44 protein-coding genes (2 of these 44 cut by a window edge) are annotated in these 57671 nt (G+C 71.5%); 17 read left to right on the top strand and 27 right to left on the bottom strand.

What is annotated here, in order from left to right:
• Together ACG83_RS28105 and ACG83_RS28100 are read right to left on the bottom strand one after the other, a co-directional pair.
• Positions 1-2367 carry the 5' portion of a WD40 repeat domain-containing serine/threonine protein kinase gene (locus ACG83_RS28105; protein ID WP_369812926.1) on the bottom strand. The gene continues 138 nt to the left of window position 1, outside the view, so 2367 of the gene's 2505 nt are visible here — the first part of the coding sequence; it begins with the start codon at positions 2365-2367; its stop codon lies beyond the left edge, outside the window.
• A 2-nt stretch (positions 2368-2369) separates the two neighbouring features.
• Positions 2370-2789, bottom strand: a complete 420-nt coding sequence (locus tag ACG83_RS28100; protein ID WP_235498237.1) for a hypothetical protein — start codon at positions 2787-2789, stop codon at positions 2370-2372.
• A 46-nt stretch (positions 2790-2835) separates the two neighbouring features.
• Here ACG83_RS28100 and ACG83_RS28095 point away from each other — a divergent pair, with 46 nt between their 5' ends.
• The 3 genes from ACG83_RS28095 to ACG83_RS28085 all read left to right on the top strand — a co-directional run bounded on the left by ACG83_RS28095 (position 2836) and on the right by ACG83_RS28085 (position 5277).
• Positions 2836-3477 carry a hypothetical protein gene (locus ACG83_RS28095; RefSeq protein ID WP_054569271.1) on the top strand — a complete coding sequence of 214 codons (642 nt, stop codon included), beginning with the start codon at positions 2836-2838 and terminating at the stop codon, positions 3475-3477.
• Between the two features lie 105 nt (positions 3478-3582).
• Positions 3583-4131, top strand: coding sequence for a hypothetical protein (locus ACG83_RS28090; RefSeq protein WP_152991534.1), 549 nt, complete (start codon positions 3583-3585; stop codon positions 4129-4131).
• Between the two features lie 408 nt (positions 4132-4539).
• Positions 4540-5277, top strand: a complete 738-nt coding sequence (locus ACG83_RS28085; protein WP_235498236.1) for a hypothetical protein — start codon at positions 4540-4542, stop codon at positions 5275-5277.
• Between the two features lie 42 nt (positions 5278-5319).
• On the opposite strand, the gene ACG83_RS28080 is transcribed toward ACG83_RS28085, so the two are convergent.
• Positions 5320-6132 carry a mycofactocin-coupled SDR family oxidoreductase gene (locus ACG83_RS28080; protein WP_054569268.1) on the bottom strand — a complete coding sequence of 271 codons (813 nt, stop codon included), beginning with the start codon at positions 6130-6132 and terminating at the stop codon, positions 5320-5322.
• A gap of 244 nt (positions 6133-6376) precedes the next feature.
• On the bottom strand, positions 6377-7825 hold the full coding sequence (locus ACG83_RS28075) for an alkaline phosphatase PhoX (RefSeq protein WP_054569267.1): 1449 nt from the start codon (positions 7823-7825) through the stop codon (positions 6377-6379).
• Between the two features lie 566 nt (positions 7826-8391).
• Between ACG83_RS28075 and ACG83_RS28070 the strand changes: the two genes are divergently transcribed.
• From ACG83_RS28070 to ACG83_RS28055, 4 genes are all read left to right on the top strand, one after another.
• Positions 8392-8946 carry a Uma2 family endonuclease gene (locus tag ACG83_RS28070; RefSeq protein ID WP_054569266.1) on the top strand — a complete coding sequence of 185 codons (555 nt, stop codon included), beginning with the start codon at positions 8392-8394 and terminating at the stop codon, positions 8944-8946.
• 496 nt (positions 8947-9442) lie between these two features.
• On the top strand, positions 9443-10750 hold the full coding sequence (locus tag ACG83_RS28065; protein WP_369812925.1) for a cytochrome P450: 1308 nt from the start codon (positions 9443-9445) through the stop codon (positions 10748-10750).
• A 211-nt stretch (positions 10751-10961) separates the two neighbouring features.
• Complete coding sequence (locus ACG83_RS28060) at positions 10962-11735, top strand: hypothetical protein (protein WP_235498235.1); 774 nt, start codon at positions 10962-10964, stop codon at positions 11733-11735.
• Positions 11736-11937: 202 nt separating this feature from the next.
• Positions 11938-12321, top strand: coding sequence for a hypothetical protein (locus ACG83_RS28055; RefSeq protein WP_054569264.1), 384 nt, complete (start codon positions 11938-11940; stop codon positions 12319-12321).
• Positions 12322-12377: 56 nt separating this feature from the next.
• Here ACG83_RS28055 and ACG83_RS28050 read toward each other — a convergent pair whose 3' ends face one another.
• Together ACG83_RS28050 and ACG83_RS28045 are read right to left on the bottom strand one after the other, a co-directional pair.
• Positions 12378-13673, bottom strand: a complete 1296-nt coding sequence (locus ACG83_RS28050; RefSeq protein WP_054569263.1) for an RNA polymerase sigma factor — start codon at positions 13671-13673, stop codon at positions 12378-12380.
• Between the two features lie 27 nt (positions 13674-13700).
• Entirely contained in the window at positions 13701-14120 is a 420-nt protein-coding gene (locus ACG83_RS28045; protein ID WP_054569262.1) for a YciI family protein, read from the bottom strand.
• Between the two features lie 474 nt (positions 14121-14594).
• Here ACG83_RS28045 and ACG83_RS28040 point away from each other — a divergent pair, with 474 nt between their 5' ends.
• Together ACG83_RS28040 and ACG83_RS28035 are read left to right on the top strand one after the other, a co-directional pair.
• A complete protein-coding gene (locus ACG83_RS28040) occupies positions 14595-15659 on the top strand; it encodes a hypothetical protein (RefSeq protein ID WP_054569261.1) in 1065 nt (354 codons plus the stop codon).
• 14 nt (positions 15660-15673) lie between these two features.
• Entirely contained in the window at positions 15674-16432 is a 759-nt protein-coding gene (locus ACG83_RS28035) for an effector-associated domain EAD1-containing protein (RefSeq protein ID WP_054569260.1), read from the top strand.
• Positions 16433-16700: 268 nt separating this feature from the next.
• Here ACG83_RS28035 and ACG83_RS28030 read toward each other — a convergent pair whose 3' ends face one another.
• Positions 16701-17036 (bottom strand): DUF6458 family protein, encoded by a 336-nt coding sequence (locus tag ACG83_RS28030; protein ID WP_054569259.1) that lies wholly within the window; start codon positions 17034-17036, stop codon positions 16701-16703.
• 429 nt (positions 17037-17465) lie between these two features.
• On the opposite strand from ACG83_RS28030, the gene ACG83_RS28025 reads away from it, so the two are divergent.
• The 3 genes from ACG83_RS28025 (at position 17466) to ACG83_RS28015 (ending at position 21312) form a co-directional block, all read left to right on the top strand.
• On the top strand, positions 17466-18248 hold the full coding sequence (locus ACG83_RS28025; RefSeq protein ID WP_255354782.1) for a response regulator transcription factor: 783 nt from the start codon (positions 17466-17468) through the stop codon (positions 18246-18248).
• On the top strand, positions 18245-19687 hold the full coding sequence (locus ACG83_RS28020; protein ID WP_054569258.1) for a cell wall metabolism sensor histidine kinase WalK: 1443 nt from the start codon (positions 18245-18247) through the stop codon (positions 19685-19687). Before ACG83_RS28025 ends, ACG83_RS28020 begins: the two co-directional genes overlap by 4 nt.
• A 149-nt stretch (positions 19688-19836) precedes the next feature.
• Positions 19837-21312, top strand: a complete 1476-nt coding sequence (locus ACG83_RS28015) for a cytochrome P450 (protein WP_054569257.1) — start codon at positions 19837-19839, stop codon at positions 21310-21312.
• Positions 21313-21427: 115 nt separating this feature from the next.
• Here ACG83_RS28015 and ACG83_RS28010 read toward each other — a convergent pair whose 3' ends face one another.
• From ACG83_RS28010 to ACG83_RS28000, 3 genes are all read right to left on the bottom strand, one after another.
• The gene (locus tag ACG83_RS28010; protein ID WP_083473682.1) at positions 21428-21940 is read right to left on the bottom strand and encodes a hypothetical protein; all 513 of its coding nucleotides are present in this window, start codon (positions 21938-21940) and stop codon (positions 21428-21430) included.
• Between the two features lie 219 nt (positions 21941-22159).
• A complete protein-coding gene (locus ACG83_RS28005; RefSeq protein WP_235498234.1) occupies positions 22160-23641 on the bottom strand; it encodes an aspartate aminotransferase family protein in 1482 nt (493 codons plus the stop codon).
• An 80-nt stretch (positions 23642-23721) separates the two neighbouring features.
• The gene (locus ACG83_RS28000; protein WP_054569255.1) at positions 23722-25299 is read right to left on the bottom strand and encodes a CoA-acylating methylmalonate-semialdehyde dehydrogenase; all 1578 of its coding nucleotides are present in this window, start codon (positions 25297-25299) and stop codon (positions 23722-23724) included.
• Between the two features lie 201 nt (positions 25300-25500).
• Between ACG83_RS28000 and ACG83_RS27995 the strand changes: the two genes are divergently transcribed.
• The gene (locus ACG83_RS27995; protein WP_161934799.1) at positions 25501-27291 is read left to right on the top strand and encodes a PucR family transcriptional regulator; all 1791 of its coding nucleotides are present in this window, start codon (positions 25501-25503) and stop codon (positions 27289-27291) included.
• 123 nt (positions 27292-27414) lie between these two features.
• Here the strand turns inward: ACG83_RS27995 and ACG83_RS27990 are convergent, their stop codons facing one another.
• Entirely contained in the window at positions 27415-27837 is a 423-nt protein-coding gene (locus ACG83_RS27990; RefSeq protein ID WP_054569254.1) for a molybdopterin-binding protein, read from the bottom strand.
• 365 nt (positions 27838-28202) lie between these two features.
• Here ACG83_RS27990 and ACG83_RS27985 point away from each other — a divergent pair, with 365 nt between their 5' ends.
• Positions 28203-29255 (top strand): phospholipase A2, encoded by a 1053-nt coding sequence (locus ACG83_RS27985; RefSeq protein ID WP_054569253.1) that lies wholly within the window; start codon positions 28203-28205, stop codon positions 29253-29255.
• Here ACG83_RS27985 and ACG83_RS27980 read toward each other — a convergent pair.
• From ACG83_RS27980 to ACG83_RS27945, 8 genes are all read right to left on the bottom strand, one after another.
• Positions 29252-29860 carry a TetR/AcrR family transcriptional regulator gene (locus tag ACG83_RS27980; protein WP_054569252.1) on the bottom strand — a complete coding sequence of 203 codons (609 nt, stop codon included), beginning with the start codon at positions 29858-29860 and terminating at the stop codon, positions 29252-29254. The genes ACG83_RS27985 and ACG83_RS27980 overlap by 4 nt on opposite strands.
• Before the next feature lie 22 nt (positions 29861-29882).
• Entirely contained in the window at positions 29883-31652 is a 1770-nt protein-coding gene (locus ACG83_RS27975; protein ID WP_054569251.1) for an ABC transporter ATP-binding protein, read from the bottom strand.
• Entirely contained in the window at positions 31649-32857 is a 1209-nt protein-coding gene (locus ACG83_RS27970) for a glycosyltransferase (protein ID WP_054569250.1), read from the bottom strand. Before ACG83_RS27970 ends, ACG83_RS27975 begins: the two co-directional genes overlap by 4 nt.
• Entirely contained in the window at positions 32854-33666 is an 813-nt protein-coding gene (locus ACG83_RS27965) for an alpha/beta fold hydrolase (protein ID WP_054569249.1), read from the bottom strand. Before ACG83_RS27965 ends, ACG83_RS27970 begins: the two co-directional genes overlap by 4 nt.
• Position 33667: 1 nt before the next feature.
• On the bottom strand, positions 33668-33973 hold the full coding sequence (locus ACG83_RS27960; protein WP_054569248.1) for an acyl carrier protein: 306 nt from the start codon (positions 33971-33973) through the stop codon (positions 33668-33670).
• Entirely contained in the window at positions 33973-38313 is a 4341-nt protein-coding gene (locus tag ACG83_RS27955) for a type I polyketide synthase (RefSeq protein WP_083473622.1), read from the bottom strand. Before ACG83_RS27955 ends, ACG83_RS27960 begins: the two co-directional genes overlap by 1 nt.
• Positions 38314-38316: 3 nt before the next feature.
• On the bottom strand, positions 38317-45444 hold the full coding sequence (locus ACG83_RS27950) for a type I polyketide synthase (protein ID WP_054569246.1): 7128 nt from the start codon (positions 45442-45444) through the stop codon (positions 38317-38319).
• A gap of 147 nt (positions 45445-45591) precedes the next feature.
• Positions 45592-46416: an SDR family oxidoreductase gene (locus ACG83_RS27945; RefSeq protein ID WP_054569245.1), complete on the bottom strand. Its 825-nt coding sequence runs from the start codon at positions 46414-46416 to the stop codon at positions 45592-45594.
• Between the two features lie 868 nt (positions 46417-47284).
• Between ACG83_RS27945 and ACG83_RS27940 the strand changes: the two genes are divergently transcribed.
• Positions 47285-47641 (top strand): hypothetical protein, encoded by a 357-nt coding sequence (locus ACG83_RS27940; protein ID WP_054569244.1) that lies wholly within the window; start codon positions 47285-47287, stop codon positions 47639-47641.
• A gap of 256 nt (positions 47642-47897) precedes the next feature.
• Here the strand turns inward: ACG83_RS27940 and ACG83_RS27935 are convergent, their stop codons facing one another.
• From ACG83_RS27935 to ACG83_RS27925, 3 genes are read right to left on the bottom strand one after another with little or no spacing between them, the layout of a single operon-like run.
• Complete coding sequence (locus ACG83_RS27935; protein WP_054569601.1) at positions 47898-48929, bottom strand: TIGR03842 family LLM class F420-dependent oxidoreductase; 1032 nt, start codon at positions 48927-48929, stop codon at positions 47898-47900.
• Between the two features lie 43 nt (positions 48930-48972).
• A complete protein-coding gene (gene hydA / locus ACG83_RS27930) occupies positions 48973-50421 on the bottom strand; it encodes a dihydropyrimidinase (protein WP_054569243.1) in 1449 nt (482 codons plus the stop codon).
• Positions 50418-51266: a nitrilase-related carbon-nitrogen hydrolase gene (locus tag ACG83_RS27925; protein ID WP_054569242.1), complete on the bottom strand. Its 849-nt coding sequence runs from the start codon at positions 51264-51266 to the stop codon at positions 50418-50420. The genes hydA and ACG83_RS27925 overlap by 4 nt, the downstream gene beginning before the upstream one ends.
• A 78-nt stretch (positions 51267-51344) precedes the next feature.
• On the opposite strand from ACG83_RS27925, the gene ACG83_RS45540 reads away from it, so the two are divergent.
• Entirely contained in the window at positions 51345-51509 is a 165-nt protein-coding gene (locus tag ACG83_RS45540; RefSeq protein ID WP_158230863.1) for a hypothetical protein, read from the top strand.
• 394 nt (positions 51510-51903) lie between these two features.
• Complete coding sequence (locus ACG83_RS27920) at positions 51904-53436, top strand: LCP family protein (protein WP_054569241.1); 1533 nt, start codon at positions 51904-51906, stop codon at positions 53434-53436.
• A gap of 151 nt (positions 53437-53587) precedes the next feature.
• Here the strand turns inward: ACG83_RS27920 and ACG83_RS27915 are convergent, their stop codons facing one another.
• The 5 genes from ACG83_RS27915 to ACG83_RS27895 form a co-directional block, all read right to left on the bottom strand.
• Positions 53588-54649, bottom strand: a complete 1062-nt coding sequence (locus ACG83_RS27915) for a phosphotransferase (RefSeq protein ID WP_054569240.1) — start codon at positions 54647-54649, stop codon at positions 53588-53590.
• A 12-nt stretch (positions 54650-54661) separates the two neighbouring features.
• Positions 54662-55069 carry a hypothetical protein gene (locus tag ACG83_RS27910; protein WP_076833762.1) on the bottom strand — a complete coding sequence of 136 codons (408 nt, stop codon included), beginning with the start codon at positions 55067-55069 and terminating at the stop codon, positions 54662-54664.
• Between the two features lie 89 nt (positions 55070-55158).
• Positions 55159-56616, bottom strand: coding sequence for a class I adenylate-forming enzyme family protein (locus ACG83_RS27905; RefSeq protein ID WP_054569239.1), 1458 nt, complete (start codon positions 56614-56616; stop codon positions 55159-55161).
• Complete coding sequence (locus tag ACG83_RS27900) at positions 56616-57395, bottom strand: ABC transporter ATP-binding protein (RefSeq protein WP_054569238.1); 780 nt, start codon at positions 57393-57395, stop codon at positions 56616-56618. The genes ACG83_RS27905 and ACG83_RS27900 overlap by 1 nt, the downstream gene beginning before the upstream one ends.
• On the bottom strand, positions 57395-57671 hold the end of the coding sequence (locus tag ACG83_RS27895) for a branched-chain amino acid ABC transporter permease/ATP-binding protein (RefSeq protein ID WP_054569237.1). It continues 2576 nt past the right edge of the window; the window shows 277 of its 2853 coding nt (coding positions 2577-2853); its start codon lies beyond the right edge, outside the window — the gene reads right to left on this strand; it ends in the stop codon at positions 57395-57397. Before ACG83_RS27895 ends, ACG83_RS27900 begins: the two co-directional genes overlap by 1 nt.

Here is a 57671-nt window from a genome sequence, read left to right as displayed (position 1 = left end):
CCCGCTGGCCGAGAGCACGGTCCGCCCGTCCGGCGTCAGCACGACCGCGTTCACCGCCTTCGTGTGCCCGCGCAGACCGGTCAGCGGGACGGGCCTGGCCGGCGACGAGACGTCGGTCAGCCGGACGATGTCGTCCTCGCCCGCGGTGGCGAGGATCCCGCCGTCCTGGTCGAAGCCGACGCTGGTCACCCCGCCCAGGCCGCCGGCGGTCGAGCCGAGGTCGACCGCCTCTGCCGAGCGGAGCCCCCACAGCTGCACCGAGCCGTCGATACCGCCGGCGGCGAGTGCCGAACCATCGGGGGAGAAGGCGACAGCCTGCAGCGTCCGCCCGCCACCGCCGCCGCCACTTTCACCGCCGCGCAGTGCGGGTCGCGCCGTGGGGCGCGCGGGATCCGTGGCGTCCCACAGCCGCACGGTGCCGTCGTTGCCGCCGAAGGCAAGCAACCGGCCGCGCGGCGAGAACGCGACCGCTCGGATCCCGGCGGTGGCGCCGTCAGCCGCCCAGGCCCGGGTGGGATTCGACGGATCAGCCACCGTCCACAACGCGATCTGCCCGTCGTCCCCGCCGGAGGCGAGGACCTGGCCATCCGGGGCGAAGGCGATCGAGCGAACCCTGTCCTGGTGGAACCTCATGGTGGCCAGCGCCTTCGGCCGTGCCGGGTTCGCCAGATCCCACAAGCGGACCTGACCGTTACCGACACCGGCCGCGAGCACGCTTCCGTTCGGATGGAACGCGACCGAATACACCCAGTCGCCGACGTTCGTGATGGTGCCGGCATGGGTGAGGCCGGCCGGGTCGGCACCGCCGCCGACAGCCCACAACTCGATCGTCCCGGCCTCCGTCCCGGCCGCTAGCAGTCGGCCGTCCGGGCGCAGCGCGGCGCTCAGCACCCGGCTGCCGAGCGGGACGGCCAGCGGATCGAGATCCGCGGCGAACAGGCCGATCATTGCGGATCGGGTGGCCGGCGAGTCCGGCGACGCCTGGTAGCTCGCCAGCGCGAGTCGGCGGGCAAGCGGGCGGTTCTCGACCTGCAGGCGCAGCGTTCTGGCCGCGACCTGCGCGGGGGTGTCCGCCGGTGGCGACTCGCCGCTCCTGGACAGCGCGACGAGCACAGCCGCGGCGACGACCACGGCGAGGATGGCCGCGAGCGCTCTCGCCCCGCGGGGCCCGATCCCGGCCCGCCCGGCCCGCCCGGTGGGTTTCCCGCCCGGCTTCGGCCGCTCGGACTTCCGCCGCTCCGGCTCTCGCCGCTCGGGGCCGGTGCCCACGGGCGGCGTCGACGGGATGACGGTCGGATGGGTCTCGACGATCTCAGCCACGGCGGGCTCAGCCGCGGCGGGACGAGCGGGGATCGCTGGCTCCGGGTCAGCGGAGTCCGGCGGGACCATCACTGTCGCCGCGGTCGACGTGGACGTGTGGGCCGGCGGGGACAGTGAGTGCGTCACTGCGTCCACGGGGGTCGCCGCCGTGCCGGGCGTCCGCGGGGTGACCGGCTCGATCAGCACCGTCACCTCCGCGAGCGGCGGCCCCACAGGTGGCTCGGACTCGGTGTGGCGCAGGTCGAGCAGGCGGGCGTAGAGCTGCTCGGCGGTGGGCCGCTCCTGCGGATTCTTGCGCATCGCGTCCTCGACGAGCGGGCGCAGGGAATCCTCGAATCCGTCCAGCGCCGGTTCGTCGTTGACCACCCGGCGCAGCAGCGTGGCGGCCGGGCCGGTGCCGAACGGATGATGGCCGGTCGCGGCGTAGACGAGCACCCCGCCCCAGGCGAACACGTCCGCCGCGGGGGTGATCAGGCCGCTGCGGGCCTGTTCGGGTGCCATGAACGCGGGTGTGCCCACCGCCTGGTCCCGGCTGGAGAAGACGGCCGTGTCGAGCGCGCGGGCGATGCCGAAGTCGATGACCTTCGGACCGAGCCTGGACAGCACGATGTTGCCCGGCTTGAGGTCCCGGTGCACGATTCCCGCCCGGTGGATCGCCATCAGCGCGGTGGCCATGCTCGCGGCGAGCAGATGCAGCTCCGAGTGGCTGAGTGGCCCGCGCGCACGTACCGACCCGGCCAGGGTCGGCCCGTCCACGAACTCCGTGACCAGGTACGGGACGTCCCCGGTGACGTCGACGTCCAGAACCGCGGCCGTGCAGAACCGGGCGACCCGCCGGGCACTGTCCGCCTCCTGCTTGAGCCGGTCCCGGAACTCCGGCCGGGAGGCCAGATCGGTGCGGATGAGCTTGACGGCCACCTGGCGGCCGGCGGGGTCCACACCCAGGTGGACGGTGCCCATTCCGCCCGCCCCGAGGCGCCGCACCAACCGGTACCGGCCGACCTCGGCCGGGTCGGCAGGCGGGTCCGGGGAGGCGGATGAGCTCATCGTCATCCGTCGCGGCCGGCCGTGCTCGGGGCGACGGCCGGCAGGCCGGGTATCCGCCAGCGCCGGGGCGCCGCCTGCTGGTGGACAGCCAGGCCTCCGGCCGCGAGGCAGAAAAGCAGCAGCAGGGACGAGACGGAGACGCTGCTGTCGGCCGAGACCAGCATCATGTCGACCCCGGCCTGAAGCCGAACGCCACAGTCGGCGACGACCTGCCGGTGGCCCGGCCGGAAGCTGGCGAAACGCACGACCGTCTCGAAGCGGCCGTCCTGGTCGGCGACGGTGCGCCCGACGAGCTCACCGCCCGCGGTCAGCATCGTCTCACCGCCTGGTGAGCAGCCGGCGCCCTGAGCGTAGAGAGGGTCACCAGCGGACAACACGTAGCGGTCGAAGCGCAGCTCGCCGGGTTCCGGTTCGCGTGCCACCGGCACACCACGCGCCGGCTGCGGAGCGCCCGCCCTCGCGATCGGGGTGCAGACACCCAGCACCCGCACGCTCCCCGCCCGGCAGGCCACCGTCTCGACCGGTTCGGCGCATCTCCCGCCGAGCGGCACGGTGACTCCGCCCGGGCAGAAGGTGCGCCCCGGCGGGCAGTCGGCGGTGCTCGGCGCGGACGAGCCGTCCCAACAGGCGACGGACGTCCGCCTGGTCGCGGCAGGCCTGGGACACTGCTCCCCGACCGCCACGCTGACCGGGCTGTCGGGGCACTGGACACGCTGGACCGGGCAGGTGGCGGACGTCGGTGCCCAGGAACCGTCGGCGCAGCGCACCCACGGCGTGCCGTTCCCGGTACCGCTGCCGTTCCCGGTGCCGGTGCCGCCCGCTGGGCCCGTGCCGCCGCCGGAACCGGAACCGGAACCCGAACTGGGACCGGAACTGGGACCGGGACCGGATCCCGACCCGCTGGTGCCCGTGCTCCCGTCCGTCCCGCTCGTCCCGCTGGTGGCGGTGCCCGTCCCGCCCACACCGCCTCCCGTGCCGGGATCGGGGATGCCGTTCCCCGGCCCGTTGCCCGTGGTGGCGCCGCCGTCCGGCTCGCCGCCGGACGTGCTCCCGGTACCGCGGGTCGGGCTCCCGGCCGGCGGGCAGGACGCCGCGCGCTGCGCACCGTAGCCCCGGCCGGAACCCGGACATGCCGACGAGCGTGTCGGCGCGGGCCGCTGCGTCGGCGTCGGCATCCGTGTCGGCGTGGCCTTGGTCGTTCGTGTCGGTGTGGCCTTGGTCGTCCGTGTTGCGCGCGACGTCGGTGGTGGCGCCTGTGTCGCCCGTGCCGCCGGGGTTGTGGACGTGGCCCGGGTCGTCGTCGCCGGCTTTGTGGACGGTGCCCGGGTCGTTGTCGCGGGCTTCGTCGACGGTGCCCGGGTCGCCGGTCCTGCCGATGTCGCGGGTGCGGCCCGTGTCGACGGCGCGGTCGAGGCGGCCTGCGACCTCCGCGTGGCCGGGGACGTGCGCGTGGCCGGGGACGTGCGTGCGGGTGGAGACGTGTGTGCAGGTGGGGTTGTGCGCGCGGGCGGGGTGGCATCGCCGGACGTGTCGTGGCGAGCCTGCGTGTCCGCGGTGGCAGCGGTCGCCACCGGCGCAGGCGATGGCGGTGGCGGCGACGGCCGTGGGGTGGACGCGGCCACGGGCTCGGGCTCGGCGGTGGTGCCCGAGGACTCGGACCCGGCTGCCGGGCTCTCGGCGGCTGCCGCCACGGCTGTTGCCAGTGAGCCGCCTGCCAGGGCGGTGATCAGCAGCGCCGCGAGCGCGAGCAGCGGAAACCGCTGACGCCGCCGCCGTGCCGCCATACGCGCGACAACGGTCCTTCTCCAGCCCAACATCGGCCTGCCCCCAGATCGCCTGCCTGCCCGTGACGCGCGCCGACGGTGGCGTGGCGCCGGTCACCAACGAAATGCCCGCCATCGGCTTTCTCTGTCACCACCCGAGGGTGGAATTCAACGGTGACCTGCAGTGGAAAGGTGCGACGCTGCCAGCCATTGCACTGCCGGTTCATTGCGCCGCTACCTGCCGGCGTGCCTGCGTACCCTCCGGCCGTCGGCCGGAGCGCGTCAACCTGTTTTCCAGCGTAACATCGGAGTTGGTGACCACCCGGTCCATGGGGGAGATGTGATTTCCGGATCGCGTGAACCGAAAGCAACATCAAAATGGCGTGTGCTGGCATTTGTTGTGGTGTTCGTGACAAGCCTCGGCGTGTTTCCTGCTGCTGCCGCCCGGGCGGGCGGAGACAATACCGCACGGCTGTCCGTCACCATCGATGGTCAGCCCCTCGATGGTGACGTCGTGCTGGACCTGTCGGCCGCCACGCAGCTCGTGGTGGGTGTCGAGAATCTCGGCGGCTCGGCCCTGGAGATCGATTCCGTGCGCCTGCGCGGAGCGGTCCTGGGGCTCACGTTCTTCGACTACGACACACGGGTCCGAACCACCGTGCCCGCCCGCGGCGAGGCCACCTGGACGGTGGACCTCGACCTGCGTGACCTCGCCGGCCGGGCGAGCGGCCTGATGCCGATCCGGGTGGAGATCCGCGACGGCGACCTGGCCGTGGCAGCCGTGCGGGACGGCCGCGCGCGGATCCACGGGTCGCTGTTGTCGACCTACGGCCTGTTCGGCCTGGGCCTGCTGATGCTGGCGGCGCTGCTCGCCGCCGCCGCGGTTCTCTCGCTGGGGCGGAACCCGTTGCCGGCGCCGTCGTCCCGACGCGGCCTGCGTTTCGTTCCCGCTGGCTGCGTCGGTGGGCTGTTCGGTGTCTTCGCGCTGTCGGCGCTGCGCCTGGTGACGCCTTCACCGCCGACCGACTTCGCGATCACCCTCGGCGCAACTCTGATCGTCTTCGGAATCGGCCGGCAGTTGCCCGCGGCCCGACCGCGCCGGGCCGACGAGAAATCGGCGCCGGCAGCGCCGACGGCGTCCTCGTGACCGCACCACCGCGCGCGGCCGTGTTCCGCGGCCGGCATCTCGTCAGCGTTTGTTGACGAATCCGGCGTCCACCGGGAGGGGCACGCCGGTGACATAGCGGGCGTGGTCGGAGGCGAGCCACAGGACGGCCTCGGAGATGTCCGAGCACTCCAGCATCGCCACCGGCAGGGCATGCGGATTCACCATGTTCGGGTCGCTCCGCAGAAACCCGAGCATCATGTCGTTCATCACCATCGGCGTGCCCACACCGCTCGGATGCACGGTGTTGACGCGGATTCGGTGCGGTGCCAGGGCGTTGGCCCAGGTCCGCATCAGGCCCACCAGCCCGTGTTTCGACGCCGTGTAGCCGAGGACCCCCGGCGTGTCGACGGACATCCCGGTGAGGCCGGCCGTCGAGCTGGTGATGACGATGGAACCGCCCGCACCCCGCTCGACCATGGCGGGCGCCGCGGCCCGGACGGTGTTGTAGGTGCCGGTGAGGTTGACGTCCAGCACGTCGCGCCATTCGTTCCCGCTGCCGGCGCCTGCGGCGGAGAACGGAGCGATACCGGCGTTGGCGACCACGATGTCGACCGGCCCCAGCGCCGCCACACCGGCGTCGAGGGCCGCCTGTAAGGCGACCGGATCACGGACGTCGGCCACCGCCGCGTGAATACCGCCGCCGAGGGCCTCGACCTGGCGCACCGTCTCCTTCAGGTCGTCCGGGGTGGCCAGTGGATAGCCGACCGAATCGATATCCGCGCAGATGTCGACGGCAATGATGTCGGCACCTTCCTGGGCGAGCCGCACCGCGTGCGAGCGGCCCTGCCCGCGGGCCGCGCCGGTGATGAAGGCGACCTTGCCGGCAAGAATCATGGGAGCCTCCTGGCCCTGGAACAGGTGACGGCGACGCGTAACGCGTAACGGTCGACGCGCGACTGTCAACGGGTGACGGCAACGTGGAACCAGAGAACGGCGCAACTCGACAGAACGCCGGACCGGGAACTTCGGGTAGCCCGGTCTGACGTCCGGTCAGCGTAGTGCCTTTCACGGTTGTACGTCGCCGCCAGAAGCCGGCGCGGTCGCTGTGTCCAGGGCCAGGAATGGAAGGGCGCGGTGATCAGACCAGGGCGCCCCAGGGGCCGGTGATGACGAGGGTGAGGCCCGGGTACTGGAGGTTGACGAACAGATGGCGGCCGTCGGCGGTGAAACGCGGGCCGGCGAGCTCGCTGGCGCCGATCGCGCCGGGCTCCGGGAAGTCCTCGGCCTCCCAGTAGTGCAGGTCCAGCGGCGCGATCACCTTCGCCAGGTCGACGATCCGTCCGGAGGCGGTGAGCAGCCGCAGGTAGTTGTCGCCGCCGTCCTCATCCTCACCGTCACCGTCCTCGGTCATCAGGACGCCGCCGTGCGGGCCGACGGTGACGCCGTCCGGCTGGTTGAGGACGCCTGCGCTCTTCGACTCGTACAGCAGGGTGAGGACGCCGGTGTCGCGGCCGGTCGGCTGATAGCGCCACACCTGGCCCTGGCCGGCGTCGCCGGACTCCGACGCGACGAAGGTCAGCGCCCCGCGCGCCCATTCGGCGCCTTCGAGGCCGATGAACCGGGCACCGCCGCGGGCCCGGCCCTGGCTGTAGACGGAGCCGGGGAACGACTCCGCATCGGACGGATCCGGATTCGCGATGTCGACCCAGGTCACCGGCAGCTTCTGGCCGACGCGCTGGCCGGTCTCGGTGTCGTACGTCGGCTCGCCGCGTACGGCGAGTATCTGCAGCCGCCCGCCGGCGGCGAGCTTGCCGGGCCGGGCCGGCAGGAAGCGGTAGAGGCCGTCGCCCGGGTCGCCGTTGTCCTCGGTCAGGTAGACGACGCCGGTCGCCGGGTCGACGGGCGCGCACTCGTGCTCGAACCGGCCCATCGCCCGCAGCGGCACCGGGTCGACCGGCCCGCGGGCGTTCGCCGGGACCTCGAAGACGTAGCCGTGCGGCTTCTCGTAGCCGGCGTCGATCCCGTCGACCGTCTCCTCGCAGGACAGCCAGCTTCCCCACGGCGTCGGCGAGCCGTTGCAGTTCACCAGGGTCCCGTTCAGGACCAGGAAGCTCTCACGCAGCCGACCGGCCGCCAGGTCGTAACGTGACGAGGTGACACCGGCAGGCGCCGCCCGGTCGTAGGCCGCCTTCCTGCCGATGCTGCGCTGGGTGATGCCGGGCAGGTCCGTGTCGATCTCGTGGTTGCGCAGCAGCACGACCGTGTCCCGGCCGGCGGCGAAGAGCGCCTGCCCGTCGTGGGCGAGCGGGGTGGCCAGGCCGTCCGACATCCGGCTGCCCGCCGCGCCGAAGGATCGGTAGCTGAAGCCCGGTGGCAGCGCCAGCTCCGGGCCCGCCTTGCGCAGCGCTCCGAACCCGGCCGAACCCGAGCCGGTGCCGCCCGAGGCCGTTCCGCCGCTCGTGCCCGCGCCCGCGCCGGCGCCAGAGGTGCTGCCGGCCCAGGCCGCCTGACCGAGGCCGGGTGCGAGGCCCGCACCGAGCAGGCCGAGACCCGTCGCGGTGATCAGCTGCCTACGTGTCGTGGCCATGGGCCCCCCGTTTTCGTGTTCTCGCAGATGGCGCGTTTGGGACGAACGGATCGTAGTGAGGGACGCAAGGACCCCGGGCGGCGGCTCGATGTCTCGCGGGTAGCTATCCAGCAAACACCCGGCCACTTGCCGGAGGGCGGGACCCTTCGTGCGGCGCCGGCAATTCATCTCAAGAGAGACAAGAGGGGCGCAGGTTCGTTTGGTAGTCGGCAAGAGTTGAGGATTTTGGCTGTCGGAACGACCAAGATCCTCAACTCTTGCTCGGTAGCAGCCAAGGTTCGAAGCTCGGGATTCTGCTACGGGCTCCGGAATCCGGGACGGTCGCGATCCTCAACTCCTGCCTGTCAGCACATCCGGACGGCGAACCTCGTCCCACACTTCCCGCTCGACCGGTGGGGTGTGCCGACCGCACGACCGCACGACCGCACGACCGGACGCACCCGCCTCGATGAGGCCACCGAGGGCACACCGGGGCCGGGACAGGCGAATCCCGGCTTGGTTACGCTGGCCAAGGGGCCCGACCGACTGCAGGACCCGACTGAGGGAGGTCCGCCATCACCGCGGAGATGATCGCCCCGGCCTGGATGCACCAGCAGATCACGGCGGCGCAGTATGGCTCCTGGTCCGAGGAGCAGTGCGCGGGCATCGAGATCGTGGACGGGATGGTCGTCGTGAGTCCCAGTGCCTCCAGACGTCACAACCGGCTGGTCAGGCTCATCACGAACGCGCTGGACACGGCCGGAGGGCCGGGCTGGAAGGCTGACAGCGACTTTGATCTGCGGCTCCAGGACGTGCCGCTGACCAACCGCCGGCCGGATGTCGTTGTGTACCGCGCCGACACCCTCGACATCATGCCGGCCCGCCCCGAGCATGTGCTGCTGGTCGCGGAGGTGGTCTCGCCGGGCTCCGAGTCGACGGACAGATTCGTCAAGGCCGGAGAGTACGCGCGAGCAGACATCACCTACTACTGGCGCATCGAGCAGCCCGCCGGCGGGGTTCCGCTCGTCTACGCACACATCCTTGATCCGGCCGCGGGAACCTACCGGGATGCCGGCGTCTGGGCGGGCGTCGTCGAGGCGGTCGCCCCCTTCCAGGTCACGATCGACCTCACCCGGCTGTAGCACGGTCCCAGCCACCGGAGGTCGGGTCGTCGTTGCCAGGCCCGCGGCGCCTGTGGCGGTGCCGCCGCCCACGCCCGCGGTGCCGCCAGCCCAGGCCGCCTGACCGAGGCCGGGCGCGAGGGGCCACTGCGCCGCACTCGCTGTGCCGGCGGGGACGGGACAACTCGGCGCCTGCTTTGACGCGTTGAAAATCGACGCCCGAATACCGTGCCCGGGAATATCGAATCCCCCGGAGAGGGACGTCTCCGGGGCTGGAGATGGCAGTTACCGCAGCCACTCCGAACCCGCGCCCGGCGACCTGGCCAGCTCCTGGTAGGGGCACAAGGCCATTCCTATCCGGTGATAGCTCCGTTACGCGAGCGTTGACGATCTTTATTTCACCTCATACGGTTGGCGACATAGGTCGTGGGTCGATTCATCGTCTTCTCTCGGCGTTTTCGTGGTCGTCGGAGAGATGCGGGTCGACTCCCTCGAACCAAGAAGGAGGATCGAGCTCGTGACAGCGGAAAATATAGACAGCGGATCGCTGACCAGGGCCGACGCCATCGAAACAGAAATCATGTCGACTGGTTCCGGGAGTGACACGAATCCGGTGCGGCAGGCCGTTGCGCAGCTGGCCGATCCAGAATTCCGCGCGGATCCGTACTCGCGATACCGCGTGCTGCGGGAAGCCGGGCCCTTTCACTCGACCTCATACGGGATGAACCTGGCCACACGGTACGCCGACTGCGCCGCGGTGCTGTCAAGCCCCAACTGGGGTCACGACAACCAGGCGGCCAGACTGCATCCCACGAGGGCCGCAGACGAGTTCCCCGCGGTCTTCCTGTGGATGGAACCCCCCGACCACACCCGGCTTCGTGGTCTGGTCTCCAAGGCCTTCACCCCCCGCCGGGTCGCGGCCCTGCGACCGCGGATCCAGGCCCTGGCAGCCGCGCTGGTGGACGACATGCTCGCGGCCGGTACGTCCGACCTGATCAGCGCGATGGCCTATCCACTGCCGCTCACCATCATCTGCGAGATCCTCGGCGTGCCCGCGGAGGATCATCCGGTGATTCAGCGCTGGTCGCACATGCTCGCCAGGGCCCTGGATCCCGACGCGACACTTCCCGCGGCGGCGCTCGCCGACCGGAACACCGCGATTCCCGAGTTCCTGGGCTACTTCCTGAACCTCGTGCGCCGCGAGCGCCTCGACCCGGGACCGAGCATCCTGGGCGCACTGGTGCAGGTCGAGGAGAAGGGCGAGAAACTCACCGAGAGCGAGTTGCTGGGAACCTGTATCCTGCTCGTCGTCGCTGGCCATGAAACAACCGTGAACCAGATCGGGAATGGGATGCTAGCCCTGTTGCGGCACCCTGACCAGGTCGCCGACCTGCGCATCCGACGGGATCTCATGCCCAGCGCCGTCAACGAGCTTCTCCGCTACGACGCGCCTGTTCAGATGGTCAACAGATTCGCCAAGGAACGGGTAACGGTGGGGGGCCGCGTCTTCGAGGCAGGTGAAGGCGTCACCGTGCTGATCGCCTCCGCGAACCGTGACGGGAGCGCTTTTCCGGAGCCGGACCGGCTGGATCTCACCCGTTACCAGAACACACCCGGAACCGCACCGGCGAACAGGCACCTGTCGTTCAGCCTCGGTCACCACTACTGTCTCGGCACGCCGTTGGCACTCCTGGAGATGGAGGTTCTCCTGGGCGAGGTCCTCGACCGTGTCACGGTCCTGGATCTGTGCACGGATACGCCGTCCTACAAGCCGGACCAGCTCGTCCGCGGGCTGGCGGAGCTGCCGGTCTCCTTCCGCGCCTGATGGCGGAACGCCGACGCCGGCGGGTAGATCGGCGCCGGCACGGGGTGTGCTCAGCCATCCGCCGTGGCGGCGGGACGCTCTCCATGGATCCGACGCGCCGTGAAAGGATCGGATCGTCCCCTGGCGACGTCCGGATGTGCGTCCGGGCAGGCCCGGGTCGGGCCAGGTGAGAAGAACTGCGGATCCACGACCGACAGCCGGGGTGATGTCCATGCGCGCCGCTGACGCCGATCGACTCGCGAGGTTCGTCCTGCTCGCGCAGCCGATGGCCATGGCAGCCGTCCACGTGACCCGGCCCGGTGACGTCGCGGGGACCGACGCGCGACCTCCCGCCGCCGACGAGGGCCGACAGGCGCGCCGGGAGCACGCGGACCGGGTCGTCCGGCACTGGCGCTCGGAGCTCGCGCCGCTGTCGGCGCTGCCCGGTTTCGCCGGGCGGTTCGGTGGGCCGGTGCGTGACGTCCTGTCCGCCACGGTGCAGGGCCTGTTGGTGCTGTCCCTGGCCCGCCTGTGCGACGTGACGGATGTGCACAGCCAGGTGCGGCTGCTCGCGCACACGGTGCTCGACGAGACGCTCCCCGCCGGTTGGGCACCGCCGGTTGCCGTGCCGCCGCAGCCGCCCGCCGGCGAGGTCCCGGCCCCGAGTGCCAGTTCCATCCCAGGCGCCCGCCCCGCCCAGGACGCCGACCCCAGCCTGGACGCCGGCTCCGCCCTGGGTATCGACGGAACCGAGGAGGAGCGGGCGCAGTGGCTGCGGCTGGTGCGTCGGGTGCCGGCCGGAGTCGTCGCGCTGGCCCGCGAGATGTGGGCCGTGCGGCGGCTGATCGACGGGCGTGCGGAGGGCCGGCGGTGGCATCGCGCGGTCGCGAACGTGCCCGCGGTCGGGGTGGTCGGCGCGGCCCTCGGGGAGCGGCACGCCGCCACCGAGATCTCCGCGCGGGTCTATGTCGCACTCGGCCTGGCCGACGAGCTTCCCGGCATCTGAGCTGTCCGACCGCCTGACCGCCTGACCGACCTTCCGCCGACCGGCTCCGGCCGATCCGTCGCGGCCTGGCCTGTTGTGTCCTGATCGGTTCTGACCGCTTCTGACCTGGGTGGATGGCGCCGCGACAACGGAGGCGCGACAGTGCCTCGCCGGACATCCGCGACTCTTGACAGAACGATCTACCGAGGCCAGGATCGAAAGTATGTTCGATCTCCTCGGGGTCCGGCCACGTCCTCGCACCGCTCACGGCGAGCCCGCCGTCCAGGGCGAGCACACGGCGCCGGGTCGTCCGCTGCCGTCACAGCGGAGTGCCCCGTCCGGCCGCTCGTTGCCCGGTCGCCCGGCGACGACGCTACCGCCCAGCGTGGCCCGGGTTGCGGCGCGTACCCGGCTGTCCGCTGAGCTGTTGGCGGCGATTCTGACGGTCGACGGGCGCACCCGCGCCACGCTCGACGACATGGAGCGGGCGGATGCGCTCGCCGATGTTCTTCTCGCCCGGCGCCGTGAGCGGGTGGGTCAGCACCGCCACGAGGCTCCCGTCCGGCCCTCGGGTGAAGGCGGTCCGCCGCTTCGCTGGTCGGCCTGACGCTCAGTATCAGGCCTGCCCCGACGCCGGGCTGCCTGGCCCGGCCCGGCCGGTGCTCAGCCCAGCGCGGCCGCCTTGCGCAGCAGCACCGACCGTTCGCGCAGGTTCTGGCACAGCCGCGCGGCGAGCTCCAGCTCGGCCCGCGCTTCGGCGGCGCGGCCGAGCCGGGCGAGCAGCTCGCCGCGCACGGTCGGCAGCAGGTGGGACTGTGCCAGCCGGCCACCGGCGACCAGTTCGTCGACGAGGGCCAACGCCTGGCGGGGCCCGTCGGCCATCGCCACGGCCACCGCCCGGTTGAGCTCGACGACCGGCGACGGCGCCACCCGGCCGAGCGCCTCGTAGAGCAGCACGATCCGCGCCCAGTCCGTCTCCGCGACGGACGGCGCCGACGTGTGGCAGGCGGCGATCGCGGCCTGCAGGCCGTACGGTCCGAGGCCCCGCCCGGCCGCCACGGCCTGGCCCAGTGCGCCCCGACCGCGGCGGATCGCCGACAGATCCCAGCGGCCCCGGTCCTGGTCCTCCAACAGGATCGCCTCACCGTCCGGCCCGGTGCGCGCGGGGAAACGTGCCGCGGTGAGCTCGCACAGCGCGAGCAGCCCGAACACCTCCGGCTCGTCGGGCAGCAGCGCGGCGAGCATCCGGGTGAGCCGCATCGCCTCGTGAGCGAGGTCGACGCGCAGCAGGCTGTCGCCGGACGTCGCCGTCGCCCCCTCCGTGAAGATCACGTAGAGCACGCTGAGCATCCCACCGAGGCGCTCGCGCCGATTGGCGGCCGGCGGCAGCGCGAACGGCACCGCCGCCGCCGCGATGGTCTTCTTCGCGCGGGTGATCCGTGCCTGGACGGTCGGCACCGGCACGAGGAAGGCCCGCGCGATCTCCTCGCTCGTCAGGCCGCCGACCGCCCGCAGGGTCAGCGCCACCCGGGCCTCGGCGGAGAGCACCGGGTGGCACGCAATGAACATCAGCGCGAGGACGTCGTCGTCGACCCGGTCGGGATCCCAGAGCAGATCCGGATCGGCTCCGAGGCCACCGTGGCGCGGGCTGCCCGCACCCGAGCTGGCCTCTCCCTCGGTGAGCGGCCCGGCGAGCAGCGTGTACCGCTCACCGAGGGCCGACCGGCGGCGGAAGCTGTCGATCGCGCGCCGCCGCGCCGTCGACAGCAGCCAGCCGACCGGGCTCGCCGGGGTGCCTGTCCGCGGCCAGCTGACGAGCGCCTCCGCCACCGCCTCCTGGGCGACGTCCTCGGCGAGCGCGAAGTCGCCGGTGTAGCGGGCGAGCGCGCTCACGATTCGCGCGGACTCGATCCGCCACACCGCCTCGACCGCCCGCCGCGCCGCCTCAGACCCGGCCATGGACGTACGCCGGAGCTGGCCGAGTGGTCAGAGCTGGCCGAGCTTCTCGCGCCACGCCCGCTCCTTGATGATCCACTCGTTGTCCTGGGGGAACTCGTCGATGCCCGGCACCCGCCGGATCTCGCACTTCGAGCCGGGGACCGCCGGCAGCCGCCGGGCCCACTCGATCGCCTCCTCCCTGGAAGCCACCTCGATCAGGTAGAAGCCGCCGAACAGCTCCTTCGTCTCGCCGTACGGTCCGTCGGTGACCACCGGCGTGTCACCGCTGAAATCGACGACGACACCCTCGGACGGGTCGTCGAGGCCCTCGGCGGCCACCACGACACCTGCCCGCATCAGCTCCTCGTTGTAACGCCCGATCCGGGCGAGCATCTCCTCGAACGGCGTCTCCTGCATCCGCGCGAGAGACTCGTCCGTGTTCCGCATGATCAGCATGTACTTCGCCATCGTGTGCCTCCCTGCCGCCGGGTCGCGCGTCGACCCTCTCACCCACAGGTCGAACGGCACGGCCCCGGATCGACACGTCGTGACCGCCGCTCGAAGATCCCGCACGGCCGCGGTGCACCGACAATTCATCCTAAGGTGGGCAAAAGGGGCGGAGATCCGCCTGGCGGCCCGCAAGAAAGAAGGATTCTGGTCGTTGCAACGACCAGAATCCTTCACTTTTGCGATTCGCCAAACCGGGCCGTCCGGGCACCGAGCTCTCGGCTCTCGGTCATCCGAATGTGCTCGTGGAGTGAATGCAGGATTCCTCGCTCGCCGACGGCCAATCTTGATCGGCGCCAGCCTGCGAGGCCCGCTGGCGACCAGAATCCCTGCCGTCCTGCTCGGCAGCCGCAGTACCGACTACTGGAATGCGGTGATCAATGGAAGCGGCGGTTGGTGAAAGGTCTACTGGGGCGTCGCACTATCCTGATCGTCGTGCGAGTCCAAGAAACGACCGTCCTGGCCGACTATCACCAGTTCCTCGTCTACAGCGGGAACGGGGCTGGTCAAGAGGGGCATGTTCCGGAAGGATGCGGCGACGGGCTGGTCGTCGTCAACAAGGCCACCCTGAAGATTCTCACCGGGACCAGTTACGGCGAGGTCGGCGTGCGTCTGGAGCTCCACAACAGGGAGCCCGCGCTGCCTGCCCCGGGCTGGACCGAGGTGTCCGACACGAGCTTCCACCTGCGGAACGGCCCGCTGGAGATCGGCACCCTGATGGGAGGGCTCGAGCCCGGCGGCCTCGACCTCGCCTTCGCCGGCCCGGGCTGGTACCGGATCAGGGTGGCGGCGAGTGGGCGGGACGACGGCCCGCGAGGCGGCGAGGTGCCCCCGGGCGGTCCACACGAGCGCTACGTCATCGCGGTCTGGGTAGGGCCGCGTGCGCCCGCGGTGACCCACCGCGGATCGGACCTGGCCGGCCGCGCGTTCCGCGGCGAGCCGCTTGCCCCGAAGCTCGACGAAGCGGTGGAGGGGCCGGCGCACGCCGCGTTCCGCGACCTCCTCCACCTGCTGCGCACCGGCGCCGGTGCCGCGTCGGCCGCGACCGGTCGCATCGACCGCACGACCGCGGTCGCGGTGAGGCCCGAGCGGCTGTCGGAATGGCTCGCCAACGCGGATTTCTGGGCTGGCTGGCTCGGCGGCGGTGGGGGCAGCACGGATCTTCGGGGCGGGTGGAGTTCCCACCTGGGCAGCACCGACAACCTGAAGATCGTGGGGGAAATGGTGCGCGGACCTGCGGCCGTGCACACGTCCTGGAACTACGAGCGGCTCACCACTCCCTCCGCCGCGGATCCGTTCCCGCGACGTGAGCCGCTGCTCCCCGCGACATCCCACCTCGACATCGACTGGGTCGCGGGCGGAACCGGGACGCTCGTCAGCGTTCGGCATCGTGATGTTCCGCAGGTGCTGACCGCATGCCTGGGGGATCTCTGGCGCTACTATCTCGCCCGGCTGGCGGGGCTGGGCGAGGCCGGAGCGTTCAGCCGACTGCCGTGGTAGGTACGGAGGAGCACATGGGGGGCCGCCCCGACCGTCTGACCGAGGCCGAGGTCACCGAACTCGCCCGAGTGCTCTATCACCTCGGCGACGCGCTCGGGGTTCTCGACGAGGCGGGAGCGGACCGGTCCCGCCTGCCGCACTGGCAGGGCCGCAGCTCCCTGGAGTTCTGGCGCGAGATCAACGTTCTGCTGGACGCGGGTTTCCTGGCCGACGGGCGGCGGCGGATTCTCACCGCCGCGGCGCGGCGGTTTCCGGTGAACGAGGTCTTCGGCCCCGGCGCAGACCTGCCTCCGCCCACCGAGGGTGGCTCCGCCACCGAGTACGGGCCCATGGGGATGCTGTCGACCGCTCAGGTCCGAGAGTTCGTCCTCGCGAAGTTCCCGCCGGTTCAGCTCTGGAACGACACGGACAGCCTGGTCAGACTGGTGAGCTGCATGCTGCTGCCGGGTGAGACGCCGTTCGACATCGGCAACGGCGTTTTCGGTCGTTCGACCCCTGGCTCGGGGGTCATGCTGCTGACCGACCGCGGCATCACCCTCGCCGACCGGACGGGACGTGGCGCTCTGGAGCAGGTGGTCCGGTTTGGCTGGCCGCTCGTGACCGAGGTGAGGCTCCTGCACCGGCGCCGGGTCGGCATAGCGGTCAGTGACGTCGATCTCGCGGCCGGCGGAAGTCGGATTCTGTTCCGCGGAATGCTGCGGGCACCGGCGCTCCGGATGGAGGATCAGATCCGGCGGAGAATTTCCCGCGGTGGAGGCAGCTCCAGGAGCTGAGGATGTGCGTCGTCGCGGCGACCATGACCGCCGCCACCCGTCAGACCCGACCGAGCCGACCTGTCTGACGGATCGCAGGCAATCTGGCGTGGTGGCTCGTTCGGCTCTCCTGGCAGGTGGTCTCGCGCGGGCCGCCCCCGTCACCGGGGGATTCTGGTGTGACGGGGGCGACCCGCGCGGGACCACGCTGTCCACGCACGGTAGGGCGGCCGGTGTGGCGATGTGGCTGCGGTCTGGTCTGGGAGCGCTGGTGGGCGCTGCGGTGCGATCAGCCGCGGTAGACGTCGGTGACCCGGCGCCGGCGCCAGGGCCGGCCGGCCGGCTGGTCCTCGTAGACGTCGGTGGTCCGCTGGTAGTCGCTGCCAGGCGGGGAGTCGACGCCGGGCGGGTAGAGCTCGCTGTCGGACTCCGCCAGGCCGGCGCCGTAGCCGACCCGGCGGCGGCGCGGCGCGAACACGGCGAGATCGAGGATGAGCCCGGCGGCGCCCGCCAGCATCAGAACAATGCCGATGACCGCGATGTCGAGCCCGGAAACGCTGACGTCGACGGCGAATGTGAGGATCGCGCCGAGCGCCATCAAAGCGATGGCTGCGCCGATGCCCATGGTCTGCGCTCCTTCCATGACATCCCGCGTGGGCGGGACGAGGCGCCCGGCCTGGCCTGCCCGGGCGGCGATGGAGCGTGAGCTACCCGGCATCGGGCGTGATAGTCCGTCGGATCCGAAGAAATACTCAAACAAAGAATTTTTCGGGCTCGCCGGTTTCCCCGGCGGCTCGGCCGGGTCAGGTCGGTCGCGTGGACGTCCGCTGGGCCTGTCCGGGGGCGACGGCGCCCACCTCGACGGTGCGGTGAGGGGTCGATCCAGGACCACCGCGCCACCGGCGCCTGATCCATCCGGCATCCGATCCGGCGCCTGATCCGGTATCCGGTCCGGCGCCTGAGCTGGCAGGTGACGGCCCGGTGACGCCCGATCCGCCACGAACTCGTATGTTCTCCTCACCGGGTCGCAAGCACGCAGCGTCGGGGGTGGGGCGTGGACACGAAGGCGCTGCGGCTGCTGGTCGTCGACGACGAGCCCAACATCGTGGACATGCTGCGGATGGCGCTGCGGTTCCACGGCTTCGAGGTCGAGACCGCCAGCTCCGGCCGGGAGGCCACCGCCGCGGTGACCGCCAGCTGCCCGGACCTGGTGGTGCTCGACGTCATGCTGCCCGACTGCGAGGGGCTTGCGCTGTGCCGGCAGTGGCGGCAGGCCGGCGTCGAGGTGCCGGTGGTGTTCCTGACCGCGCGGGACCGGCACGCCGACAAGGTCGCCGGGCTGACCTACGGCGGCGACGACTACGTCACCAAGCCGTTCGCGATCGACGAGCTGGTCGCGCGGGTGCGCGCCGTGCTGCGGCGGACGCGGCGCGAGCAGCCCGTGCCGGCGCGGGCGCGGGCGTCGGTGCTGGAGTTCGCCGACGTCGTCCTGGACGAGGACACGCATCAGGTCACCCGTGCCGGCCACCCGGTCGAGCTCGCGCCGACCGAGTTCAGGCTGCTGCGTTACCTGCTGGAGAACCCGAACCGGGTGCTGTCCCGGGAGCAGATCCTCGACGCGGTGTGGAGCGAGGACTTCCGCGGCGGTCTCACGGTGGTCGACCAGTACGTCAGCTACCTGCGGCGCAAGCTGGCCCCGCACGGCCCGCCGCTGATCCACACCCAGCGCGGGTTCGGGTACGCGCTGCGCGCCCGCACGGAGCCCGGCGGCGTGGCCCCGGGGCGAGCTGAGCCGGGCGGTTCCGCGGAGCCGGACGGAACAGCGGTCCAGCCGTGACGCTGCGAGCCAGGTTGATGTTCGGCCTGCTCGCCCTGATGGCGGTCTGCCTGACCGCCGCGGGCGCCGCGAGCGTGCTGGCCCTGCGTTCCCATCTCGTCGACCAGACCGACCGCCGGCTGCGGGCCGCGCAGTCCCTGTTCGAGACCCGCGCCGCGACGGCGCTGTCCCAGCTTGCTCCGCTGCTGCACGGCGCCGGGCTGCAGCAGGTGGTGGCCCCCACCGACTTCGTCGTCGAGATGCGGGAGCCGGACGGCTCGCTGCTGGTGCTGACCGGCCTCGCCGAGACGCCAGCCGCGGGCAGCTCGGCCTCCGGCAGCTCAGGCGCTGGCAGCTCAGGCGCGGGCAGTCTGCTCGCGGCGGTCCCGGACCTGGACGGGCGGATCGCCGCGGGAGCACCGTTCGGGGTGGTGGCAGGCGGCGTCCGGTACCGGGCGGTCGTCGGGGAGCTGCCGAGCGGTGTCACAGCCCTGGTCGCGCTGCCGATGCGCCCGGTCGTCGAGACGACCGGGCAGTTGATCCTCATCGAGGTCCTGGCCGGTGCCGCGGTGCTGGCGCTCGGCGGGGCGAGTGCCTGGTTCCTGCTCGGCCGCGGACTGCGCCCGCTGCGCGACATCACCGACACGGCTGTCGCCATCGCCGGCGGCGATCTCGCCCGCCGGGTGGCGCACGGCCCGCCCCGCAGCGAGACCGGCCAGCTCGCCGCCGCGCTCAACGTGATGCTCGCCCAGATCCAGGCGGCCTTCGAGGATCGCCGCCGCTCCCAGCAGCGCCTGCGCCGGTTCGTCGCCGACGCCTCGCACGAGCTGCGCACCCCGTTGACGTCGGTGCGCGGGTACGTCGACATGCTGCGCCAGGGCATGGTGCCGCCGTCGGGCACGGACGACGCGCTGCGCCGGGTGCAGGACGAGACGAGGCGGATGGGCACGCTCGTCGACGACATGCTCTACCTCGCCCACCTCGACGAGGCGCGGCCGCTGGCACGCGACGAGGTCGACCTGGCCGCCGTCGTGCGGGACGCGGTCGCCGACGCTGCCGCGGTGGAGCCGGACCGCCCCCTGACCGTGCTGGGCCCGTCGGCCTGCCCGGTCGTGGGCGACCCTGACGCGCTGCGGCAGGTGATCGGCAACCTGCTCGCCAACGTCCGCGTGCACACCCCGGCCGGGACGCCGGCCGAGGTCAGCCTGCGCGGCCCGGTGGACGGTCAGGTCGAGCTGCGCGTCCGCGACGACGGCCCCGGGATGGCCCCGGCCGACCTCGATCGGATCTTCGACCGCTTCTACCGCTCGGCCGCCGGGCGGGAGCGCGGCCGCGGCGGCAGCGGCCTCGGGATGGCGATCGTGGCCGCGGTCGCCGCCGCGCACGGCGGCAGCGCCCACGCCCAGGCCAGCGCCGACGACGGCCGCGGCCTCACCGTGCGGATCGTGCTGCCTGGCTGACGTGCTGCCTGGCTGACGTGCTCCTGGCTGACGGGGTGCGGTCCGCTGCCGGCGCGCCTACCGTGCAAAGCGTGGCCGTGTCCGGTCTGAGCGGCCGGTGTCGGAAGACGCCCGTCCGCGACCGGCGCCCCGATCGCGAAAGGTCCCTTGTGGTGTCTGCTTCTCTGGTGACGACGCGGAGCACCCAGCGTGCGCCGCGTCCCGTCGACGAGGTGCCCGGGCCGGCCGACGGGCCGCTCGCGGCGGTACGTCGCATGCGCGCAGATCCGTTGTCCCAGTTCACCGCGCTGCACGACCGGTACGGGCCGTTGGTGCGCCTGATCCGGTGGCCGGTGTCGCTGTTCCTCGTCAGCGACCCGGAGGCGATCGGGGACATCCTCGTGGGCGGTCAGAAGGCGTACGGCAAGGGCGCGGTGCTGAGCGGCCCCGGTTCCCGGCGCCGCGTCGTCCAGCCGCTGCGGACGCTGCTCGGTGACGGCCTGCTGACCAGCGCGGGTGAGGATCACCTGCGACAGCGGCGGCTCATGCAGCCGCTGTTCCACAAACAGCGCATCGCGGAATACGGCCAGCAGTTCGTCGCCATCGCGGAGTCCACCGCGGCGAGCTGGCACGACGGCCAGCGACTCGACGTGCACGCCGAGATGTCCGAGATGACCCTGGCGATCGTCGCTCGGACCATCTTCGACGTCGACATCAGCGACCATGTCCTGGACGTCGTCCGCGCCGCTCTCGACGAGACGATGTCCGGCTCGGCGGTCCAGCAGGCCAGCGGGCTGGGGCTGGGGGAGTCGTCGCGGCTCCCTCTGCCGTCGGTCCGCCGTCGCCGCGCTACCCGGGCCGCGCTCGACCGGACCATCTACGACCTGATCGACGCGCATCGCGCCGCGGGGGCCGGCGGCACTGATCTGATGTCGCTGCTGATGGCCGCCCGGGACGGCGACACCGGCGGGCAGCTGACCGACCACGAGATCAGGGACGAGGCCGTGACCCTCCTGCTCGCCGGTCACGAAACCGCCGCGAATGCCCTGACCTGGACGTTCCACCTGCTTGGCGGTGCACCAGCGGTCGCGGCGAAGCTGGGCGAGGAACTCGACACCGTCCTCGCCGGCCGGCTGCCGACCTTCGACGATCTGCCGCGGCTTGCCTACACCAACGCGGTGTTCAACGAATCCATGCGGCTGTACCCGCCCGTGTGGGCGATGGTCCGCCACCTCGTGGAGGACCGGGAGGTGGCCGGGTACCTGCTGCCGGCCTGGTCGACGCTGGTCATCGGCCAGTGGGTGATGCACCGGGACGGACGCTGGTGGCCTCATCCGGAACGGTTCGATCCCGGCCGCTGGCTCGAACCGGCGGGTGGTGCCGCTGGTACGTCCGACGCGGCCGGTGGGGCCGTTGCGACTGATTCGTCCGGTACGCGGCCGCGGTTTGCCTATTTTCCGTTCGGTGGTGGCAGGCGTCAGTGCATCGGGAACGGCTTCGCCGTCGCGGAAGGTGTCCTGGCCCTGGCAACGATCGCCGGCCGGTGGACGCTGACTCCGGCCAGCAACACCCCGGTCCAACCCGAACCGGCGATCACCCTCCGTCCGCGGGGCCCCGTGTCGATGATCGTGCACAGCCGGCGCTGAGAGCGCGGCGGTGCGGGCACGCGGCGGTGTGGGCACGCGGCGGTGTGGGCACGCGGCGGTGTGGGCACGCGGCGGCGCGGGAGCCCCCCGATCTGTCGGCTCCCGCGCCGCCGCGTCAGGAGCAGGCCCAGCTGATCGAGCCGGCCAGGGCACGCCCGCCGGAGGTGCTGGCGTTGAAGGAGACCGCACCGCCATCCGCGGTGACCTGCACTGTTGTCGGGACCGCACTGATCGCGTATTTCGACCCGTCGGCCGCCACCACCGACACGCTGATCACCGCCGGATAGCTCCCCGGGCCCGCGTAGCCGGCGACGCGCACGTTCTGCGTGACGGTGGCGCCGTCGAGCGTGCCGGTGGCCGAGGCGACGTACCTGCGGGCGGCGGTTTCGCAGCTCACCGTGGTGTTGACGTGGCCGCTGAGCATGACCGGGCTGGTGATGGCGAGGGTCAGCGACCCCGGGCCGCCGTCGCCCGTGCCCACCGGCGCCGCTGGCTGCCCGGCTTCCGCCGGCGTCGTCGCGGCAGCCGTGGCCGGCGCGGCGGTCGCGGTCGTGGTCGTGGTCGTGCTGTCGGCCGCCGCGCTGCCCGCCTGACCCGCGCCGGCCCGGCAGGCCGACACACTCGTCATCAGCACGCATCCGACAAGGACGGCGGCACCCCGGTGAACCCGGCTCCGAGCGTTCACAACCGCATCTCCCGACCTCGATGGCATGAGGACACAGGTCGGAGCCCTCGTACCGACGCGCCGCGCCGGCGGGATCCGACACCGTCACCACACCAGCGGCCGATGCGGAAGGGTTCTGAGGAACGTGTGAGATCCGTGAGAGGCCGGGAGAGGCCGCGCGGGTCAGCCTTCGGCGGCGCCCAGGGCGCGGTCGAGCATCGCGAGGCCGGCACGGGCGTCGCCGTCCGAGATGTTCAGCGGGGGCACGACGTGGATCCGGTTGCTGCTCACGAACGGCAGCAGACCCTCGGCCCGGCAGGCCGCGGTGATGCGTCCCATGCGTTCGCTGGTTCCGCCGGTCGGGGCGATCGGTGTGCGGCTCGCCCGGTCCTCGACGAGGTCGAGAGCCCAGAAGGCACCGACGCCGCGGACGTCACCGATCACCGGATGCCGCGCCGCGAGACCGCGCAGGCCGGGGCCGAGGACGTCCCGACCGAGGCGGTCGGCTGCCGCCACGGTGCCCTCGTCCTCCATCGCGCGGACGGTCGCCACCGCCGCCGCGCAGGCCAGCGGATGGCCCGAGTAGGTCAGCCCGCCGGGATAGGCCCGGTCGTCGAAGGCCCGCAGCACCGGGCCGGTGATCGCGACCCCGCCGAGCGGCACGTACCCGCTGGTGACGCCCTTCGCGAACGTCACCAGGTCGGGCCGGACGTCGTCGAGCTCGAACGCGAACCAGCGCCCGGCGCGGCCGAACCCGGCCATCACCTCGTCGACGATCATGATCAGGCCGTGGTGGTCGCAGAGCTCACGGACCCCCCGCAGATAGCCCGCCGGGGGAACCATGACACCGGCCGTTCCGGGGATGGACTCCAGCACGACTGCGGCGATCGTCCCCGGCCCCTCCAGCGCGATGACCTGCTCCAGGTGGGCGAGGGCGCGCTCGCGCTCCTGCGCCTCGTCCGTCGCGTGGAACGGGCTGCGGTACAGGAACGGCCCGAAGAAGTGGACGACCCCGGCGGCGCCGTGGTCGTTCTCCCACCGGCGCGGGTCACCGGTCACGTTGATCGCCAGGTCGGTGCCGCCGTGGTACGAGCGGTAGGCCGAGAGCACCTTGATCCGTCCGGTGTGCAGCCGGGCCATCCGAATGGCGTGCTCGACCGCGTCGGCCCCGCCGTTCGTGAAGAAGATCTTCTCGAAGGTGTCCGGCAGGTGCGACAGGATCAGCCGGGCCGCCTCGCCGCGCGCCGCGTTCGCGTGCTGCGGGGCGACCGTGCACAGCGTGGCCGCCTGCTGCTGGATCGCCGCGACCACCCGCGGGTGCTGGTGGCCGAGGTTCGTGAACACGAGCTGCGAGCTGAAGTCGAGCAGCGGGTGGTCGTAGTCGTCCCACACCCAGGACCCCTCGGCGCGGGTGATCACCATCGGGCTGATCCGCTCCTGGGCCGACCAGGAGTGGAAGACGTGCCTGCGGTCGAGCTCGTACGTCCGCGCGGCGGCGGGTGTGCGCGGCACCGCGGAGCCGCCGCCGCGCGCGGCCAGGCCGCCGGTCGGGGAGGTGCGGCTGGCCGACGCGCTGCGGCTGCTCGAGGTGATGCGGCTGCTCGAGGTGATGCGGCTGTTCGATGTGGTGCGGCCGGTCGCGGTGATGGTGTCGTTCGTCGTCATTGGTGGTCCTCTCGGCCGCGGTGGTCGGTGCCCGGGCGTCAGTGCTCCGGCGTCGGTGCTCGGTGCTCGGTGGTCGGCGGTCAGGCGTTCTGGGGGAACCCGAGCTGGAGGCCGCCGCCTGAGCGACTGGCCGGGTCCGGCCAGCGCGATGTCACGACCTTGGCGCGGGTGAAGAAGTGGACGCCCTCGGTCCCGTGGGCATGGGTGTCGCCGAACAGCGACCGCTTCCATCCGCCGAACGAGTAGTAGGCGACGGGGACCGGGATCGGCACGTTCACGCCGATCATGCCGACCCGCACCTCGTTCTCGAACCGGCGGGCAGCCCCGCCGTCGGCCGTGAAGATCGCGGTGCCGTTGCCGTACGGGTTGCCGTTGACCAGTTCGAGCGCCGCGGCGTAGCTGGGAACGCGGACGACCGACAGCACCGGCCCGAAGATCTCCTCGGCGTAGATCGGCATGTCCGGTGTCACCTGGTCGAACAGCGTCGGGCCGAGCCAGAAGCCGGCGGCGTCGCCACGCGGCTCGACGCCTCGGCCGTCGACGACCAGCTTGGCGCCGGCGGCCTCGCCCTGCGCGACGAGGTCCGCGACCCGGTCCCGGTGGGCACGGGTGACGAGCGGCCCCATGTCGCTTTCGCGGTCGGTGCCGGCATGGCCGCCGGTGCTGCCGGTGCTGCCGGTGCTGCCGGTGGCGACGGCCGCGCCGTCCCCGGTGACGAGCCCGCGGGTGCGTTCGGCGATCCTCGCCACCAGCTCGTCACCGATCGGGTCGACGGCGACCAGCACGCTGATGGCCATGCACCGCTCGCCGGCGCTGCCGTAGCCGGCGCTGACGGCGGCGTCGGCGGCCAGGTCGAGGTCGGCGTCGGGCAGGACGACCATGTGGTTCTTGGCACCGCCGAGGGCCTGGACGCGCTTGCCGTGGGCGCTGGCGCGGGTGTAGACGTACTCGGCCACCGGGGTGGAGCCGACGAAGCTGATCGCCGCGACGTCCGGGCTGTCCAGCAGGGCGTCGACCGCGGCCTTGTCCCCGTGCAGGACGTTGAACACCCCGTCGGGAAGGCCGGCCTCCTGCCACAGCCGAGCGAGCCAGAGTGCCGCCGAGGGCGCCTTCTCGCTCGGTTTGAGCACGACCGCGTTGCCCGCGGCGATCGCGATCGGGAAGAACCACATCGGGACCATCGCCGGGAAGTTGAACGGGCTGATGATCCCGACCACCCCCAGCGGCTCCCGACGGGAGTGGACGTCGACCCCGGTCGACGCGTTCGGTGAGAACCCGCCGCGAAGCAGGTGGGAGATACCGCAGGCGAACTCGACGACCTCCTGGCCGCGGCTGACCTCGCCGAGCGCGTCCGAGTGGACCTTGCCGTGCTCGCTGGTGATGATGCGGGCCAGCTCGTCCTTGCGGGCGTTCAGCAGCTCGCGGAAGCGGAAGACGATCTGTGTGCGCCGGGCGAGCGAGGTGGCGGCCCAGCCGGGTGCCGCCGCGGCGGCACCCCCGATGACGCGCGCGGCGGCCGGTGCGTCGGCGAGCAGCACCGCGCCGGTCGTCGCGCCGGTCGCGGGGTTGGTCACGGGGGCCGTCGCGCTCCCGGCCGGCTCGTACAACGCTCCGTCCACCCAGTGCGCGATGGTGTCGGTGCTGGTCGTCGTGGTCATGTTCTCCTGCCTCACCTGTCGCGCGGCTCGTCGCGTCAGCTCGATTAGAACGCCGCCGGCCCGCGGCCGCCTCCGACGATCCGTAACGAATTTGGGACACTTCCTTACAGTTCGTCGGGAGACGTCCGTACGATGCGCCGGGGCGCCGGGCGGTCGACTCGGCGGCGGGGAGCGGGAAGTGGGGAGCGGGGAGGAGCCGGGGTGGCACTGCCGACGTTGCGTGAGGTGCTGCGGATGCCGGTCGTGCGCGGTGCGCGGCCCCTGGTCGTCGCCGGTGAGGTCGGTCTCGACCGGGACGTCCGGTGGGTCCACTCGTCCGAGCTGCCGGACATCGCGACCCTGCTGCGCGGCGGCGAGCTCGTGCTGACGACGGGAAGCCTGTGGTCGTCCGACGAGGCTGCGCAGGTGGCCTTCGTCGCGAGCCTCGCCGACGTCGAGGCGGCCGGCCTCGTCGTCGAGCTGCACCGCCGCTGGTCGGCCGGTCTGCCCGCGGGTGTCGTGCGTGCCTGTGCCGCCCATGGCCTGCCCTTGGTGGCCCTGGGCCGGGAGGTCCGGTTCGCGGCGATCGCGCAGGCAGTCGGTGAGCGCATCGTCGACGGTCAGCTGACCGAGCTGCGGGCGGTCGAACGCATCCACACGACCTTCACCCGGCTGAGCCTCGCCGAGGCCGAGGTCCCGGAGATCCTGCAGGCGGCGCACCGGATCGCCGGCCTGCCCGTCGTGCTGGAGTCGGACGAGCACCATGTCGTCGCCTTCGCGGCCGACCCGACCGGTGACGACGCGGAGCTGCTCGCCGACTGGCCCGAGATCTCCCGTCTGGTGGGCGCCCCCGGGCCCGCGGACGCGGCCGAATCCTCCGACGGGGCCGAACCCGCACGCCCGGCCGAGCACACAGGCCTGTCCGCGACTGTCGAGGCCACGACGACCGCGCTCACGTCCACTGCCGAGCTCACCGCGACCGCGGGATCGACCCGCTGGGACGCCTCGGTCGGCTGGCTGGTCGCACCGGTCGGCGCAGGGAAGCGGCGCTGGGGCCGCCTCGTCATCGTCACCGCGCAGCCGCCCGGAGACCGCCTCGTCGTCCTCGCCGAGCGGGCGGCCGCGGCCGTCGCACTGCGGCGGCTCAACGATCGGGACCGCGACGGCCTCGTCCGCCGCAGCCACCACGAGATCATGCTGGCGCTGGCGGTCCGGCCGACCGCGGACGCCCTGCGTCGCTGTGAGCTGGCCGGGCTGCCGCTGCGGCGGCGCCGCTTCGTCGCGGTCGCGCTGCGTCCTACTGCCGGAGCGGACATCGGTGACGTCGTCGCGGCCGTCGTGCACGCCACCCGCACCCGGCGGCTGCCCGCCCTCGTCAGCCAGATCGGGCCGGACGTCCACGCGCTGCTGTCCCTGCCGGCCACGAATGTCCCGGGAGGCGCGAACGTCCCGGGAGGCCCGCATGCCCCGGGCGGTGCGGTCGACGCCACGGTCGACGGTCTCGCGGCCGACGTCCGCCGGCGCCATGCGGTGGTCGTCGCGGCATCACGACCGGTCAACGAGCCGGCGCGCCTCGGTGCGACGCTCGCCGAGGCCCGGCAGGTGCTGGAGTCGGTCGGCGACACGTCCGGCGCCGACCCGGCACGGGTGGTGCACCGGCTCGACGACGTCCACGTCCGGGGGCTGATCGCGTTGCTCGGCACCGACCCGCGGCTGGCCGCGTTCGTCGACCGTGAGCTGGCCGGTCTGCGTGCCCATGACGCCCGGTGGTCCACCGACCTCGTCGGCGCCGTGCGGGCCCTGCTGGCCCATCCCACCAGCAAGGCGAGTGCCGCCGCGTCGATCCACCTGTCCCGACCGGCGTTCTACGCACGGCTCGAGAAAGCCGAGCAGGTTATCGGCGCCAGCCTGGACGACCCGGAGATCCGCACGTCGCTGCACCTGGCTCTGCTGGCGCACGACGTGGCGGCCGCCCGCCCGAACACGGCGGTTCGTCCGCCGCGGCCTGGATAGGCGCCGACGTCACGCCTCTTCGGCGGCCGCCGGCGGCCAGGCACGATGGTCGCGGGTGCCCCGGTGCCGGCCCGTGGTCGGTGGACCCGGACCGGCACCTGCGCCAGGACGCGCCGGGCCGGATCAGACCGCCGAGAGCGACACCTCGGTCGACTTGATCAGCGCCGTCACGGGCGAACCCTGGGCGAGGCCGAGGGCGGTCGCGGCGTCCACTGTGATCGCCGAGGTGAGCTCGCCGCCGTGCTCGAGGGCGATGTGCGCGACGGCCATGGCGCCACCGGTCTCCAGGCCGGACACCGTGCCGGGCAGCTGGTTGCGGATGCTCAGGCCGTCCACGCTGCCGGTGGCCAGCGCCACCTCGGTCGACTTGAACAGCACCTCGACCGCGGAACCCGTGGAAACACCGAGATCCTTGACCGCGTCGAGAGTAATCGCCGCTGTCACGGTCTGCCCGCCGGAAAGGGTAATCCGTACTGTGCTCATTACTGCGCCGTCGGAAATTTCGGCCACTGTTCCGGTCAGCCGGTTACGAATGCTCAGACTCATCGTTCCCCCTGGTGTACTGGGCTCTGCCTGGCTGCTCTCCCCTCCTTACCTGAGTGGACGTCACCTGCGCACATCGACGGCGCGCCGCCGGTTCCGAAAGCGCGGACCTGTTCACGTCCGCATCCCCGTGCCTGCGGAGTGGCAGGGGTGTTGCCCTACGCATCCAAGAACATGGACTTTCACGGGAACGATCATCGTGGGATGGGTGGCCACGGCCGCCCCCGGCCGCCCTTGGTGGCGTAAGCCGCGCGCCGCGGCGCCACGGAAGCGGTCGGTGACCGACCTGTCGGTCATTGCACAGGAGAAAACGGGTCACCACGGGCCGTTCGGGACCTAGTGTGCGAATGGTCGAGAGGAAGCAGACCATGTCGGAGCGTCGAGGCCCCGCCACGCGCGTCCGGCTGTCGCGCCGTGCCGCGACAGCCGCGGCCACCATGCTGACGCTCGTCCTGCTGACGGCCGGTTGTCAGCCCGGCGCCGCTGGTCTGCAGGCCGGCGAGCCGTCGCCGTCGATGACCCCGGCGGGAACGGAGCCGACGAGCCGGCCGGATCCGCCCCGGACAACGGTTGACGCGGATCTGATCGACTCCGCGGATCCGGGCGGTCCCGCGGAGCCGGACGCCGACCCGTCGGCCGATCCGACAACGCGGCCCGCGACGCCCGCGGCGGGCGGTGACACCTGCCACCAGGTCGGCGACTTCGACGTCTGCGGGCAGATCTACACCCGCTACGCCCAGCTCGGTGGCACCACCGGCGCACTGGGACGTCCCGTCGACGACGCGACGCGAGCCGGCGTCGGCTCGACCCAGCGGTTCGAGAACGGCACGATCGCCACCAGCCCGTCGACCGGCACCCACGTCGTCACCGAGCCCGCTGCCGACGCCTGGGCGGACCGCGGCGGCGCGGACGGCCCGCTCGGCTACCCGCTTCTGGACCCCCGCCCGGCCGCAGGCGCGGACAGCGTCAGCTACTTCCAGGGCGGCGCCGTGTACGTCACGGGGGAGGACACCGACACCCACGAGTCACCCGGCGGGGAGGTGCCCGCGGTCGACGTGCCCAGCGTGTACGGGCTCCCGCTGGCGGACTTCGTCGTCGTGCGCGACGCCCGGGCGGCCGGCCCGGCCGGCGGTGAGCTGGTGTGGACGACCGACGGCTGCAGCGGCCCGACCCCGCCCGAGGTGGACGCCCTGTTCGCCGGCCCGTGCCTGCGCCACGACTTCGGTTACCGCAACTTCCTGAACGGCCCGAAGGTCGACCCCACCCAGCAGCGCAGGCTCGCGATCGACAACCAGTTCCTCACCGACCTGCGCGCGACCTGCGGGTCGGCCGGCGAACCGCAGGTGATCTGGTTCGGGGTGAAGGTCACCTGCCAGCGCGCCGCCCAGCTGATGTACGACGCCGTCCGCGCCTTCGGCTAGCGAGCCGAAGGGACCCGGCGGGGAACAAATCCCTGGGCGAGACCGTCGGTGTGCCGGTTGATGAAGTCGAGCACACTCTCGTAATCCGAACCCAGGCCGAGCTCCGCGTCGATGGCGATCAGCTGGGTGACGCCGAGCATCACCAGATGCGCCACCGGTGGTGGGCAGAGGTCCGGCGGGACGCGCAGATCGGCCAGTGCCGCGGTGAAGGCGTCGAGCTGAAGCTGGCGGTATCGCTGGTAGTACTCGACGATCGCCGCGCGGATCGCCTTGCGATGGTTGGCCAGAGCCATGAACTCCAGGTTGAAGCGAGTGCTCGTGATGACGCCCACCTCGCGCAGGTCCCACAGCTCGCGCAGCGTCGGGCGGGAGCGGACCAGTTCGTGTAGCAGCTGGAGGCCGGCGTCCGCGCGGCGGCGGAACATCGCCAGGAACAGGTCGTCCATGGTGCGGAAGTAGTAGTGCACCAGCGGCGGGGTCAGCCCGGCGTGGGCGCCGACCCGCCGTGAGGTGACAGCCGCGTAGCCCTCCTCGAGCAGTAGCCGTTCGGCGGCGTCGAGCAGACGGTCACGCGTGGTGGGCTCGGCATCGTCGATGCTGGTCACGGCACCTTCCCATCGGATTCATTCAGGTCGGGATGAGCAGCTGCGTTCTCGCGAGCTCCTGGTAGACCGGATCGAAGTCGAGCAGTTCCCGGTGGGTGCCGCAGGCGCGCACCCGTCCGGATTCCATGACGAGGATCTGGCCGGCCTCGACGACGGTTGACAGCCGGTGGGCTATGACCATCACTGTCGTCACCTCCGAGGCGGCGGCGATGGTGGCACGCAGCGCCGCCTCGTTGGTCGCGTCCAGGGCCGAGGTCGCCTCGTCCAGCAGCAGCAGCCGGGGGCGACGCAGCAGCGCCCGGCCGATCGCGATCCGCTGCCGTTGACCGCCGGAGAGGCTGCCGCCGCGGTAGCCGATCCAGCCGTCCAGGCCGCCGGGAAGCGCCTGGACGACGTCGCCGAGCTGCGCGAGGTGGACGATCTCCCACAGCTGCCCGTCACTGATGCCGGCGAGTCCCAGGGTGAGGTTCTCCCGCAGCGTCCCCGCGAGTACCGGGCTTTCCTGCTCCACATAGCCGATCGCCCGCCGCAGGTCCGCGAGCGGCCATTCCCGAATATCCATCCCGTCCACGAGTATGCGACCCGACTGTATTTCGTAGAAGCGTTCGAGGAGTGCGAAGAGGCTGGTTTTCCCGGCTCCGGACGGGCCGACGACCGCGGTCATTCTTCCCGCGGGAACGGCGAACGTCACGCCGCGATGCACGGTCGGCAGCCCCGCTCGGTAGGTGAACACGACATTCTCGAAGAAAACGCTCGCACGGCTTCGGTCGGGGCCGGGCGCCGCGGATTCCGTTCCCACGGGTTCGACGGCGAGGGCCAGGACGGCCTGGACGCGTGCGATGGCGGCGCTGCCGACCTTGAGCTGGCCCCAGGCGCCCGCCAGGGTCATGACCGGCTGGGTCAGGAAGAACATGTAGAGCAGGTAGGCGATCAGGTCCGCGAGGGTCAGCTTTCCGGCGGTCACCCGGGCGCCGCCCACTCCCAGGACGGCGAGGAACGACGTCTGCAGGATGAGGCTCGTGGACGCCCCGCTGGCGGCCTGCCATCCGGCCACCCGCAGGCCGCGCCGCCACGCGGTGTCGGCTGCGGCGGTCAGCAGGCCGATCTCGTTCTGCTCGGCTCCGGCGGCCTTGACCGTCCTGAAGGCTCCGAGGTCGCGGTCCAGGAGGGTCGCCATGAAGCCGACGGCCTCCTGGGCCTTTCCCGACGCGCGTCCGATCCTGACGGCGGACCAGCGCACCACGACGCTCATGGTCACGACGGCCGTCAGGGTGACAGCCAGGAGCATGTAGTCGATCAGGCCCATGATCACTAGTGAGCCCACCAGGCCGATCGTCGCGGTGATCGACGCCACCATGGCCTGGGTGGTGACCTGGCGCAGCAGGGTTGTGTCCGCGACCAGGCGGGAGATGAGATCCCCCGCCTCGACGTCGTCGAACACCGGTGTCCGCAGCCGCAGGATGCGCTGCGCCAGCAGCCGCCGGACGGTTCGCACCACGGATTCGCCGACCGACTCGACGACGAAGTAGCCCAGCGCGGCGATGACCGTCCCGAGGGCGACCGCCCCGGCGAGCAGCGCCAGCAGGGTGACGATCGGCTGGTCGCGAGCGAGTCGGTCCAGGATGCGCTGCGCGATGAGCGGCTGGGCCAGGGAGAACGCTGTTCCCGCCAGGGTGAGGACGCTGCCGACCGCCAGCCGAAGCCGGAAGCCGGTGGTGTAGCTGAGGGCCAGCCGCAGCGGGCTGTGTGGGCGATGCCGCGGCAGGCGAAGGTCGTGCGCCTGGGCGTTCATCGGACCGGGGTGCCCGCGTCGACGAGGCGCACCAGCAGATCCGCGGCGGCCACGGCGCCGCCGGCCCGCCGGAACGAGGCACCGATCCGCCGGGCCGCGAGCCCGTAGCCAGGCTCCCGCAGGACGGCGACGATGGCGTCCGCGATCAGGTCCGGGGTCGCCCTGGCGAAACGCAGCCGGATGCCGGCGCCCGCGTCGACCACCTGCTGGGCGACGACCGGCTGGTCGTCGCGTATCGGCGCGACGACCAGCGGCAGATCGTGCGTGAGCGCCTCACACACGGTGTTGTGACCCGCGTGGCAGACGACCGCTGCCGTGCGCGGCAGCAGAGCCAGCATGGGTAGGTGCCCCCAGGTGAGGACGTTGTCGGGGACGGCGTCGACCGCGCCGAGCGGGTCGGCCAACACGCCCTGGACGCGGTCGCCGAGCTGGCCCAGGGCCTGCGCGCAGGCCCGTAGGAAGGGCCCGCCGACCCGGTTGTTGACCGTGCCCAGGCTGACGGTGATCAACGGCCGCCGGGCGTCGAGCCGTGCCCAGGGAAAGGGGTTGGCTGGCTTCGGGTCGTCCTGCGACCGGTCTTGCCTGCGCAGCGCGGGGCCGATCCAGGCGGGCGGTGGCCCCGCGACCTGCACCGTGCCGGCGAGAGCCTCCGTGGTGAAGGCGAGAACCAGATGCGGGGAACGTTCCAGGGTCGCGGGGGTCAGCGTCGTGGCCGCGTCGCCGGGCAGCCGTGCGATCAGGTCCGTGAACAGTCCGTCGAGCCACTGCCGGATCCTGGGCGTGGCGGCGAACATGTCTCCCAACGAGCCCGAGGTGGAGGCCGAGGTGGCCCACGGGATCCCCAGGCGGGCCGCGGCGAGCGGGCCGGCCAGCGCCTGCATGTCGGCGACGACGAGGTCGGCGTCGAACCGCTTGGCCGCCTCGGCCACCGACTCGTGGGTGGCGGCGGCCAGCGGGATGAGGTAGTCCTCCCAGAGCGCCTGCGCGGCGGCGTATCCCCGCAGGTCGGCGCCGCGGCTGGCGGCGCCGACGTTGCCCGCGAGCGCGGGGTGTACCACCGCGGTCGGGCCGGCCAGCTCTCTGATCGGTGCCGGGTCGCCGGACCAGACGACCCGGTGCCCGAGAAGACCCAGTTGCTCGGCCACGGCGACCAGTGGGGTGATGTGACCCGTGAGGGGTGGAACGACCAGCAGGAAGGTACTCACGTCCGACCACCGGGCCCGGCGGCGACCGAGTTCTGGGAGAAGATCCAGTCGAGGAGCAGATCCCGCACCCGCCGGTGCGCCTCGACGAGCACGGAGTGGTCCTGGTCCTGCAGGACGACCGTGCGGCAGTTCGGCAGCAGGCCTTCCAGCAGGAACGGGTCCTCGGACTGGAAGCCGTCGCTGCCGATGATGCTCAGGACCGGCACCCTGATCCGGCCCAGGTCCACCAGGTCCAGGAAGGGGCCGGCCGGAATCTCCTCGGCCATCGTCGTCTCCTGCAGGCGCCGGAAGGCCTGCCGTGACAGCCGGGCATGGTGATCACCGAAGGTCGCCGAGATCAGCTGGTAGGTCTCCTCGCGGGCGAGCTCCTGCCTGGTGTTCTCCAGGACCTGGCCGACCCGGTCAGCCCAGGCCGTGGTGGGCGGTTCCGACTCGATCGACACGATGCTGGCTGTCCTGTCGGGGTGTGCCGCGGCGAACGCGAAGGCGATCGTGCCGCCGAAGCTGTTGCCGACCAGGTGCACCGGGGACGGCACGTCGAGCGCGGTGAGGAGCCCGTCGAGGTCGGCGACGAAGTCGTGCACGCGGTACCCGCTCGCGGGCCGTTCGCTGTTGCCATGGCCACGCAGATCGTAAAAGATCATGTTGATGCCGGCGGCGGTCAGGGGAGCTGCCAGGGTCAGGTAGAAACTGGCCAGGCTGTCGGTTCCCAGCCCGTGTACGCAGACCAGCGTCGGCGCCGGGCCGTCACCGCGCCCCGGCGCGTGCAGGTAGTGAATATCGCCGCCGTTGACGTGAATCGTCGGCATCTCAGCCCGCGGTCGCGGAAGTGCTGATCCGGGTGGTGACATAGTCGACCAGCTCGCCGACGCGCAGGGCGATGACCTCACCGAGTTCCTTCTCGGCGAGGAACTCGGCCATGCTGACATGGTCGCCGTAACGTTCGGCCAGCAGGCCGCCAAGCGTCACCAGGTCGATGCTCTCCAGTTCGAGATCGCTGTGGAAGTACGTGTCCATGGTGACCTGGGTGGGCGGTGAGCCGTATTTACGGATGATTTTATTGATCATGTCGTTGATTTCGGTCAGCACCTGGCTGGCAGGACTGTTATTTGTCATCACGCCTCGGTTCTCCTTGACATCGCATACGTCTCGTTGTGCCTGTCTTCTTCGGTGGCCGCAGGCTGGGCGATCGCCCTCGCCTCGTCCGGAGTGCTCGTGACCGAGACGGCGAAGGGCGGCAGGGGGTAGCCGTGGACTCCGGCCACCGTGACCTCGGCGGCGGCGTCCCGGTCCGGTGGCTCGACGCGGTCCGTCACCCGGATCTGGACGGGGAAGACCTCCCGGCGCCCGGCCTTCCACAGCTCGCCGCGAACGGCGTCCTTCACCGCGATCCGCCGCAGCAGCCATTCCCGGCGTTGGCGCGGGGGCGTCAGCTCGTACTCCGGCCGCTCGGCCGCGCCGATGTACCGGCTCAGCACCATCTCCCGGACGGCGAGATCCGCCCAGCGCTCGGTGGCGACGACGGAGCCGTCCGGATCCTGCCGGGAAAGGGGGTGCAGCTCCGGCCAGCGGAAGGCCTCGTCCAGCTCGGCGGGCAGGTCGAACCGCCGGTCCACCCAGCCGTGGACCACGGCCCAGACCTGGTTGCCTTCGACGAGCTGCATGTGGGCATCGACCTGGGCGCCGTCGATCTCGCGGACCCAGACGTGGCAGGTGACCGGGGTCCCTCGTGCCGGTTCGGGGCCGTGGAACTCGATGGCCCCGAACCGCACCGGGAACATGACGAACCGGTCCTTCTCCCGCATCCTGATCCAGTAGCCGAGCAACTGGCCGGCGGCGTCCAGCAGCGCTCCCGGCGTGCCGGTGCCTCGCAGCACCGCCCGCACGTGGGAGGGGCCGTAACCCAGGAAGGTGGTCACGGCCTGGAAAGCCGGCCCGTGGAACATCATCCGTGTCCGGTACAGATCTCGACCGGTGATGGTGGGCGCCTGCTCGGTGTCGTGGTCCACCGGCCACCGCGGCGGCCGCACGTCGGAATACGCGTCGGCCACCCGGACCAGCCCGCTCGCGTAGCCGGCGAAGGTCACCCGGAACCGGTCCGAGGCCTCGGGCCGCACACTGACGGCGACGTCGACCGGCGGATCCGCGCGCAGCCAGGAGTCGAAACGCGTGTCGTAGACGCCGACCGGAATCCGTCCCGACGCCTGCGCCGCGTAGTCCGCCATCAGCCGGACGATGGTCGTCGCCGCCACCACCGGCCGGCTGTCCTCCAGATCCGGCCAGGAGGGCGGCTGCGGGGTCATGGAATGGTCAAGCAGGTAGGGCATGGCGGCCACCGAGACCCGCAGGGTCGACGTCCATCCCTGCCCGGAGGGCTCCTCACGCAGTACGCCCGTGGAGCCCGCGGGGCCGGCGGCGTGGCCGACGTCCGGCACCGGCACCGGTTCGGTGGTGTTCGTGTGCGTGTGTGCCAGCAGGGCGGCGGCGGTGTCGGCGGTGTCGGTGATCAGGTCCAGAATCTGTCTGGCCATCGGATCCCGGTCCGCCCAGGCCGCCAGCGGGTGCCCGGCCATCGCCGTCGCGGTCTGTCCCGGCCCGGCCGTGGGTGGCCCGACGCGCGGCAGCCGCGTCGGGTCGACGGCGGCGACCTCCGCGCCCAGGGCGAGCCGTACCAGGGCGGTTCGACCGCCCGGGTCGGACGCACCCGCCGGTCCGTCCAGCACAGCGAAGTCGGGGTTGCCGTGTTCGACCCAGAGGGCCACCGCGACCCGGCGGAGCTGGCCGATCCCGTCCCGGTGGGCGGAGTTCGCCGGGATGGTCAGATGCGGCCGATCCTCCAGCACCCCGTCGATCAGCCCACCCAGCCTGCCCGGTCCGACCTGGATGAACACCCGGACGCCAGCCGCGTACATGGCCTCGATCGTCTGCCGGAACAGGACGGGCTCGACCAGATGGCGGATGAACAGCTCACGGACGGCGGTCAGATCGGCGGGGTACGGCGCGCCGGTGGTCGCCGACCACAGCTCCACCCGCGCCGCCTGGCGAATACGGAGACGATCCGTCCGCGCCTGCAGCGCCGGCAGATAGGGCCGCAGCATGGGCGTGTGGAATCCGGAGCGGAAAGGCATTATCTGGACGACGACGTTCTTCCGCCGCAGCCGTTCGGCGAGTCGCTCGATCGCCGCCGGCGGGCCACACACAACCGTGCTGAGCGGCGCGTTGTCGTGCGAGAGGACCACGCCCGGAAAGTCGGCTATGAACTTCCGGGCATCGTCGCTCGAGCAGGCCAGCGAGGCGTAGTCGACCTGCGGAACGTCCCCGTCGTACGGATCGGCGGCGAAGACGCTGGCGTCCGCCTCGCTTTCGTCGAACATTCCGGCGGCGAACATCGCGCTCCACTCGCCGATGCTGTGCCCGGCGAGGGCGTCGGGCTCGATGCGCATCCGCCGCAGCACCCGGTCGAGCACCCGGCTGACCAGCAGGACGCTCGTACCGTGTGTGCCCAGCGCCGCGGCGGAGAGGTCCGGCGGCAGGGAGAACCCGAAACGGCCGGCGACATCGTGGATCTGTGGCGAGAACTCCGGTTCGAGCCCGGGGAAGACGAACGCGGTACGGCCGGCGCCGGGCCCCCCTGCCAGCGGTTCCGCACTGGCCCAGACCTCGCCGCGGCCGCGCCACGCCTGCCACGTCCCCAGCCGCATACCGCCGGCCGCGTGCCGGGCGGCGGCGAGTCGTCGCGGGGTCGGGTTCACCAGACCGAGCCGTGCCCCGACGCCGGTGAAGGCGGGCGTGCCCACCGCGTCGCGCCGCAGCGTCTCGTCCTCGACCTCGAGCATGACCGCCAGCTCGTCCGGTGTCGCCGCGGCCAGTCTCAGGACCACCTCGGGCTCGGCCACCGCGCTGAGAAGGCTCGCCCTCTCCCTCGCCCGCGGGCTCGTGCCTGGGGCCGGGTCCGGAGCGGGCGGCGCGGCGACGGGGGACTCCTCCAGCACCACGTGCGCGTTGGTACCGCCGAACCCGAACGCGTTGACGCCGGCGCGGCGCACGCCCGCGGATTCCCACGGCACCGGGGCGGGTAACAGCCGAAAACGGGTGGTGGTGAGCGCCGGATGCGGCTCGGCGCAGTTCACCGCCGGCAGCAGGACCCGGTGGTGCAGCGCCAGCACGGCCTTCACCAGTCCGGCGATGCCGGCGGCCGCCATGGTGTGCCCGATCATCGCCTTGACCGAGCCGAGCGCGGCGAGCCGGGTCTCGTCCGGATCACCGTCGACGGGGCCACCGAAGACCTGGGCCAGGGTTGCCAGCTCAGCCTCATCCCCGGTCGGGGTGCCCGTTCCGTGGGCTTCCATCAGGCCCACCGCGCCGGCGGCGCGTGGGTCGAGGCCGGCGGCGTCCCAGGCCCGTTCGACGGCGGCCGCCTGCCCGGCCGGATCGGGACTGACCAGCCCGCCGCCGCGCCCGTCACTCGACACGCCGGTGCCGCGGATCACCGCGTAGATCCGGTCCCCGTCCCGCCGCGCGTCGGCCAGCCGCCGCAGGACGACCATTCCGGTGCCCTCGCCGATGAGAAGCCCGTCCGCGTTCCGGTCGAACGGCTGACTGCGCTGGGTCCTCGACAAGGCCCGCAGCTGCGTGAACACACTCCACAGGGTGATGTCATGACAGTGGTGGACGCCGCCGGCCAGCATCGTGTCGCACCGCCCCGAAGCCAGCGCGGACACAGCGCTGTCCACGGCGACCAGCGAGGAGGCGCAGGCCGCGTCGACGGTGAACGCCGGGCCGCCGAGATTCAGCCTGTTGGCGATCCGGGAGGCGGCCAGATTCGGGACGATGCCCATGGCCGACTCCGGCGCCTCGGGGCCGAGCGGCTCGAGGAACGCCGCGCGGATCCTCTCGAGATCATCACTGTCGAGGTCGGGGAGCAGGGCGCTGACCGTGTCGACCAGGTGGCGGGCGGTTCGTACCCGGTGATTGAGACGGACGAAGCCGGGGCTGAGATACCCGCCGCGGCCGAGCACGACGCCGGTCCGTCGCAGATCGCCCAGCCGTTCGATGCCACCGGCATCGTCGATCGCGGCCGCCGCGACGCGCAGCGCGATGAGCTGGTCGGGCTCGATGCTCTCCACCTCGTGCGGCGGAATGCCGAAGCGGAGCGGATCGGCGTCGGCGAACTCGTCGACGAACCCGCCGCGCCGACAGTAGATCCTGTCGGCGCTGGGCCTGCCGGTCGCTCCCCGCGGGTCGTAGAGTGCCGGATCCCAGCGGTTCGGCGGCACCTCGGTGATGGCGTCCGTGCCGGCCAGCAGGTTCCGCCAGTATGTGTCCAGGTCCGGGGCTCCGGGCAGGAGCACCGCCATGCCGACCACCGCGATCGGCGGCTGCCGCCAGTCCGACGAGGCGCCCGGAGGTGTGGCGGCTGTGGGTGTGGCGGCTGTGGGCGTCGAAGTAGTGGACATCGCCTACCAGCCGGAAGCCGTGTACACGACACCGCAGATGTCACGGGGCCCCCAGGCCAGCTCCCGCAGGAGGCTTCGGTGGCCCTCGTCGGGGTCGATCAGGTCCACGCCGCGCCGGACGAAGTCCTTCTCCAGGTCGGAGCTGACCATTCCGGGGTGCCGCGGGTCCGGAGCCCAGGGGCCCCAGTGGACCGTGAGCGCCCGCAGGCCGGTTCGGGCCTGCCAGTCCGCGCCCAGCGTCTCGAGCGCGTCGTTGGCTGCGGCGTAGTCACTCTGGCCTCGGTTGCCGAGCACGCCGGCGATGCTGCCGAAGAACACCACCGCCCGCGGCGGAAAGGGAAGCTCGCCCAGCGCTGCGAGCACCGTGCGGGCACCGGTGACCTTGGTCTCGAAGACCCGTCGGAACGCCTCGGGTTCCTTGTCCGCGATCAGTCGATCGGCGATGATCCCGGCGGAGTAGACGACCGCGTCGATCCGGCCGTGACGGGCGTGGACCTGCTTGATGAACTGATGGACCGCCTCGGTGTCCAGGACGTCGAGCCGGTGGTATTCGGCCTGCCCGCCGCGGGCGCCGACCTCGGCCAGCGTGGCCCGGATCTCCCGCTGCGCCAGCACCAGCCGTGCCCTGCGGGCCACCTCACCCGGGCTCTCCTGCCCCAGGCCGCTCAGGATCCTGATCAGTGCCTGCTGGTCGACCGCCGCCGCCAGCCGCGGGTCCTCGTCGTCCGCCGGCGCGGGGGTGCTGCCGGCGAGCTCGAGATGGCATCGGCCCGCGCCCGCGAGCAGCGTCGTGAAGCCCGCCGTGATGCCCCGGGCCCCGCCGATGAGGATGACGACGGCGTCCCGGTCCAGGCCGAGCGCGGCGGCCTCGGCCGCGCCGTCGTCGGCAGGTCCCGCACCGACCGACGCCATCGGCCCGGCACCGACCGCCGTCAGCGCCTCGGTCTCGCGCCGCGCCCCGTCGTGGAAGACGACCGCGGCGGGTCCCGGAGGCTCGTTCAGCTCGGCCACCACGAGATCCCCGAGCCTCGGTACCGCGTCCGGCCCGGCCTCCAGCAGCCGGACGGCGATCGCCGGGTACTCCCGGCTGATCGTGCGGAACAGCCCGCGCAGGCCCGCTGTGCGGGTGCTGCCGGCGGGTGCCACGGCCAGCAGCCAGCGCAGACGCCCGCGGAGCGCGCTGCGCAGCGATCCGAAGGCGCCCGGCAGCTCCGGCCCGCCCAGGTCGCCGCCCCACCCGGCCAGGTACAGGACGCCGTCGAACGCGCTCAGGTCGGCGGCGTCGAGGTCCTCGCCCACCCGGGAACTGACCCGCGCACCGAGTTCGACCAGCCGGCCCGCGACGGAGGTCTCGATGGCCGGCTCGGGGCCGCGCCCGATCACCACCCAGGAAGTTCCGGCCAGATCAGCCTGACCCGGTGCCGCCGGCGACGGCTGCCGCGTGATCATGAAGCGCTGTGGGCTCCTGCCGCGTGCCCGGCCGGGGGGATCGGCCTGGATCGTGGGGGAGGGAGATGGTGCGGACGGCGCGGCGGTCTGGTCGGTGATCCAGGAGACGATGCCGCGAACGGTGCGCAGGCGGCTCAGTTCGTCGACGCCGCCGCTGCGGTCGGCGAACCCGAACTGCTCCGCGAGCGTGCCGGCGAGTTCGGTGCGTTTGAGGGAGTTCACCGACAGGTCGGTCTCGAGATCGAGGTCGATCTCGATCATGTCCGGTGGGTAGCCGGTGCCTTCCGCGATGACATTGACCACGGCCGTCGTGACATCCGGCGCCACCGCCACCGCCACCGCCACCGCCACCGCCACCGCCGCCGGCACTGGCACTGGCACTGGCACGGGTGCCTGCACCGGCACCGCGGCTGGTGCCACTGCCGGCGTCGTCGTCACGGCGGCCCACGGCGCTCCGCTGGTGCCAGGGCTCTCGACGGTCTGGCCGGGCAGCGCTGGAGCGGGCAGAAGCTCGGCGAGGGTACGGCTCCGCGGAGCCGGCGCGGCATCCACGCCGAGGTAGGACAGCAACACGTCCCGTTGCCCGGCGAGGTTGTCCCGCGCGGTCTGCAGGAACTGGCTGACCAGAGCCCCAGGCGCGGGCGCGGTGGGCGCGCCGGGGAACGCGGCGGCGGGCGCGCCGCTCGGGGACAGCTGGACTCGCCGGGCGGGGACCAGGCCGCCGGGCACCGGCTTCCCGTCCGCGAGGCAGATGCTGCGCCCGTCGACGCTCCACCGGTGGCGGTCAGGGGGCATCGTCGCGGTGCGGTCGACCGCGTTGCGGCCGTCGACCAGCCAGTCCGTGCGCAGGGGCACGCCCGCGACGGCGAGCGCTCCGACCGCGTCCAGGAAGCCGGTCAGCCCGCCCCGACGCCCGTCGCAGGCGACCGCCGCGTGCGGCCGGTCGGCGAGGATCGAGGTGACCAGGCCGGTGAGCACCCGGCCGGGTCCGGCTTCCACGAACACCCGCGCGCCCGCGGCGTACATCGCCTCGATCTGTTCCACGAACCGCACCGGCGCCGCGATCTGTGCGCCGAGCTCGACCCGTACGGCGTCGCCGGTCCCGTCCGTGGCCGGGTAGGGGGCAGCCGTGCGGTTCGACCAGACAGGGAGCCCGGGGGCGGTGACGCGGGCCTGCTTCAGCGCCGCGGCGAAGACCTTGCCCGCGTCAGCGACGAGCGGGCTGTGGAAGGCGCACGCGACGGGCAGCCGGACAGCGCTGTGCCCAGCCTCGCGAAGGAGCCTGATCGCCGTTTCGACATCCGCTGTCGGCCCGGAGATCACGACCTGGTCGGGACCGTTGTGGTTGGCGAGGACCACCCTGCCTGCGAGCTGGTCGGCGGCCAGCACCGACGTCGCGGCCGTGACGGTGGCGCGGACGGCGGCCATCGCGCCCTGGTCGGGTTCTGCGCTCTGGTCGGGCTCTGCGCCCTCGGCGGCCGGATGTCCGCTGACGGCGGCGACGATCGCCTCGCCCCGCGCGGCGGAAAGCTCGAGCAGGGTCTCGGCGTCGAAGGCGCCCGCCACGCAGAGCGCCACCAGCTCGCCGTAGCTGTGACCGGCCGCCAGGTCCGGTGTCAGGCCCAGCCGGGACAGCAGGTGGTACATCCCGAGACCGGCGACGCCGAGCGCGGGCTGCGCGATCCGGGTGTCCTTCAGCCGCTCCGCCGCGCCTGCCACTGCGCCTGCCACCGCGCCTTCAGCCGCGTCGAAGTGCGAGGGCGGCAGGATGGCGCCCTCCCACGCCTGCCCCAGCCGCAGATAGTCCCGCAGCTCGGGGAACGCCACGAACAGCTCGCCGAGCATGCCCGGTCGCTGGCTTCCCTGCCCCGGGAAGAGCATGGCCACCTTGCCGGAGGGCGGCCCGTCGGGGAGCGATCCGTCCGCCACGAACAGCCCGCCGCGTGGATCCGATCCGCCGCTCGCCGCCAGCGCCAGCAGACGCGCGCAGTCATCGAGGTCGCGGGCGACGACGGCGATCTGGACCCGGCCCTGTCGGGCCTGGGCCATCGCCACGGTGGCTGCGATGTCACGCAGCGGCCATGGCCGGCCCTGGGCGTCGTTCGTGGCCAGCAGGTTCCGCAGCTCCGAGACGGCGTGTAGCGCCGCCGCCAGGTCAGCGCCCCGGAAGAGCAGCAGCTCAGCCGGCCACTCCTCGAGGGCGTGCCGGGAGTCCACCGCATCCGGGTGGCCAGTGAGCACGGCGTGGTAGTTCGCCCCGCCGAAGCCGAAGGCGCTGATCCCGGCGACCCGTTCGGACGCCGGCGGGGACCAGGGCCGCGCCGTGTCCGAGAAGACGAACGGGCTGACGTCGGGAGCCCACGCCGGGTTGGGCGCACTGATGTGCAGGGTCGGCGGCAGTACTCCGTGATGTAGCGCCAGGGAGACCTTCACGAGGGAGGCGAGGGCAGCCGCGGTCTTGGTGTGCCCGATCTGGGATTTGACGGACCCCAGGGCGCAGGAGCCGGCGGCGGCCCCAGCCTCGGTGAACACCTCCGTGAGGGCATCGATCTCGGTGCGGTCGCCGACAACCGTCCCGGTTCCGTGGGCCTCGACCAGACCCACCTGGGCGGGTGAGACGCCGGCCGCGCGGTACGCACGGTCGAGCGCCAGCCGCTGGCCCTGCGGGCGCGGGGCGGTGAGGCCGAGCGAACGCCCGTCGCTGGCCGCGCCGACTCCCTTGATCACGGCGTACACGCGGTCACCATCGCGTTCGGCGTCGGCGAGCCGCTTCAGGACGACGCAGGCGACCCCCTCGCCCAGGGTCGTTCCATCCGCCTCGGCGGCGAAGGGCCTGGCTCGACCGGTCGGCGAGAGCGCGCCCACCGAGGAGAACATCAGATAGTCGAAGATGCCGTTGTGCAGGTCGGCGCCACCGCAGATCATCACGTCGGCGCCGCCGAACCGAAGCTCCTTGCAGGCCATGTCCAACGCGGCCAGGGACGAGGCACAGGCGGCGTCCACGGTGTAGGCCGGCCCGCCCAGATCGAGCCTGTTCGAGATCCGGCTGGCAATGATGTTGCCGAGAATGCCGGTGAAGGTCTCGGGCGTCACCCGGGGAAGCAGATCGTCGAGCTCCGCGGGTACCTCTCCGAAATATGCCGGCAGCAGCGCACGCAGGGTCAGCGCCGCGGAAAGGTCACTGTTGGGCTCGGTTCCGAAGACCACTCCGGTCCGTGTGTGATCGACCTCGTCCGCGTCCAGCCCGGCGTCCTCGAGGGCACGGCGCGCGGTTTCCAGCGCGAGGACCTGGACCGGCTCGATGCTCGCCAACGCGGAGGGCGGGATTCCGTAGCGCAGGGGATCGAAGGGGATCCGCGGCAGGAAGCCGCCCCATTTCGAGCGGGTTCTCTCCCCGCTCGGCCCACTGGCCTGTGGGTCGAAATAGATCTCGGTGTCCCAGCGGTCCGCCGGAACAGGGGTCACGGAATCCTTGCCGGCAACCACATTGGACCAGTAGGTGGCCACGTCGGGCGCGCCCGGCAGGACGCACGCCATTCCGACGACCGCGATGTCCAGCGGTCCAGCACCGAGGGCCGTCGGCGGGTCCGCCAGACCGTACTCCGCCCGCAGCCGGCGAGCCTGGTCGTGGAGGTACAGGCGTGCGCCTTCGGTGACGCTTTCGTGGAGCATCCGGACTGTCGTGGTCGTCGACCGGAGGACAGCGACCTGCCCGGCCATGAAGAGTCCCTCGTCGCGCTGCTGCTCCCGGCCGACCGAAACCAGGCTGTCGCCGCGTCGTTCCAGCCCTTTGCTGGCCACCCTGAGCCGACCGATGTTCAGCTGTTCCAGTCGTTCCCAGATCTGCTCATCGGCCAGGCCCTGCGCACGCAACTCGTTGTTCTCGGCCCGGAAGCGGTCAACGTACGGGCTCTCCACACAGCGGGTGACATGACCCGGGGCGGTCCGCAGGAGCGCGGTCCTTCCCGCCGCCACCGCCTGGTGTTGAAACTCCTCCTGGATGGCCCCGTGTTCCACGGCCTCCTCGGTGAACAGGTAGGCCGTGCCCATGAGCACACCAACGCCGACGCCGCGGTCGATCAGCGGACGCGCCATCGCGGCCACCATCGCCGCCGAACGGGCATCGTGCACACCGCCGGCGAACAGGATCTGGATGTCCGTGGACGGGTCCACACCGGCCGAGGACGCGCCGATGTGGTCGAGGAGCACCGAAATCTGAGCCTCCCACAACGGGAAGCTTGCGCGCGGGCCGACATGGCCACCGCACTCGGAGCCTTCGAAGACAAAGCGCCGGCAGCCGGCAGCCAGATACTGGCGGAGGAGTACCGGCGACGGAACGTGCAGGAAAGTCGGAATCCCGATTTCCTCAAGATCGGCGGCCTGAGCGGCCCGGCCACCCGCGACAATCACACAGGAAGGACGGATATCGCGGACGGCTTCCAGCTGGGCCGTGCGCAGGTCCTCGGGAGCGAACCCCAGCAGACCGACTCCCCAGGGCCGCTCACCAAGCAGATCTCGGGTCTCGGTCAGCAGCTGGCGGGACTGCTCTCCGTTCGCCAACGCGAGCGCGAGAAAGGGAAGAGCCCCGTCATCCGCGACCCTTTGCGCAAAGCTGGGGCGGTCGCTCACCCTGGTCATCGGTCCCTGCGCGACCGGCCTCGTGATTCCCAGTGCGCGGCACAGGGGCGACTCTCCGGAGAAGACGGCCTCCGAGACACCGCCACCCACCGTGCCCGCGGCGGTGCCGAGCTCCTGACGGATCGCCTGGACCACCTTTGCCACCGTCCCGAACCGGGCGGCGAACTCCCGGGCGAGGAACACGTCCTCGCCCACTGGCAGGAGCTGCAGGTCGGGGTCATCGCCGCCCAGGCTGGAGACAACCACCTCGGTGGGCCAGCTTTCAGCGTTTCCCCTGGTTCGCCTCGCAGTCGCCGACTGGTGGACACGATGACCGCCGGTAATCACGGTCTCGGTGCCGTCCATCCTGCGCAGCGCGGCTGCGGTGGGCACCGGCGTCGAGGCTTGTCGAAGCAGCGCGAGTTGGGTATCCAGAACCACCCCGACGGCGCCTCCGACCACTGCGGCCACCGCCGTCCGTAAGCCCACGCCGCCCCAGCACCACACCGGCAGCGAGGAACTTCCGCGGCATAACTGGTCCGCTTCCAGAATCTGCTGCAGCAGGACAAAGGAGGAGAGCTCGCCGATTCGACCGCCGGCCTCGCTGCCCCGTGCCAGAAATCCGTCGGCACCCGCGTCCACCGCTGCTGCCGCTTCACTGAGGCTAGTGATCTCGATCAGGAGCCGGGCGCCGGGAAGCTCTTTCTTCAACCTGGCAAGCTGACGCCTGCTATCGGGGCCGGCCAGCGCATCGCCGGACCAGAACACGGTGTCGATCTTTTCCTCGTGTTGGGCCAAGTAATATCGGGCCAGTTGCGTAGGTTCGGAGACTCGAATGCCGAACGAGGTACCGGCAATCCGTGAGGTCAGGCGCAGGGCGGCGGCCGCCCTGGTCGGGTCGCGGCCGAGGTCGAGCACACCCAACGCTCCCGCGCCACCGACCGCGGCGACCAGCCTGGGATCTGGTAGGCCGAAAGGGCTGACGCCGATAATCTGATCCCGTCGCCGAATGTGTGTCCGGGACCCGTCGATCTGGTCGCATCCGTTGTCTCGACTGGGTTTCATGCCGTTTTTCACAGGTCACTTCCATCGTGTCCGTGGGTCAGCCGGTCGAGTCCGGTGCTCCTGCCTGCGTTGTGCGAGGCAGATCAGATCTCGAGGCAGATCAGATCGGGTTCCTGCGACTGAATCGGTGATCGGGAAGGGCGCCCGTCAGACCGAGATGCCACCGCTGGTACGACTGGCAGCGGAGAAGAGGGATGCCCGTCTTCCGGACAGCCATTCGTCGATGTCTGCGGCCTTCTCCGCAAATGCCGCGTCAACCTCGAGATGAGGCGTGATCAGAAAGCGGTTGGCCGCCAGGCCCTGAAAAGCGCAACGGGCGACCTGTTCGGGCTCCAGGACCGGGGCGCTCGCCACCACCGCCCGCGCAGACGGGTGGCCGGAGTCGAATCCGTTCCTCAGCATGTCCGTGTTGACACCCAGCGGGCACAGCGCACTGATCTGAACACCCCGGCCGCCGTAACTGAGTGCGAGCCATTCCGCCAGGGCAACCGCGGCAGCCTTCGTCACGGAGTAGGGGGCGTCGCCCGGGAGACCGAGCAGCCCGGCGGCCGAAGCAGTGATCAACAATGCACCCGAGCCGCGGTCCACCATGGCTGGGAGCAGTGCCTGCGCGACATGGACGTGAGCCATGACGTTCACGGACCAGGTCCCGGCCCACTGGCGCGGCCGGGCCTCCAGGCCGGCACCGACGGCTATCCCGGCGTTGGAGCAGAACACGTCGACAGGGCCGAAATCCTTTTCGGCGCAGCGGATGAGGCTGTCGATGTCCGCCCGGTCCGCGACATCCACGCGGACGGCCTTCGTTCGGCAGCCCTGTCCTGCCACAATCTCGGCTACTCGTTTCGCCGCGGCCAGGTTGACATCGGAGACCACGACGGTGCCGGCGCCCTCCACGGCAGCCCGTACGGCCAGCGCCGCACCTATGCCACTTCCGCCGCCGGTGACCACAACCAGCTTCCCGGCAAGAAGCACAGCACCTCCCCTGATGAATGTGGCGTCGCCGAACTCTGACCTCGGTCGGCGCGGGCCGACTGTGCATCTCGTCGCCGCTGGCGATGAGTGTGAGAGCGTTCCTCGACAGTGAGCACTTACTCAGGTCACAGCGCAGCCTAGGACTGGCCAAACCGGGACGCAAGGTCCCGGATGAACTTGAACTAGTGCCAAATTCCGCAAGGTTCACCGTGGCTGGCTGGGTGATGGACGTGCCGTGCTAGGTGAAACCTTGCGAACAAGGCGCTAAAGGTGCTCCGGAGGCCGCCATTGGCGGGTGGGTGACGGCATCGGCGGCCTCATCGACATCCCCTGGTGGAGGTCATGCGGCACCATGTGTCGGACTGGCGGTCAAACCAACCGGGCGGCTAGTTGGACTGGATCCAATTAACTGAGAACGCCATTTTCTTCCGTAGAAAATTGCTTTAAAGCAAATGGTGTTCCGGCGGACCTCGAGTGTGCCCGGAGGGCAGGTCCAACGCAGGCGGCACCGCCTGGTGGTCTCGTCGGGGCCTCTCGTCCACCGGGCGGAGATCTGCCGGTGCCGTCGGTCGGCCCAGGGTCGCTCCTGACAGGGTGAGGTGACGGACAGCCCGGGTCGACCCGGGCTGTCCGCCGGTCCGCTGCTGGTGCCGCCATCGACGCGAGCAGGCGGCGGCAATCACGTTCCGGGTGCAATCGGGCCCGTCACCGCGACGACGGAAAATCTGCCGGCGTAGCGGTACTCGGCCGGGATACTTCGGTGGTGTGTTCCTGTCGTCGAAACCCACCCGGGGCGCGGACTCTCAGCCGGAAAGTCCGCGCCGACAGGTCCTCTCGGCCTGGGCGGAGGACGTGGCACGTCGCGTCCGTGGGCCCAGACCGTCTCGAGCGGACTCACCTCAGGTCGCATATCGGAAATCCTGGCGACTGTCATGCCGAGGCCCCGAAATGGGCCGGTGCCGAACAGTACCGCAAGGCGCAGCTGGAGTTCCTCGCCGCCAATGCCACCGGGGAGGACATCGCCCTCCCCGGTGTGTCCCCGGTCGCGCTTCTGGTGTTGATGACCATGATCGCCAGAGGATTCATGATGGAGAACTCGCTGGGCGTCACCGTCGGCCACGCGGAAGCCCTCGCGGCCGTCGAGGACATCCTTGCCGCCGTCGAGAACAGATCCGACCCGGCCGGCACGCGCCGTGACGACGAAGCGCGCACCGCCGGCCCGTGAGGGACCACCCGTTACCATGCCGCGGATCTGAAGGCGGCCAGAATGGGAAGTAACTTGCCCGTGGCGCGGCACGCCGGTTTCTGGCGAATGGCGCCACTCGGTGGCGTCGCGGCTCGGCCCTGGTGGAGGGTGTCGAAAGCTGAGCCTGCAGACAAAGGATAAGTAAATACATACTCACCTTTGACGTCGGTGCGACATCCGTAATCGTGGGCCGAAGCGCGCGGGCCGCACCGACGGACCGGCGAGTGGGCGCAGCTCAGAGCCTGGCGGTGAGGCGTGTGGAGACCGCAGGGATCACCTTCTCGCCGTAGGTGGTCAGGACGGCGTCCTTGTGATCGTGCTGCAGGTAGAGCGCGAACTGGTCGACGCCGAGGGCGGCCAACTCGGCGAGGCGCCGCACATGGGTTTCCGGCGGGCCGATCAGGCAGAAGCGGTCGATGACCGCGTCGGGGACGAAGTCGGTGGAGGAGTTGCCGGCCTTGCCGTGTGCGTTGTAGTCGTATCCGGCGCGACCGGTGATGTAGTCGGAAAGCGAGGCGGGTACGGCGGCGCCGTCGGCACCGTAACGGGCCACGATGTCGGCCACATGGTTGCCGACCATGCCGCCGAACCAGCGGCACTGGTCGCGCCCGTGCGCCAGCCCCGCGTCGGTGCCGTCCGTGACGTAGGCCGGCGCCGCGACGCAGATGGCGACGGCCGCGGGGTCGCGTCCGGCGGCGGTGGCGGCCCGGCGCACGGCGGCGATCGACCAGGCGGTGACGTCGGGGTCGGCGAGCTGGAGGATGAACCCGTCGCCGACCTCACCGGCGAGGGCGAGCGCCTTCGGCCCGTAGGCGGCGACCCAGATCGGCAGCCGGGATTCCCCGCCCCACGGGAAGCGCAGCTTGCTGCCCTGGTATTCGGCGACCCCGCCGTTGGCCAGCGGACGGATCACCTCGATCGACTCGCGCAGGTGCGCGAGGCTGGCTGGCCGGCCGCCCGTGACCCGCACAGACGAGTCGCCCCGGCCGATGCCGCAGACGGTGCGGTTGCCGAACATGCTGTTAAGGGTCGCGAACAGGGAGGCGGTGACGGTCCAGTCGCGGGTGGCCGGGTTCGTCACCATCGGCCCGACCGTCACCCGGTGGGTGGCGGCCAGGATCTGGCTGTAGATGACGAACGGCTCCTGCCACAGCAGGTGCGAGTCGAACGTCCACACATGGCTGAATCCGTACAGCTCGGCCTGACGGGCCAGGTCGACGACCCGCCACGCCGGCGGGTCGGTCTGCAGAACGACGCCGAAGTCCATGATCTTGCCTCCGAACACAGCTCAGACACAGCTCAGACACAGCTCAGATGAGGTTCTGGGACAGGCCGCGGGGGACGAACCGGCCGTGCGATCGGCTGCCGACGTAGCCGGTCTCGTCCCTGATGACGGTGCCGCGGGACAGGACGACGTCGACGTGCCCGTCGATCTCGAAGCCCTCCCACGCCGAGTGGTCCATGTTCATGTGATGGGTACGGCCCGGGCCGATGCCGATGGAGGTGTGGCCGTCCGGGTCGTAGATCACGATGTCGGCGTCCGCGCCCGGCGTGATCACACCCTTGCGGCCGTACAGGCCGAACATGCGCGCCGGTGCGGTGCAGCACACGTCGACCCACCGCGCCACGCTCAGCCGGCCGTCCCTGACGCCCTGGAAGAGCAGGTCCATCCGGTGCTCGACGGAGCCGATGCCGTTCGGGATCCGGGAGAAGTCACCGATCCCGCGCTCCTTCTGGTCCTTCATGCAGAACGGGCAGTGGTCGGTCGACACGGCGGTGACGTCGCCGGTGCGCAGGTAACGCCACAGCTCGTCCTGGTGGCCCTCGGCCCGCGAGCGCAGCGGGGTGGAGCAGACCCACTTGGCGCCCTCGAAGTCGTCCCACTGCTCGCCGCGGGCGCCGAGCTGGTCCTCCAGCGACAGGTACAGGTACTGCGGGCAGGTCTCACCGAACACGTTCTGCCCGGCGTCGCGGGCCTCGGCGATGCGCGCCAGGGCCTGCCGGGCCGACACGTGCACCACGTAGAGCGGCGCGCCGGTGAGGTCCGCGAGCATGATCGCCCGGTGGGTGGCCTCCTGCTCGGTCTGCCAGGGCCGGGTCAGCCCGTGGTGGAGCGGCGTCGTGCGGCCCTCCGCCAGCGCCTGGCGCACCAGGACGTCGATCGCCGAGCCGTTCTCGGCGTGCATCATGATCAGCCCGCCGTTGCCGGCCGCGGTCTGCATGGCCCGCACGATCTGGCCGTCGTCGGAGAGGAACACCCCCGGATAGGCCATGAACAGCTTGAAGCTGGTGACGCCCTCGCCGATCAGCTCGCTCATCGCCTTGAGTGACTCGTCGTCGACGTCGCCGATGATCTGGTGGAAGGCGTAGTCGACGGCGCAGTTGCCGCCGGCCTTCTCGTGCCACAGCGCGAGCTGGTCCTGCACCCGCTGCCCGTGGGCCTGTACGACGAAGTCGATGATGGTGGTCGTGCCACCCCAGGCCGCGGCGCGGGTACCGGTCTCGAAGGTGTCGGAGGCGAATGTTCCGCCGAACGGCATCTCCATGTGGGTGTGGGCGTCGACCCCACCCGGGATCACGTACCTGCCGGTCGCGTCGATGACCCGGTCCGGCACCGCCGAGCCGGTGCGTATCGCCGCGGCGAGGGCGGATCCCGGTTCCAGCAGGGCGGCGACCCGCTCGCCCTCGACGAGGACGTCCTGGCGGGCCGTGCCGGTGGCGCTGACGACCGTCCCGCCGCTGATGAGCAGGGAGCTCATGCCATCACCGACCGCTGGTAGGAGTCGGGCCGGCGGTCCCGGTAGAACTGCCAGTCGTTGCGCACCCGGGTGATCTCGTCGAGATCGAGATCGCGGATGACGATCTCCTCTTTGTCCGCGGAGGCGACGTCGCCGACGAACCGGCCGCGCGGGTCGACGAAATAGGACGAGCCGTAGAAACGCGGGGCCTCGGCGCCGAACTCGCCGACCTCCTGGCCGATGCGGTTGTTCGCCGCGACGAAGTACTGGTTCGCGGCGGCCGCCGCCGGCTGCTCGATCTCCCACAGCCGGTTCGACAGGCCCGGCTTGGCCGCCGACGGGTTGAACACCAGCTGGGCGTTGTTCAGCCCCAGCTCCCGCCATCCCTCCGGAAAATGCCGGTCATAGCAGATGTAGACGCCGACCCGGCCGACCGCGGTGTCGAACACCGGATAGCCGAGGTTCCCGGGGCGGAAGTAGAACTTCTCCCAGAAGGCCGGCAGGTGCGGAATATGGTGCTTGCGGTATCTGCCGAGCAGGCTGCCGTCGGCGTCGACGACCGCCGCGGTGTTGTAGTACTCGCCCTCGTTGGCAACCTCGTAGACCGGCAGGATCATGACCAGGCCCAGCTCGGCGGCCAGGGCCTGGAACCGCTCGACCGTGGGGCCGGGGATCGACTCGACACAGGCGTAGTACTTCTGGTCCTGCACGGCTCCGAAGTACGGGCCGTGGAACAGCTCCTGGAAACCGATCACCTGGGTGCCCGCGGCCGCCGCCTCGCGGGCCAGCTCCTCGTGCCGGGCGATCATCGACTCCTTGTCGCCGGTCCAGGCCACCTGGGTGATCGCGGCACGTACCGTTGCCATCGCATCCGACTCCTTGGATATGCGGCTTTTGCCGCGTCGGTATCTGCTGCTGTGTCGGCGCTTTCCATGACGTTGTGGGTGACGGGATCAGCCGCGGCCGATCTCCTCGTGTCACCGCTGCGGACTGGTCGCGACGAGGTCCGCCATCATCCGCATGTGGCGCTCGTCCTGCAGTACGGTCGCCTCGACTCCGGGTTGACCGGTCGCGACTCGCCGACGAGGGACGTCCGGGTCTCGCTGTGACGAGCCTGTCGTGGATTGGCACCCCGAGGCCCGGTGGCCTGCGGCCCGGCGTGCTGTGCCGCCCATCGGCCGGGCCTCCCCTCGGAGGCTGGCCGGGCCCGGTTGCCGGTGCTGTATCTCCGTGCTCGCCATGGCGAGCACGGAGATTCCTGGCACCTGAACTCGTTCGTATTGCGCCTACTCGGCTGACCGTGGGTTCTGGCCGGTGGTCGACCGCCTCGGCGGGTCTTTGCGGCGGAGTCTATAATTCTGCACTTATCCGCCGTGATCCTATGACCTGCGGCTTTTGTCGCCTGTGCATCGCGGGGGCCGGTTTCCGTGAGCCTGTCGGCAGGCCTGTTGCCGAAGGCTCGGGCGAGAGGGCGGTACGCGGGTGGCGGACGACGGCAGGAAAATGCCATTCGACCTGCGTGGCGGCCGACCGCGACCGACAGTCGCCCGCCGCCTCACGGTGGCGGTGGCGGCGTTGACCTCGGTCGTGATCATGATGGGCGCGGTGGGCGGCTGGGGTGCGTTGACCTATTTCGACGCCCGCACCCACCGGGCCGCGATCGGCGACCTCGGTGCGAACCGCCCGGCCGCCCGCGAGGGCGCGAAGAACTTCCTGCTGGTGGGCACCGACGACCGACCGGGCCTCGGGGGCATGCGTTCGGACACCACGATCCTCGCCCACCTCGGCGAGGACGGCAAAGTCACGCTGATCTCCTTCCCACGGGACACCCTCGTGGTCATGCCCGCGTACACCGACTCCGCCGGCAAGATCCACCCGCCGAGCGAGGAGAAGTTCAACTCCGCCATCGCCAACGGCGGCGTCACCCTGCTGATAAAGATGGTCGAAGCGCTGACCAGGGTGCGGATCGACCACTACATCTCGGTCAACCTGGCCGGCTTCAAGGCCATTACCGAGGTGATCGGCGGTGTGGACGTCTGCATCCTCGAAAGGAATGTCTCGGAACGGGTCAAGAACGACGAAGGGAAATACGTCACCAGTTCGAACACGAACGATCCGATGAGTGGGTTCAGGGGTGGTCCCGGGCACATCCAGATCAGCGGCGACCAGGCGCTGGCCTTCGTCCGCCAGCGCTATGGTCTTCCCGGCTATGACATCGGCCGTACCAAACGCCAGCAGTACTTCCTGAGCCGGATTCTCGCCAAGGTCAGGGAGGACGGCGTGCTCACCAGCCCGACCAGGGTCAGCGGCCTGCTGTCCGCCGTGGGTAACGCCCTGACCTACGGCGAGGGGACCAGGACGACCGATGTGACCCAGCTGGCCAGCCGCCTGCAGGGGGTCTCCAGCGGTTCTCTCGGCCTGCAGACCCTGCCCACCCACGCCCCGACCAAGGCAGAAGGCGCCACAGACGAGGCCAACGGGGAGTTCACCAAGCGGCTCGGAGCCGCGCAGCTCTACAACCAGTCGGATCTCGACGCGGTCTTCGGGCCCTTCGCCGGCGCCGGCGAAGGCGACGACGCGGCCGGCGGTGGCGACGTACCGATCTCGGTGCTCAACGGCAGCGGCACCGCCGGGGTCGTCGTGAAGGTCGTCCGGGACCTCGGCGCCCGGGGCATCAGCGCGGACAACGGCGGCAACGCCGCCTACAACAACTACAAGGCCACCTGGATCCGGTACGGCGCCGGCGCCGAGGCCACCGCGCGCAAGCTGTTGGCCCAGATCCCCGCGGCGAGGCTGATGGCCGACGACGATCTCGCCGGCGGCGTCCAGGTCATCGTGGGGTCGACCTACAAGGGCCTCGCCGACCTGCCGGCGCCCGCCCAGGCCCCGGGGGGCCAGGCTCTCGCGGCCGGCACCGCCGCGACGGGCCCGGCGAGCCCGGCCGGCCCGCCGGCCTCGGGAAGCTCGGGAGTCGCCACGCAGCCGACCGGCTCCGCGCCACCGGCCCCGGAGCCCCCCGCCGACTGCGTGTACTGACGGGCCAGGGAACACCCTGGGGCGTCGAGCCCAAGGGGAAGGGCCGGACGAGGAAGGGAAAGACGAGGAAGGGAGAACAGACCGGCGGCACGGATGGAAATCCGTGCCGCCGGTCCGTGTCGGTCCGGAAAACCTTCCGGCCGGCGACCCGTCAGCTTCCCACCGAGGTCAGGGAATCGAGGTCGGCGACCGCGGTGCCGAGCCTCTCCAACAGCACGCGGGTCACCGCCGGGTCGACCATGGAGGTGATGCTCCACAGATAACAGCCGTGGAGCACACTGCGGCGCACCCCCAGCTGAGCCTCGTCCCAGGATGGTGGCTCGACCCCCGTCGTCCGCAGGCCGGCGCCCAACACGTCGAGATAGTGCCGCAGCAGGTCGTCCTCGTGGCGGCGGCGATCGGCGACGGTGAGGGCGGAGGCGATGTGGTAGCCGGTGTCGAGATACCAGGGCGCCCGCTGCACGAGCTGCCAGTCCAGCAGCGACGGGCGGCCGGCGCCGTCCAGGAAGATGTTGCCGACGTGCGGGTCGCCGTGCACGATCGTCCACGGCGTCGTGTCGGCGACCACCGCGGCCAGAGCGCCGTAGGCGGCCATGATCCGTCCGACGTCGCGCACCTGCTCGGGAACGCCCGCACCGGTGTCACTGGTGTAGTTCGCCTCGATCTTGCCCCGCCACCCCTCGTCGCTGCGCGGCCCCATCCGCGAGCTCAGCCAGCCGGCGTCGGCCAGCCGCGGATCACCCCAGGTCGCGGTGTGCAGCCGGGCAAGCTGTTCCAGGCTTTCGGCCGCCTGGTCCGGGGTGTAGGGGTGCCGGCCGTCGAGGAAGGCACCCCCGTCGGAGATCACGTCCTGGGTGATCAGGATGTTGGCGCCGGTCGCGCGGTCGACCTCGGCGTAGACGCCGCGCAGCGTGCGCACGCCCGTCCGCTCGGCGAGGTCGCGGTAGAACAGCGTCTCCGGGATGCCGGCGTGGCGTGCCGGCAGGGTGCGCTCGGAGAAGTAGCCCTTGACGCACAGGTCGGGCGACAGCCCGTCGGGGACACCGCCCGCGCAGGTGATGGCGAACCGGACGTTCGTCGAGATCCGGCTGACTGTCGGGCCGCGGGTGACGGCGGTGACCTCGATGCCGGGGAAACGGCGGCCGAGCGCCGCCGTCAGCCATTCCGGGGAGAGCACCTCGTCCAGCCGCTCGGGCACGCGGACGTCGGGCATGCCGCCGCCTCCTCAGTCGCCCTCGACATCGAGGCGGCCGGTGCCGGCCAGGGACTCGAAGTGCGCCATGACCTGCTGCAGCGCCGCCGCCGGGTTGAGTTCGAGAACCTCGCTCGGCTCCTCGTAGACCAGTGAGTGCCCGGCGGGGAAGAAGTAGACGTCACCGGCGGTGGCGATCTCGTCCGGCCAGTTCGTGCCCGGGTAGATGGCCCGCAGCCGGCCGGAGAAGACATAGCCGTAGTGCGGGCACGGGCACACCCCGCCCGGCAGGCCCTGATAGCCGGGTGTGCAGTCGACCGGCCCGGTGGAGGTGTAGCCGACCTCCATGTCACCCCACTGCACCGACCTGAAACCGACGCCGCTGGCCGGCCAGCGGCCGCCGCCGCCCTTCGGTAACTCGCTCGGCTTGCTTACTGGCATTCGATCCTCCTGGCTCGGGCTTGCGTTGACTGCGGCTTGACGTTGCCTGGTCCCTGGTCCCTGGTCCGTGTCCGTGCGTCCGTTCCGGGTCAGGCCTCCCGGGCGGCGACGAGCGCGCCGCGGTTGACCTTCGTCGCCGCGCTGCGCGGGATGGCGTCGACGAACTCGACGGTCTTCGGGACCTTGTAGGGCGCCAGCCTGCTCTTTGCGTATCCGACAATCTCACTCGCCACCGGCGGATGCGCGGGATCCGCCGGTTCGACGATCGCGTGGACCCGCCGGCCCCATTCGGGATCCCGCAGGCCGATGACGACGACGTCCGCGATTTCCGGGTGCTCGATGAGGGCGGCCTCCACCTCGGCGGGGAAGACGTTGGCACCACCGGAGACGATCATGTCGACGCGCCGGTCGAGCACGTAGAGGTATCCGTCGGCGTCGAGGTAGCCGACGTCGCCGGCGGTGCTGAAACCCTCGGCGGTGGCCCGCAGCGCGGATGCGTCCCCGAGGTAGCGGTAGCCAGCCGACATCCGGGAACGCAGGTAGATCAGCCCGGGCTCACCGGCGGGCAGCGATCGGCCGTCGTCGTCGAGCACCTGCACCTCGGTGTCGCGGAACGGGCGTCCGACGCTGCCCTCGTGTGCCATCCACTCGTCGGCGCGCAGCGCGGTGAGGCCGAGGCCCTCGGTCATCCCATAGGCCATCACGAGCCGTTCCGGGCCGATCAGCTTCGCCCACCGGTGTACCAGCGACGGCGGCATCGGGGCCGCTCCCTGCAGGATCCACACCAGGCTGGTCAGGTCCCGCTGCTCGATGTCGGGCAGGTCGGCGATGCGCTGCAGCATCGTCGGCGTGGCGGTGAACGTGGTGACCCGGCAGGCCTCGATCACCTCGACGACCCGGGCCGCGTCGAACTTCTCCATGACGACCAGCCGGTCGCCGGCAAGGAGGTTGTAGAGCGTTGTCAGGCCGTTCGCGTGGTACATCGGCGCCAGGACGAGGATCGTCTGCGGGCGCGGCACCGGGTTCCACGCGGTGATGAACGGCGTGGTCAGCCGTTCGTCGTAGCGCGACGGACGGTTGGTGAGAATGACCTTCGGGGTGCCCGTCGAGCCGCTGCTGCAGATGCCGTTGATCTGTGGCGAGACGGCGTCGGGCAGGTCCGGGACGGGCGCGCCCTCGGTGGCGTCGATCCAGCCGAGGTCGGCGTCGCCCAGGAAGACCCGCGGGTCGATCACGGCCCGCAGCCGGGTCAGCTCCCACTCCGGGACGTCCCAGCGCACCGGGACCGGGACCGCGCCGAGCTTCCAGGCGGCCAGCACGCTCAGCACGAACTGCGGCGAGTTGCGCAGCCCGATGCCGAGGTGGTCGCCGACGGTGAGCCCGCGATCCGCCAGCGCGCCGGCGAGCTGGCTCGACCGGCGGTCGAGCTCGGCCCACGTTGCCGCCGACCTCGTCCCGTCGAGGGCGATGTGACGTAGGGCCACCTCGTCCGGGTGGGCCGCGGCGAGGTCCCGGATGCGGCGCGCGTTGCTGGTTTCGGTGTCCACTAGCCGTCCTCCCTGGGCGTGGATGTGGGTGCGGATCCAGCCGTGGATCCGGCCGCGGATCCAGCAGCGGATCCGGCTGGGCCGAAGTAGGCGCGCTCGAAGCGTTCGGGCTCGGCGGCGAGGTCGTCGGCCGATCCGTGCAGGACGACCGTGCCCCCGCGCAGCACCGCGGCGGAGTCGGCCGCACCGAGAGCCAGGCCGATGTGCTGCTCGACGAGCACCACCGCGCAGCCGTGCTCACCGGCTATCCGGCGCACGGTCGCGAACAGGGCCTCGACGACGAGCGGGGCGAGGCCCATGCTCAGCTCGTCCACGAGGAGCACCCGGGGCTGCTGCACCAGCGCGCGGGCGAGTGCCAGCATCTGCTGCTCACCGCCGGAGAGCGCCCCCGCGGGCAGGGACCAGCGTTTCTCGAGGTCGGGGAAGATCTCGAGCATCGCCGCCGGCTTCGGCCCGCCGCGGCGCGCCGCGACCCGGATGTTCTCCTCGACGGTCAGCGTCGTGAACAGGCACCGGTTGTCCGGGACGAGGACGAGCCCCGCGCGGTTCGCCGCCGTCGGCCGGCCGCCGGGAAGCCGGGTGCCGTCGAGGGTGACGGCGCCGGCCTGGCTCGGCAGCAGGCCGGCGAGGGTGAGCAGCAGCGTGGTCTTGCCGGCTCCGTTCGGCCCGAGCAGCGCCAGCACGGAGCCGGCCTCCACGGCCAGGTCGACGTCGCGGAACGCGGTGGCGGTGCCATGCCCGCCGGTGAGGCCGGCGCAGGTGAGCCGGGGCGACGTCATCAGGTCACCACCGGGGCGGGCTCGGCAGCCGGTTCGGCCGCGGGTCCGGCCGCGGGTCCGGCGGCGGGTCCGGCGGCGGGTCCGGCGGCGGGCTCGGCGGTCGGCTGCGCGGCGCCGAGGTAGGCGTCCATGACGGCCCGGTCGGCCCGGATCCGCTCGGGATCCCCGTCCGCGATCAACCTGCCGAAGTCGAGGACGTAGACGTGGTCACAGATTCCCAGCACCAGGCTGACGTCGTGGTCGACGAGCAGCACACCGACTCCGGAGGCGCTGATC

Origin of the sequence: Frankia sp. R43, from assembly GCF_001306465.1 — a bacterium.
GTDB classification, from domain to species: domain Bacteria; phylum Actinomycetota; class Actinomycetes; order Frankiales; family Frankiaceae; genus Parafrankia; species Parafrankia irregularis.
This window is presented reverse-complemented; position numbering and strand designations above follow the sequence as displayed.

Coding starts and splice junctions, on each gene's coding strand:
- ACG83_RS28030 (WP_054569259.1), bottom strand. CDS start 17,036: ATGGGCATCGGCGCAGCCATCGCTTTGATGGCGCTCGGCGCGATCCTC.
- ACG83_RS28035 (WP_054569260.1), top strand. CDS start 15,674: ATGGGGGGCCGCCCCGACCGTCTGACCGAGGCCGAGGTCACCGAACTC.
- ACG83_RS28060 (WP_235498235.1), top strand. CDS start 10,962: ATGCGCGCCGCTGACGCCGATCGACTCGCGAGGTTCGTCCTGCTCGCG.
- ACG83_RS27925 (WP_054569242.1), bottom strand. CDS start 51,266: ATGGCAACGGTACGTGCCGCGATCACCCAGGTGGCCTGGACCGGCGAC.
- ACG83_RS28080 (WP_054569268.1), bottom strand. CDS start 6,132: ATGATTCTTGCCGGCAAGGTCGCCTTCATCACCGGCGCGGCCCGCGGG.
- ACG83_RS28005 (WP_235498234.1), bottom strand. CDS start 23,641: ATGACGACGAACGACACCATCACCGCGACCGGCCGCACCACATCGAAC.
- ACG83_RS28075 (WP_054569267.1), bottom strand. CDS start 7,825: ATGGCCACGACACGTAGGCAGCTGATCACCGCGACGGGTCTCGGCCTG.
- ACG83_RS27900 (WP_054569238.1), bottom strand. CDS start 57,395: ATGACGTCGCCCCGGCTCACCTGCGCCGGCCTCACCGGCGGGCATGGC.
- ACG83_RS27915 (WP_054569240.1), bottom strand. CDS start 54,649: ATGCCCGACGTCCGCGTGCCCGAGCGGCTGGACGAGGTGCTCTCCCCG.
- ACG83_RS27990 (WP_054569254.1), bottom strand. CDS start 27,837: ATGAGTCTGAGCATTCGTAACCGGCTGACCGGAACAGTGGCCGAAATT.
- ACG83_RS27955 (WP_083473622.1), bottom strand. CDS start 38,313: ATGTCCACTACTTCGACGCCCACAGCCGCCACACCCACAGCCGCCACA.
- ACG83_RS27950 (WP_054569246.1), bottom strand. CDS start 45,444: ATGAAACCCAGTCGAGACAACGGATGCGACCAGATCGACGGGTCCCGG.
- ACG83_RS27910 (WP_076833762.1), bottom strand. CDS start 55,069: ATGCCAGTAAGCAAGCCGAGCGAGTTACCGAAGGGCGGCGGCGGCCGC.
- ACG83_RS28045 (WP_054569262.1), bottom strand. CDS start 14,120: ATGGCGAAGTACATGCTGATCATGCGGAACACGGACGAGTCTCTCGCG.
- ACG83_RS27975 (WP_054569251.1), bottom strand. CDS start 31,652: ATGAACGCCCAGGCGCACGACCTTCGCCTGCCGCGGCATCGCCCACAC.
- hydA (WP_054569243.1), bottom strand. CDS start 50,421: ATGAGCTCCCTGCTCATCAGCGGCGGGACGGTCGTCAGCGCCACCGGC.
- ACG83_RS27965 (WP_054569249.1), bottom strand. CDS start 33,666: ATGCCGACGATTCACGTCAACGGCGGCGATATTCACTACCTGCACGCG.
- ACG83_RS27920 (WP_054569241.1), top strand. CDS start 51,904: ATGCCATTCGACCTGCGTGGCGGCCGACCGCGACCGACAGTCGCCCGC.
- ACG83_RS28055 (WP_054569264.1), top strand. CDS start 11,938: ATGTTCGATCTCCTCGGGGTCCGGCCACGTCCTCGCACCGCTCACGGC.
- ACG83_RS27985 (WP_054569253.1), top strand. CDS start 28,203: ATGTCGGAGCGTCGAGGCCCCGCCACGCGCGTCCGGCTGTCGCGCCGT.
- ACG83_RS27935 (WP_054569601.1), bottom strand. CDS start 48,929: ATGGACTTCGGCGTCGTTCTGCAGACCGACCCGCCGGCGTGGCGGGTC.
- ACG83_RS28000 (WP_054569255.1), bottom strand. CDS start 25,299: ATGACCACGACGACCAGCACCGACACCATCGCGCACTGGGTGGACGGA.
- ACG83_RS28070 (WP_054569266.1), top strand. CDS start 8,392: ATGATCGCCCCGGCCTGGATGCACCAGCAGATCACGGCGGCGCAGTAT.
- ACG83_RS27960 (WP_054569248.1), bottom strand. CDS start 33,973: ATGACAAATAACAGTCCTGCCAGCCAGGTGCTGACCGAAATCAACGAC.
- ACG83_RS28050 (WP_054569263.1), bottom strand. CDS start 13,673: ATGGCCGGGTCTGAGGCGGCGCGGCGGGCGGTCGAGGCGGTGTGGCGG.
- ACG83_RS28010 (WP_083473682.1), bottom strand. CDS start 21,940: ATGACGAGTGTGTCGGCCTGCCGGGCCGGCGCGGGTCAGGCGGGCAGC.